The organism is Winogradskyella eckloniae (assembly GCF_013249045.1).
Classification (GTDB): domain Bacteria; phylum Bacteroidota; class Bacteroidia; order Flavobacteriales; family Flavobacteriaceae; genus Winogradskyella; species Winogradskyella eckloniae.
This window is the reverse complement of sequence record NZ_JABRWP010000004.1, coordinates 1-57,671: the sequence shown is the minus strand read 5'-3', so window position 1 is coordinate 57,671 and position 57,671 is coordinate 1. Positions and strand designations below refer to the sequence as shown.

The following is a 57,671-nucleotide window of genomic DNA, read 5'->3' as shown; positions in this document are numbered from 1 at the left end:
TTCCTATTACGTTTGAAGACCCAAAAGCCTTTGATAATACACCACAGCAAGCGGAAAAGTACCAGGAAAGAAGTCTTCAAATTGCCTCTGAATTATTTTATATTTTTTCACAAATCAACGCATAAGTAATGAAAAAGAAATTAAGTTTTTTAGATAGTTATTTAACGGTTTGGATATTCGCTGCAATGGCTATTGGTGTCGGAATTGGTTATTTTTTCCCTTCATTTCCAGAAATTGTAAATTCTTTTAGTAGTGGAAGCACCAATATTCCTATTGCCATTGGGCTAATTGTTATGATGTATCCACCTCTGGCGAAAGTAAATTTTGCGTTGCTACCAAAGGTTTTTCGAAATACAAAAATCTTATCAATTTCATTAATTCTCAACTGGATTATTGGTCCTGTTTTAATGTTCTTTCTAGCCATTATATTCTTGCGCGATTATCCAGAATATATGGTTGGGTTAATATTAATCGGACTAGCACGTTGTATCGCTATGGTTTTAGTTTGGAATGATTTGGCCGAAGGCAGTAGCGAATATGGCGCAGGTTTAGTAGCCTTAAACAGTATATTCCAAGTTTTTGCTTATAGTTTTTATGCTTGGATTTTTATTACAGTACTTCCACCCTATTTTGGGTTTGAAGGTGCTATTGTAGATATTTCTGTTGCTACTATTGCAGAAAGTGTTGCTATATATTTAGGTATTCCGTTTGCTTTAGGCATTTTAAGTCGTGTTATTTTAGTCAAATTAAAAGGCGAAGAATGGTACACTACTAAATTTATTCCAGCGGTTTCGCCATTAACTTTAATCGCCTTATTATTTACAATTATCATCATGTTTTCTTTAAAAGGCGAACTTATTGTTGAAATCCCAATGGATGTTCTAATCATTGCGGTTCCTTTGTTAGTCTATTTTACCTTAATGTTTATCATTGGTTTCTTTTTCACAAAAGCCACAGGTGCAGAATACGACAAAACAACAGCTGTTGCCTTTACTGTAACAGGAAATAATTTTGAATTAGCCATAGCCGTTGCAATTGCTGTTTTTGGTTTAAATTCCGGACAAGCATTTGCTGGTGTCATTGGACCATTAGTAGAAGTACCAGCTTTAATTTTACTGGTTCGTGTGTCCTTTTGGTTGAAAAAGAAGTATTTTGACACACCAAAAATTGTAAGTAAATGAGAATAGCTTTTTTTTCAGATATACATGCCAATTTACCAGCTTTAGAAGCCTTTTTTAAAGATGTTGATGCGGAAAATATAGATGCCATTTATTGTTTAGGTGATTTGGTTGGCTATAATGTTTGGCCAAATGAAGTCGTTAATGCCATCAGAGAGCGAAACATACCTACAATTATGGGCAACCATGATGAAGCGTTATTATTACCTATTGCTCAAGAATCAAAACCTTCAAACAAAGGCTTAATACGTGCAATAGTTACAGATGATAATAGAGATTACCTCATTAATTTACCAAGACATTTAGCACTCAATTTTATAACGAATCATGAACCATTTAATCTATTAATGGTTCATGGTAGCGTTAAAGCGATTAACGATTATATGGTTATTGATTATCCTGAAAAAGAGGTTTTAGACATGATGCAATCACAAAAAGCAGATGTACTTTTATGTGGCCATACACACAAACCCTTTCATCGTGTTATTAAAAATGAAAATGGTTATAAGCATGTTGTAAATATTGGTTCGGTTGGTAAACCAAAAGATGGCGATTCCAGACTTTGTTATGCCATTGTAGAATTGAAGCAAAACACAATACCTTCTAATCCTAACGCTATAAAAGTTACCTTTAAAAGAGCGGATTATGATATAGAAAAAGCAGCGAAAGCGTTAGAAAATAGTGCCTTTAGCAGTAGTTATGCTGACGCATTACGAGATGCTAAATAACCTATATAGTTACCTACTGTAGTAATTTATAAAAAGACGTTTTTATTTTACCCTAAAATCTTCACTAACAATTCCTTAAGCAAGTCACCTTCAGGTGTAGCATTAGCACCAACACCTTTACCTTTTACGTCATATTCTCGTAGCACACCAATGATATAACTCACCTTTTTCATAGGGAAATTTTTAGCAGCATCTAAGTACTCAGTTACAAAATAAGGATGCACTTTTATTGCAGATGCAATACTCCTTGGGTTTCTATCCGTCATGCCATGAAGTTGTAATAATTGCGAAAAAAACGAAAACAACGAATACACTGTAAACACAAAAGGATTATCCTTAGGGTTCTCTCCAAAATACTTAGCTATTCTGTGAGCTTTTACTACATTACGTTCACCAATGGCCTTACGCAATTCAAAATTGTTATAATCTTTACTAATACCTATATTTTCTTCAATGTGATCTGGCGTAATTTGAGTACCTTCTGGTAAAACAATTTTAAGTTTACTGAGTTCATTATCAATTTTACCTAAATCCGTTCCTAGAAATTCAACAAGCATTTGCGATGCTTTAGGAGAAATATTATAATTCTGACCAGCAAGGACACGTCTAATCCAATCCGCAACTTGGTTTTCGTACATCGTTTTACTTTCAAAAACAACACCACCAACCTTTTTTATGGCTTTATACAACGCTTTACGTTTATCTAACTTTTTATACTTATAATTAAGCACTAAAACAGTTGAAGGTTGCGGATTTGCAGCATACTGTGCTAATTTCTCAATAGTTCTGCTCAAATCTTGAGCTTCTTTTACAATCACTACTTGACGCTCAGCCATCATTGGATAACGCTTAGCATTGCTCTCAATTTCATCAATGGTAACATCGCGACCGTAAAGTACCATTTGATTAAATCCTTTTTCAGATTCATCTAACACATTATTTTCAATAAAATCAGAAATCTTATCAATATAATAAGCCTCTTCACCCATTAAAAAATAAATAGGTTTAATGTCGCCTTTATTTATTGCGGATACTATCTGTTTAACGTCCTCCAAAAGATTAAAAATTCCAAGTTTAATAATTGTACTTTGGATATTGATACTATGTCCTTAAATTTGAACAAAATCAACAAAAGAAGTGTTTCAAGAACTCAACTTTCCAAAGTTTGAATACCGTTTCAAAAGTACAGAAAATAAAGTTTCTATTTTCGATGTCATTCGGAAAAAATTCATTGTTCTCCAACCCGAAGAATGGGTAAGGCAACATTGTATTCATTTTTTAATAAATGACAAAAATTATCCAAAATCGTTAATTAATGTTGAGAAAGAACTCACTATTAATGGTTTAAAAAAACGCTATGATATCGTTATTTTTAATCCTGATGGCAGTATTTTTTTAATTGTAGAATGTAAATCGCACAGTATAAAAATTGACCAAACTACTTTTGACCAGATTGCACGTTATAACCTTGTTTTAAATGCTATGTATTTAATGGTAACTAACGGTTTAAATCATTATTATTGTGAAATGGATATGGAACAAGAACGCTATTCGTTTTTAAAGGAAATTCCAGATTATAAATCTCTATAAATGCTTCAAACAAAAGACTTAGCTGTTGTTATTTTAAACTGGAATGGAAAAGCATTGCTTGAGCAATTTTTACCTTCTGTTTTAAAACACTCTAACGATGCTGTGATTTATGTTGCTGATAATGCCTCTACTGATAATTCTATAGCTTATGTCTCTGAAGCGTTTCCTATGGTTAAAATCATTAAAAACGCAGATAATGGTGGTTACGCAAAAGGCTATAATACCGCTTTGCAAGAGGTTAACGAACCTCTACTTTGCTTGCTAAACAGTGATATTGAAGTTACAGAAAATTGGCTTCGACCTATTGTTTTAGAATTTAATACACATAAAGACACAGCCATTGTACAACCTAAAATTTTAGATTATAAAGCCAAGTCGCATTTTGAATATGCTGGTGCTGCTGGTGGTTTTATAGATAAATTTGGTTATCCTTTTTGTCGCGGACGAATCTTTGATTCTATAGAAGAGGATACTGGTCAGTATAATGATAACGTGGATATTTTTTGGGCATCTGGTGCCTGCTTTTTTATTAGAAACTCTGTTTTTAAAGCATTAGAAGGGTTTGATGAAACCTATTTTGCGCACATGGAAGAAATAGATTTGTGTTGGCGTGCCTTTAATAGTAACTACATTACCAAATATATAGGTACTTCTGTGGTATATCATGTTGGTGGTGCAACATTAAGCAATACCAATCCGCAAAAAACATATCTAAATTTTAGAAATAGCCTTTTTACATTATTTAAAAATACAGATTCTCAAGTATTTTTTAGAATCGTAACCAGGATGTTACTAGATGGTGTTGCCGCTTTAAGATTTTTACTTCAACTAAAACCGGCATTTCTATTTGCCATTTTAAAAGCTCATTTTTCTTTTTATTATAATTTACCGCAATTATTAAAACAACGTAAACAAGGTACACAACGTGCTAAATATTATCAATGTAAGTCAATCGTTTGGTTGTATTTTGTAAAAAAGAGAACCGTATTTTAATTGTTTATAAAACTGTTAAAGTTTTTGTTAATCCATGTTTAGCGGACTATTCTTTTGCATAATTTTGTTATGTTAAAACTAAAATTTAAACTATAAACAAATTATGAAAAAACTAATGTTGTTAAGTGCATGTTCTCTGTTATTTTTAGCGTCTTGTGTGACTAAAAAAGAGCATTTAGCATTACAAGAAAAATATCAAGAAACCCAAGATTTATTAAATACAGCTACTGTAAAATTAAATAGCTGTTTGTCTGATGTTGCTGCTGCAAATGCAAGAGTAGAGACAATGAAAGATCAATTGGCAGATTTAAGAAAGGCAAACCAAGATTTAATTGATACTAAAGGAAATTTAACCACTTTGACTCAAAAAGGTGCTGAAAACCTGGAAAAATCGTTAGAAAGCTTAAAAGAGCGTGATTTAAAAATTACGAGATTACAAGATGCGTTAACTAAAAAGGATAGTGTAACACTTGCTGTGGTAACGAGTCTAAAAAAAGCCGTTGGGATTAGTGATCCTGATATTGAGATCAACGTAGAAAAAGGTGTTGTATTTATTTCTATTGCAGATAAATTATTATTTCAAAGTGGAAGCTATAACGTAACTGCTAAGGCCAATGAAATCTTAGCTAAAGTTGCCAAAGTGATTAATAGCAAGCCAGATTTTGAAGCTATGGTTGAGTCTCATACAGATAACGTACCTTATAACAAACCTCCATTAATTGATAACTGGGATTTAAGTGTTAAACGTGCTACATCTATTGTAAGAGTTTTAGAAAGCTTAGGCGTTAACTCTCAACAATTAATTGCTTCTGGTCGTAGCTCTTATGTACCATTAGTAGAAAATGATACTGCTGAGAATAGAGCAAAAAACAGACGTACACGTATTGTTGTATTGCCTAAAATAGACCAATTCTATGAAATGGTTGAAACGGAAATGAAAAACTTGTCTGAAGGAAAATAACCTTCAAAACATGCAAATAACAAGAAAGCCCAATGCAAATGCATTGGGCTTTCTTATGTTTTAGACCTATTTTTAAATTTATCGTCTTTTATTATTATGAGATTACAAAGAGGAATTAATTAGGCTTTTAATACTAGTTTTAACGCCTTTTTTCGTTGTATTTTTTTGTTATTTGTTTCAGGGAAACTTTCTATGGTGTACACCTTTTTAGGGACTTCAAACTTATCTAATGTCTTAAGCGTTTTAATAGCACTAAGTATTTCTTCTGCGGTTTCTTTAGGTTGTTCTACAATTAGAACTAATTGTTCGCCTAATGTAGCATCCTCCACGCCTACCAAAATAAATCGTTGTTTAATAATAGGCTGTATTTTATCTTCTATCTGTTCTGGGAACAATTTTACACCACCAGAATTTACCACATTATCAAATCTACCAAGCAGTTTAAAACTTGTTTCAGAAATTAACTCAACCAAATCATTGGTCACTAAGGATTCTTTTACCAATTTTGGTGCATGAATCACTAAGCAGTTTCTATCATCTTGTTCAAAATTAATATTTTGTAACGCCGAAAAGTAAGGTTCTTTTTTTCCTGATTTAGACTCTAAAGATCGCACAGCAACGTGCGTTACGGTTTCTGTCATTCCGTAAGTTTCGTAAAACTTAGACGAACATCCTTTAATTTTTTCAATTAAAGGTTTTGTAACCTTAGAACCACCTACTATTATATTTTTTATATTATCAATATACTTAATTGTATGTTTTAATTGCAACGGAATCATTGCACAAAAGTCATACGTTTTATCGTAATCAAAAATGGGCTGAGCAGCAGGTTCTACAAAATCTATTTCTAAACCTAGCACTAAGGCACGTACAAACATCATTTTACCTGCAATAAAATGACTTGGTAAACAATGTAAGGCTTTATCACCTGGTTCTAAACCAAAGAAATTTCCAGTAGCGATGGCAGAATTTACCATTGCCTGTTTTTTTAATTTTATTTGCTTTGGATATCCTGTGGATCCAGATGTTGTAACAATTAAAAAATCCTTATTATTAAGCCAGTCTATTAAAAAATCGCCAGTTACTTTTTCATACGCCTTACCTTCTTTTATAAGGCTATACGCTACTTCTTTTAAATCTTCATGACTAAAATGAAGTCCATTAAATTTAAAACGATTATGTACTTTATCGTAAGTTGGTGTCATCTTTAATTAGTTTTAGGTTAACGTTCTTTATTTAGGTTTACTCAATAATTTTATAATCTTCTTTTGGTGGCTTTGTTACGTTTCCGAATAATTTATCTTTCCAGTTGGTCCATCCATATTTTTTTGATAAAATAAGAAGTATAATTGGATAGACAATTAAAACAGGTAAAATAATTTCTGCAACTGATCCTAATTCTGGTTCTGACGTATCTTTAAAAAGAGCATCGGTTTGTAATGCGGTCCAATCTGCTGTGACCAATAAAGATGCAATTAAATTATTACCTAAATGAAACCCTAAAGCTAATTCTAAGCCTTCATCCATTAGTGTCATTATGCCAAGTAATAGTCCTGTACCAACATAAAAAATCATCATTTGCCAAAAGCCTATAGCACCAACTTCTGGATTAGCACTATGCGCTAAGCCAAATAAAACTGATGTAAAAAGCAGAGGAAACCATTTATTTTTAACGAGCACACCTAAGTGTTGCATTAAATAACCTCTAAATAAATATTCTTCTAAGCCAATTTGAAATGGAAATAATATGATACTGATTATAAATAATATTGCAAATTTTACTGGATTAAACTGAAATACAACGTTAGAAGAATCTATTGCATACATTATAAAAAAAGAAATTACTGTATACATTGTAATTAACAAAAACGAAAATAAGATGCGTTTAAAATCTACCTTAAGACGCGTTGTAGTTAAAGACAGTATGCTCCTTTGGTGAACAAATTTTACAAAAACAAACAATAGCAATAATAAAAAGGCAAACGGAATTAAATTAATAGCCAAGGTTACATTTGCAGGTAATCCCCAATTTTTCATCGCATCCATTGCAGCTTCTAAATCTTTAGGATCTGCTATTAAATAATAGATAAAATTAGCGATAAAAATTCCGGCAACTAAAAAAGTGGTGAGTAAAAACATCCAAAGATCACGATGACCTTTATAGGCTTGTTGTATATAATTCATATTTATAATTTAAATTTCCAATGTTGATTAATATCATAGTGCAAATTACCATTTTTTACCATTAATGGCGAAGAAAAATTATTAGTAAATAAACTTCCTGTTCCTAAGCCTTGTGGCCTTTTATTTTGTAGTATATATGTCCATTGCGAAATAGCATTTAAACCTACATTACTTTCTAAGGCACTTGTAATCCACCAATCTATGTTTAAATTTTCAACTAAATCTATCCACGCTTTACTACCAGAAAATCCACCAACTAAACTCGGTTTAAGAATAATGTACTGTGGCTTAATGGTCTGCAAAACGTTTTGCTTCTCTTCTTTTTTAAAAACACCTATTAATTCTTCATCTAAGGCAATTGGCAAAGGTGTATCTTCACAAAGTTTTGCCATGGCCTCATATTGCCTAGGTTTTATAGGTTGTTCTATGGAATGTAATTTGTATTCTGAAAGTTGTTTTAGTTTCTCTAAAGCATCATTGGCTGAAAATGCACCATTGGCATCTACGCGCAATTCTATGTCTTTAACAGAAAACTCTTTTCGAATCGATTTTAAAATATCTAATTCTGTTTGAAAATCTATGGCTCCAATTTTTAATTTAATACAACCAAAACCAGCTTCAATTTTTTCTTTGACCTGAGATCGCATAAAATCTTCATTTCCCATCCAAACTAATCCGTTTATAGGAATTGCGTCTTTTCCTTTTGTAAAATCTGAAGGAAATAAATTAAACTGATCATCATGTTCTAAAGATTTAAAAGCAGTTTCTAGTCCAAATTGAATACTTGGGAATTCGATAAGTTTCTTTAAAAGTGTGTCTAAACCTAAAGCAATGTTAGTGCATGTCCATTTTAAAGTAGTTTCATAATCTGGCCTATCATCAATAGATAAACCTCTTAAAATACCACACTCGCCTACACCTGTTTTGCCGTTTTGTTCTAAAACTATAAACCATGTTTCTTTGGTAGTCATTACACCTCGCGATGTTCCGCTTGGTCGTTTAAACTCTAAATTATATTGGTGGTAGGTTGCTTTCATATGTACAACCAAAAATAGGTAATAATTGAGATTTGAGTTATGAAATTAATATAAATTTAGAATAGAAAAACGTAAATATATAAATTCTAATTAGCGTATTTTTTACATACATTTTTAGAAGTCACAATAATTATTAGTAAGCCTGGTAGTGTTGTATTTACTATGAGAATTGTATTACCGCTTTACACAATTTATTAATTTTTAATAAATCTTCCATTTTTTATTTCTAATCCATTATTCACACTTATTTGATAAAAACCAGATGGTAAATGAGAAATATCTATTCTACTCACAGCACCATTTTGTGTTAAAACCGCTCTTAAACTCATATCATAAATGGTAAGTTTTGAATTTTGATCCATAATGAAATTATGGTGAGATATATTGAGTTCTTGTTGAGCAGGATTAGGATAAATCTTTAGAGATGACGAGGCATTATTAGTTGGTATAGATAATGTTGAAGCATTAAAACTATCTTCTTGATCATACCAAGCCGCACCTAATATCATGTTTCCCCAAGGTCCCATATCTTCATTACCAATACCACCTGCTAAATAGCCTTCACTAATAGATACTTTAGATGGATATCCTACTGTAGTTTCATAGTTGTACCAATCAAGTAATTCTTGATTGTTGTAGTAAATATTTGCCATGGCTGGAATTACAGATGGTTGTCTTAAACCAACCGTAGATAAAGGCGTAATTATATCATCTGTGGATTTAAAAAACCGAATATCATTCCATCCTCCATCACTAGAGCTTCTTAAATAGTTACTTTGTCCCTTCAAAAAAGTAAACAAACTTTTATTTGTTACACCGTCCGTAGTGCTTCCGCCTAAATAACCTGTAGTTGTTAATGTTGTTGAACCATGTTCTAATCCTTCGGTTGTCTCATAGTCATACAATCTATCTGAAGGAAAATTATTTGCTATTGCATCTAAATGCGCCATAGCGACCATACCACCAAGTGCTATATATCCATAAAACACACCTAAGGTAGGATCCGAATCTCGATTTCTAAAAAGTTCGCACCAAGAACCATCAGGAAATAAGCCATATTTTATAGCATTCTTAAAAAATTCCCGTGTCCATGTTTCTGAATCTATATCATCATTATAAATTGCCCACGAGTGAATATAACCTATAGCATCCCATTGCCTATTATTAAACGTATCCTGACCAATAACAATGGTATAATCTTCAATAACATTTCCAAATTCATCATAAACAGGAGTTGGTGTAGAAGCACCATTAAATGTAGGATACAATGCGTTATTTATAGTCGTTGGGCCTGTGGTTTCCCATGTGCTACCCATTAAATTAGCAAGTCTTGTTCTTACAGGATCTTCTGCTAATTCCTTATATCTCGAAAACCAGTTTTCAATAATTGTTTTATCGTTTTCATCTAAAGCCGTTTGTAAATCTTTAATAAAATAATAAGAATCCTTTAACTTTTTTACTTTAGCCGTTTGTATCCAAAGCGCATTATCTGTATCCCATCTTAGTGTGTTAGATTCATTCCAAAATGTGGTATAAAGATCATTTGCATTAACAATGGCTAAAATTTCATTAATTACAATATTTGCTAAACTAATATCATCGATTGCATAAGCATACAAAGCAGATGTGTGAAGTGTTTGTCCTCCTGATGGAACATAAGATGCTTCTCCTAGAATAGGTCTAAACTCTCCCGGATTTTGACTAAAATCAATTGCATCATTTATAGTTTTAGAAATGTCATCTGAAAAACCAGTTCCGGCTATATAACCGTTTTCAAATCGTTGCTTCAGAATTGCCTTTGCTTGGCTATTATAAATTAATTGTTCACTTGTGCCTTGTGCAATAATTGGCGTTGATAGGATAACGAAAATAAAAATTACTATAATTTTCATAAAATAATAAGACTTTGGGGTGCGACAGTATAAACAAAGTTTCTTTAGTAGACAATTTTCTTTGGTATTGCTCTCCTTGAACGTATAAAATCTATATTATTTTTACGATAGATTGCTATTATTAAAACAACCAAAAAAAGGAAATAATTGAGGACTTAGAAATAGATATTTTAATCTATCGACGTTTCTTCCTAGACTTATGTTTACGTTTTCTACGAGAACCACCAGAAGAACTAGATTTTGTTGCAGGTACAGCATCATCAAACGTATTTTTAACCGCTTTAAGATTTACACTTTTCCACCCTTTACTTTCTTGCTCTGGCACTAAAGCTTCTACTAAATCTTTTCGACCTACTTTATTCAAGGTCTTTTTTATCCAGTCTCTATTTTCTTTTTTATACCAAAAGAAAAAACGATGTTGCTCATCTTTTTCTTTTTTTGTTTTTGGGGTTTTGGTTGGTTTTAAAGTATAGGGATGATAACCACTATAATAAATTACCGTAGCAACCGTCATTGGTGTTGGTGTAAAGCCTTGCACCTGCTCTAACTGAAAACCCATATCTTTAGTTTCCGCTGCTAAGTTGGCCATATCTTCTACTTCGCAAGCCGGATGATTGGATATAAAGTAAGGAATCAACTGCAACTTTAAACCTTTCTTTATGTTGATTTTATCAAAACGCTCCTTAAACTTATGAAAATACGTAAATGAAGGTTTTCGCATCAATTTTAAGACAGGATCAGATGTATGTTCTGGTGCTACTTTTAAACGACCCGAAATATGCTTTGTCATCACCTCTTCTGTGTAATCGTCTAATTCTTTAGCATCTGCATTTTTATTGAATTCTGGCACCAACATATCATGCCTAATTCCGCTACCAATAAATGATTTTTTAATTTTAGGATGCTTATCTACAGCCTGATATAATTCTGTTAATGGCTTATGAGATGTATCTAAATTACTACAAATTACTGGCGAAATACAAGAAGGTGCCACACATTTATCGCAAATAGATTGCACTTTTCCTTTCATCTTATACATATTAGCAGATGGTCCACCAATATCTGATAAATAGCCTTTGAAATCTGGCATATTTGCGACTTTATCGACTTCTTTTAAAACCGATTCTTGACTTCGACTCGCAATAAATTTTCCTTGATGCGCAGAAATGGTACAGAAACTACAACCTCCAAAACAACCACGATGAATGTTTATAGAAAACTTAATCATTTCAAACGCAGGTATTGGCCCACGCTTATTATATTTAGGATGTGGTAAACGCGTATAAGGTAAATCAAAAGACGCATCAATCTCCTCTTCTAGCATTGTAGGAAATGGCGGATTAATCACCAACATTTTATTATGTACGCGTTGAAAGATTCTATTTGCTCTAAGTTTATTAGATTCTTGCTCTATTACCTTAAAATTTGAGGCAAACTTTTTCTTATCCTTTAAACATACTTCATGGGATTCTATTTCTACATCGTCCCAATTTTTATTCTTAGGTACAGCTTCATCTTTATCTAGTAAAACAGCTGTTTGCTTTATGGTTTTTAAACTCGAAAACGGTACACCTTTTTGCAATAACTCAACAATTTCTCGCAAAGGTTGCTCACCCATGCCATATACTAGCATATCTGCTTTAGAGGTTTCTAAAATTGTTGGCAATAGTTTGTCGCTCCAATAGTCATAATGTGTTACTCTACGCAACGAAGCTTCAATTCCTCCAATTAATACAGGTACATCTGGAAACTTTTCTTTTAATATTTTAGAGTACACTGACGTTGCATAATCTGGTCTAAATCCTTTGTCGCCATTGGGTGTATACGCATCTTTGTCTCTTCGCTTTTTTGTTGCCGTATAATTACTTACCATAGGATCCATACAACCACCTGTTACACCAAAAAATAACCTTGGTGTTCCTAGTTTTGTAAAATCTTGTAAATTATCATGTACGCTAGGTTGTGGAACAATAGCAACTCTAAGACCGTAACTCTCTAAAATACGACCAATTACAGCAGGACCAAAAGAAGGATGATCTACATAAGCGTCTCCACTAAATAAGATAACATCTAATGCTTCCCAACCTCTAAGTTTTACTTCTTTGTTAGTTGTTGGTAGCCAATCTGTAAGTTGATTCGTTTTCATAGTGCTGCAAAGATACAGTTAAAATCGTTTTGTATTAAAACTAATAGTTTAACTATTCACTATTTCTCTTATTAAAGCTCTACGCTCTCACCTATGTTTAGCAACATTAAATCTTTATCCTTATCAAAGAATTTACGTTTCGCCTCTTCATGATCAATTTCAATATAACCAAAGGTATCAAAATGATAACCCAAGACTTTATCACAAGCTACAAAATCACTTGCTAAAATGGCATCTTCAATTCCCATTGTAAAATTATTTCCAATAGGTAAAACGGCTAAATCTAGTGTGGTTTGCATTGGTATGAGCTTCATATCCATTGTTAAGGCGGTATCACCTGCAATGTAAATCGTTTTGTGTTCTCCTTCAATTATAAATCCACCTGGCTGACCACCATAACTACCATCGGGAAATGACGATGTATGTATGGCATTAACATATTTAAGATTCCCGAATTCGAAATCCCAAGATCCACCGTGATTCATAGGATGACCTTCTAATCCCAATTTTTGATAATGTTCTATAATTTCAAAATTAGATACAATTATGGCACCTGTGCGTTTTGCAATGGCTTCAACATCTAATGTATGATCTTGATGTGCGTGTGTTACTAAAATATAATCAGCTTTTAACGTATTAATATCTATGTCTGAAGCCTTTTCATTTGCCGAAATAAATGGATCTACCAGTATAAACGTGTCTTTAATTTGAATGCCTAATGAAGCATGACCGTAGAATGTAATTTTCATGTTTAAATAGATTTATTTTTAGTTAAAAGATAAGAAAATATGTTGTTGTTTTATAGGCACCTTATTCTAAAACCATAAACTGTCTTTTCTTTCGTCCATCACTCATCATAATAAATACATCATCATTAAACGTTCCGTAGAAAGGTAAATAAAACGTTTTTCCTTTATTATCTTGAATTTTGCTATAAATAACTTCACCTTCTGCGTTATATGTAATATCATATAAAGATGTAGATTCAAACCAACCTTGAGAAACTTTAGTTCTACCATCTTTTTTCTCAGATAAGTTTTTACCTGAATTTAATAAGACGTGTAATTGGTCATTTTTTAAAAACACATTATATGAAGGTGCTGTAGCACGTTTAAAGATACTTCTTCCCCAATCTAATTGTCCTGATGCTCCAAACTTTAAGATAAGAATATCATCGTAATGATATGTGGTTTGCCAATAGCCTCCATTCATACCATTACTCACATAGGTTTGAGTGATATAAAACTCTTCTGCCAATAAATAGGTGTTCCCTGAAGAATCTTCAAGTATATAATCTATGTAAAAACTACCTAACTCCTTACCTTCTTTTTTAGTGCCTCGTTTATCGCCATACAAATCCTCATAAACATCTATAGGCAATTCATAATTTTTTTTGCTTGAAACGGCAAATTTTTCTGAATCAATAATAAAATTACATCCACCTTTAATTCTACCTGCTCGTTGTTCTGAATAAAACCCAATTAAGTGTAATTGATCCTTTATAGTAGAAATATTTAAGCTATTTATATGCTGATCGACAAGAGAAATCATCAACTCTTCATTACTATTCTCGTTTACTTTATTTAAAATAAAATCATAATTAGCTTCGCCTTTTTTCTTCTCTCTTTTTCCTTCCTTATATAGCTTTCCTAGTATAAATATATCTGCATTATCTGAAACCGAAATATCATTATGCTTAAAGTGTTTTTCTTTGTGTTTTTGGTAGCTTTTAGTATATAAAAGCTCTAAGGAATTTGCATCAAATACACGGATTGCATAGTCATTTACATCTTTATAGATATTATCTGTTGCTATTGCCAAATAGTTTCCATTAGGCGAAAGTGCAAAGCTCGTTTGCCTATCATTTCTATTAAAAAACAAACTACGTTTCTTAGCTACTGTGACATCAAATAACTGTTTCTTAGTATGAGAACCAGATTCTATATTAAATATATGACAATACACAATGCGCTCTTTTGCTTTTGGTGAATACACAGTAAAAACCTTAATTTCATTACCAAAAACTACTTCACCTACGTAAACCTCCTTTCTATCACTTTCTATGATTGCACTGTGTAATTTATTTAGGTCCTTATCAAAAACATCATATAAATAATCATTTTTACTTTCTCTAATAACTCCAGTTAGTGCATTGTTGGTATGAATAGCCAAAACGTTTACGGCTTTAACCTTGTCCTTAAACTCTTCACTTTCCGTAACGTTTAAAGTTGTTTGTTGCGAAAAACCAATGGTTACTGTAAATAAGAATACACAAAAGACTATTTTTTTCATATAAATAAAGTTTCTAAAATTAAAATTTCTAAAATAATATATACCCAACACCTAATAATATGGCATAAAGAAATGTAGACAAGGCTAACACTTTTAATTGACTATCATAATCGTTTGGCAATTGCGCTACCTTAATTTTTTTAATGTGAATTAATAGCGGAACAAAAGCTAAGATATACAAGAAATTATATGGCTCAACATAATATAAAACAGAAAATATAACCGTGATAATCATAGCTCCTAAAATTAGAGCCAGATGATACTTTTTGGCGTTTGGCAAACCTAATTTAACGGCTAAGGTTATTTTATTTGCTTTTTTATCTGATTCTATATCGCGCATATTATTTAAATTAAGCACACCAACACTTAATAATCCTAAAGCTACAGCCGGAAGAATAACAACATGGTCTACGACTTTCATATATAATATATAGCTTCCTACTGTACTTATAATTCCGAAAAACACAAATACAAAAACATCACCTAATGAACGATAGCCATACGGTGAATCTCCCATAGTATAATTAATGGCAGCATAGACACATAAGCCTGCCAAAATAAAAAATAGCAGCATGTATAAAAAATGTGATAAGCCAAAAGCTAACCACAGCAAACTCAAGGTTAAAATGATTACAATTAATATATTAACCTTAATAGCTTCAAACATCTCTAATGGCGTAATTGCACCACTTTGAATAGCGCGTTCCGGACCAACTCTATCTTCATTATCGGTACCTTTTACGCCATCACCATAGTCATTTGCAAAGTTTGAAAGGACTTGTAAACTTATTGTTGTAAGCAGTGCTAAAACAAAAATAAAAACATCAAAACCACCATTGTAATATGCAAAACAGGTTCCTAAAATAATTCCAGAAACTGAAAGTGGTAAGGTTCTTAAGCGCATGGCAGAAAGCCAGGGTTTAATTCTGTTCATTAAAAAAAGTTTAGATTATGGGATCCATTTTTTAGGGAAATTTGGTTTTCTTTTTTCTAAAAATGCGTCACGTCCTTCTTTAGCTTCTTCCGTCATATATGCCAATCGTGTTGCTTCACCAGCAAATACTTGCTGCCCAACCATGCCATCATCTGTAAGATTCATTGCAAATTTCAACATTTTTATAGATGTAGGCGATTTGGCTAATATTTCTTGAGCCCATTCATAGGCTGTGGCTTCTAATTCTGCATGCGGAATCACGGCATTAACCATTCCCATATCAAAAGCTTCTTTTGCAGAATAATTTCTACCTAGAAAAAATATTTCTCTTGCTTTTTTCTGACCAACCATTTTGGCTAAATAAGCAGAACCATAACCACCATCAAAACTAGTGACGTCCGCATCTGTTTGTTTAAATATAGCATGTTCTTCACTTGCTAAAGTTAAATCACAAACCACGTGTAAACTATGTCCTCCACCAACAGCCCAACCTGGTACAACGGCAATTACTGCTTTGGGCATAAATCTTATTAATCTTTGTACTTCTAATATATTTAAGCGATGATATCCATCTTCACCAACATAACCTTGATGACCTCTCGCCTTTTGATCACCTCCAGAACAAAAGCTCCATATACCATCTTTAGAGGAAGGCCCTTCTGCACTCAACAACACGACTCCGATATTAACATCTTCATTTGCGTCGTAAAACGCATCATATAATTCTGAAGTTGTTTTTGGCCTAAAGGCATTTCTTATATCTGGTCTGTTAAATGCAATTCTTGCAACACCGTTTGACTTCTTATAGGTGATGTCTTCATAGGTTTTTGCTGTTATCCATTTTGGTTCACTCATACTTATTAAATTTACCTACAATAATACTATATTTTTATACAAGATTTTAATTAAAATCGTATTCACAGCACTCAAGCAAACTACAAAGACTTAATTATCAGATTAATGTGACAAATTAAAAAATATTGTGTCTTATGAGTAGACTCATTTAACAGTGCTTCAATATTAGCTATATATTAAACAATCAGTAATTATGTCCATTTCAGAATCTAACATTGCAGATCATATTATTTTTAATGTAAAATTAAAAGATGGCATTGTTTATTTTTTAAATCACTTAGCCGTTTTAGAATTTCATAACGGTGTACACGTAGATTTAAGTACTTTTAAAAGTACAGCCTCAGAAATCACGACCTTTTTTGGAACTACAAAACCCTTTGGTCTTATTACAAATAAAGTAAATTCGTACTCAGTAGAAATTCTAGATATAAAAAAAGCACCTTCCCTTTTACCTAATTTGTCTGCTTATGGCATTGTAACTCATAATAATGCAGGAAAAATGAACGCTATTATTGAAAGTCAATACTGTAAATGGAAAAATATTTGTTTTGACAATCTATACGAAGGCATTAATAGTGTTTACCAAACTATAAAAAACAAAAATAAGATAGCACTAAACTAAGCTAATACCTTTATTTGCTTCAATAGTAATTTGACGTTCTTTATATAACGTACCTATTGCCTTTTTAAAACTCTTTTTGCTCATTTGAAGTATACGTTTAATATCTTCTGGATCAGACTTATCATGAAGTGGCAAAAACCCGCCATTATCGTGCAGTTCATTTAAAATATGTTCTGCGTTTGGTTCAATATTTCTATATCCTATTTGATTTAATGAAATATCTAATTTATTATCTGGTCTTACTTTTTTAATAATGCCTTTAAGACGATCACCTACACTTAAATCTTTATAAATATCGTCTTTAAACACTAAACCAAGGTGTGTTTTATTTACAATGACATTCATACCTAAGTCTGACGGATGCGATACTATTAAATCAACTTCATCAAATTGACTAACCGTTAATTCTTTATTACTTAAAAAACTATTTGTTTTACTCGATGCTACTAAACGTTCAGATTCTTCATCTTCATAGCAATAAACCAAATACCAACCACCTGCTTTCATTTTAAAAGCTTGCTCTCTAAAAGGGCAAAACAATTCCTTTACTAAACCCCAATCTAAAAACGCACCATAATCTGTCACTTGGTTGCAACGCAACAATGCAAAGTCTCCTTTTTTAATATATGGCTTATCTGTTGTAGCGACCGGTCTTTCTTCATTATCTAAATAAACAAATACGTCAATTTTATCACCAATTTCAAAAACCTTTGGCACATACCTGTTAGGTAATAACACTTCACCCTCTTGATCATCACCTAAAAACAATCCAGGTTCTGTATCTCTTAAAATTTCTAATGTATTGTATTCGCCTAATTTTATCATGCTACAAAGGTATTGATATTTTAAATGAATAATGAATAAGTTTTAGTGAGATCACTAAAAATTATTTGACACAAAAAAAGCGTTATAATCTTAATTATAACGCTTGTTTATTTATGTACTAAATCTATTTATGAATAGATTGACTCTTTACCAAAATGTTTACATAATAAATAATAAACAACGGCTCTGTACTTAGTTCTATTAGATCTTCCGTATGTTTCAATTACAGAATCAATAGCTTTATCTAAAGCATCACCATCACTTAATCCTAATTTTTTAATTAAATAATTGTTTTTTACTGTTGCTAATTCTTTCTCATCAGAACCAGATACAGTAGAAGAATCTGCATTGTAAATTGAAGGACCTAAGCCAATAGTTACTTTTGTTAACAAATCCATGTCTGCAGTCACACCACATTTATCTTTTAAATCTGCTGCATACTTTACAATTAAGTCATCTCTTTTACTCATTTTATTATGTGTTTTAAGTTAATTAAATTAGTTTTCCTAAAGGTAGTTATTTTTTAGAAACGTCAAAATTTAAAAAGTCACTTTTTTTAATCCATTTTTTAAAAAAAATTAGCTAATTGCTTTAAAATAACTCAACAACACATCATCATTAGTGCGTGATGGTGTAAATATCTCTAATAATTTTGGCTGAGTTGTTCCTTCAAAAAACCCGAGTAATTGTGTATCTAATTCCTCTTGGTTTTTTGCAGAATGATATTCAAAACCATACATCTCACACAACTGTTTTGCGGTTAAATGATGTTTCGTTTCAAAATAAGTATCAAAATTTTCTGTGTTTTTATTTCCAGGTAAAATTCTAAAGATTCCGCCACCTTCATTATTAATGACTATAATTCTAAAATGATTCGGTATATAATTATTCCAAAGGGCATTACTATCGTAAAAGAAACTTAAATCTCCTGTAATGCAGGTCGTTTGTTTTTCATTAACTATTGCGGCACCAATTGCTGTACTCGTACTTCCGTCTATTCCACTTGTTCCTCTATTACAAAAGACTTCAATGCTTTTTGGCACTTTAAATAATTGTGTATATCTTATTGCAGAGCTATTTCCTACCTGAAGTACACTTTGTTTAGGAATACTTTTTATGACTGTATTAAAAACTGTAAAATCTGAAAACGGTAAGGTTTGTAAATAAACATCATGCAGTTGTCTTCTTTTCTGCCTCGTGGCTAACCATGTGGTTTTATATGTACTTTTTGTATGATGTGTTACAAGTGGTAAAAAAGATTCTAAGAACGTGTTGGGTCGTAATTTAATATGTTTATCTAAACAAAAGAAGGTATCGTTAGCTTTAGACAAACCTACATGCCAATGATGTTCTGGCTTATAAGTTCTTAAAAATGCTTTGATTTTTTTGGAAACAATTAAACCTCCAAAGGTCAATAATACTTCGGGTTGAAGAGCTTTAAATCCATCCTCTTCTAAAGGCGCAATCATTTTATCTATACCAGGAAAAAAGTCTTTATGATTTAAATTAGACGTTGTTTCTGTAAACACAACAATACTATCATCATCGGCTATTTCTTGAATCCATTGTGCTTCTATAGCATGAGGTTCCATAACACCAACCAAAATCATTTTTCGTTTAGCACTATGCCAAACGTCTATTAGACTTTTTATTTCTAAAGCATCTACCTTATCGACTCTATTCTGAATTTTAAAAGGTTTAGGATTAATACTTAATGCATCTGTTGTTTCGTATAAAGGCTCATCAAAAGGAACATTAATATGCACAGGACCTAAACTTAATTTTGAAATCGTTAATGCATCGTGTATTTCTGATTCATTATAGGTTTGAATATCTTTTTGAAGTCCTAAAAATCGTTCTAGTTTATTTTCAAGACTTTTAAAAATTGGCAATTCACTTTCTGTTGTTCCCTGTTCTGAGTGTTTTAAATCTAGTTTTAAATTGGCATTATATAACACATGTTCTCCAAAAACATTTTTCTGTTTAATGGTTTGTCCATCGCCAATATCTATTAAATGTTTTGGTCGGTCTGCAGATAAAACGACTAACGGAATATTACTGTAAAAGGCTTCTGCAATGGCAGGATAATAATTGAGTAATGCACTACCAGAAGTACAAACTATAGCTACTGGTGCTTTTATTTGTTGCGCAATACCTAATGCAAAAAAAGCGGCACAACGCTCATCTACTATACTGTAACACTTAAAAAAATCATCGTGCGTAAAACCAATATTTAAAGGTGCGTTTCTACTTCCTGGAGAAATAACGATGTGCTTTACATTATGCGTTTTACATAGCGTTGTCACAGTTTGTGCAAGTGGAATTTTTGAATATATCATAAAAATTAAGTTCAGAATTAAAGTACTCTAGAACTACGTGTTTATAAATTTAGTTATTTTTTAGTCTAAAACAGCTTCTATAGTTTTAGCTTTATTTACGGTTTCTTCCCATTCTTTATAAGGGTCAGAATCCTTTGTAATTCCGCCACCTACATAGATATACGCTTCATCATCTACTAATTGCATACATCTTAAATTCACATAAAAGGTTGAACTATTTTTAACCACACCATAGGCATTATTTTCTACATTTCGTCGGTTATAATTTCTAGTTTTGGTTTGTTTTAAATTTAATTCACCTAAAAAACCAGTATAAAAATTTCGTTTATAATTTTCATTTTGAAGGATAAATGCTTTAGCATCTGCTTTAGGAAAACCACAAACAGCAGGTGTAGGATGCAAAGCTTCTACAATTTCTTTTAATGGTAAAGAATCTTTAACGATACTAGAAATTTTAGTTTTTAGATGTATTAAGTTACCTGCTCTAATAGTATCTACAGGAGACACACTAACTTGTTTTGTAAACGGCTCAATTTGCTCTACGATATAGTCGGTAACGATTTCCTGTTCTTCGTATTCTTTGTTTGTCCAAATGGGTTTAGAAATCCGTCTATATGGCTGTGTACCTGCTAACGATATTGTCGTTAATCTATTCGCTTCTAATTTTAACAACAACTCTGGTGTTGCACCAATCCACAAACCTACTTTAGGATGATACCAACAATAGACCATCGCATTTTTATAAGTACTAATAAGCCTTTTAAAAATAGCGAATGGATTTTTATTTTGAAGTTTTTTGGTTTCGTATCGCGATAAAACGACCTTTCGCAAACGACCTTCTTGTATATACTGTATGCCATTAGACACTAACCTTGTATGCGCTTCTTGTCTTTCAGTATTCTCATGAACCTCAGAAACCGCAGAAACAGAAACATCAAACGCGTCTACATCAATTTCTGAAAACTGACAAGCATCTTTTGGAAATAGAATCGTTTGGTCTTCTAAATTGAAAGGCGCAAAAACAAAGCCGCTTTCTGTAAACGTATCTGTTTTGTGTAAAGTTGCATCATTTTGTAACCAACATTTAATCTTATGCGTTATAGGTCTACTATAAACCACAAAAGGTAATTGTTTATGGTAATGATGTTGTAAAGCTTCAAAAAAAGAATCTTCAGTCATTGACTACTTTTTTTTAGGAAGTGATATGGTTGATAAACGACAAACCGAAATTAATTGTTCTGCTTCATCCGTCACTTTAATATCTAATAATTGCGTGGTTCTACCTTTATGCAAAAACGTGGCTCTTGCATATACAAATCCAGAACTTACACTCTTTAAATGATTAGCTGTTATTTCTAATCCACGAATAAAAAACGTTTCTGTATCTATAAAAATATGTGAAGCAAAACTCCCAACACTTTCTGCCAGTGCAGCTGTTGCACCACCATGTAAAACACCATCCGGTTGATGCACCTTAGAGGTCACAGGCATTCTGGCAACTAAGAAATCATCGCCAAAATCCACGATCTCAATACCTAAGGTCTCCATTAGCGTGTTTTTACTTACTGCATTGGCTTTTGCTAAAACGTCTTGTTTAGATAATTGCATAGAAAAAGAGTAATTTTATAGTTCAAAGATAAAGAAACCACCAACAATAATGAATTCGCAAGAGAAAGAAATTACATATACATCTACCAACTCCTATTCCACTTTAAATACACTCACAAATGCTACAAAAAACGTTTGGTTTGTTTGTCATGGCATGGGCTATTTAAGTCGCTATTTTTTGCGTTATTTTAAGGGATTAAATGCACAAGAAAATTATATCATTGCTCCACAAGCGCCTAGCAAGTTTTACATTCAACCTAAAATGCACGTTGGTGCTAATTGGCTTACTAAGGATGAAACACAAACTGGAATGCAAAATATTCTGAATTATTTTGACACCATTTTTGAAGCTGAAAAAATCCCAGAACACACTAATCTCATCGTCTTGGGCTATTCTCAAGGTGTTAGTGTAGCTACGCGATATGTAGTACAACGACAATTACAATGCCATCAGTTGGTATTACATTCTGGCGGAATCCCAATAGAATTAACTACTAATGATTTTAAATTTTTATCTAAAAATACCAAAGTAAAATTAATTTATGGCACTGAAGATGAGTACTTAGATGCCTCTAGAATAAAGCTTGAAACTGAAAAGGCAAAATTACTTTTTAAACAGCGACTTACAATTTTACCATTTGAAGGCAAACATGCAGTACATGTAGATTTTATAGAAAAACTAGTCAGCTAATATGTAAAATATAGGCTAAAAAAAAAGTCAGTTACAGTACTATCGAATTCTTAGCATCCTAGAATAAAATAGTATTGTAACCAACTTTTAGATTTATTTTTATTAAAATTAACTCGTCTTTTGTAAGGTTTTATTCTTTTCCTTTAGAATAGCCAATTGCTTTTCAATAAATGTAATGGCTTGCTCGGTTTTGTAACTCGATTTAGAAGCAAATTCTTCCATATCTTGTTTAAACTTTTCTTTTCCTGAAGCTACTGCTTCTGATAAATCTTCTTTTACTTCTTTTAGATCACTTGATAATTGATCTTTTATATCCTTACCTTCTTTTTTAAGCTTATTTCTAGTTACACTTCCTTTTTCTGGTGCTAACAATACACCTGCTGCAGCTCCTAACAATACGCCCAAAACGACTACGCCTTTATTTACCATAACTTTTTTTTCTTTTTAATTAAACTTGTGTTCTACTTTATACGTCGCAGAACTTACTGAATTGTTACAAACAAATTTAATGCCAAGGATTTAAGTCTAAAAAACAATCTATTTATTGAATTCTCCGATATGCCAAAGAATTCCCGAAGGATCATGAAGAAAAAATTCCTTGCCCCAATCATTGTAAACAATCTCTGAACATTTTACACTATTATATTTTTCTAATATGCTAGATGCCTTTAATTGGTCTAAGTGCTTTTCAGTATTATCTACCTCAAGAAAAAGCATAGTATTATCTACCCAATCTTTAGCATAATAATCTTGTAAATAAAAGGCAAAATTGCCCAGTTTAAAAACGGACATATTATGAGCAATAACAAACTCTGTAAATCCTAAATCATTATAGAATTGGCGTGAAATTGAATAATTTTTTGCACCAATAAATGGTCGTAAGGATTTTGGATAAAATTTCATTTTAAATAATTTTTACGATCTAATTTAACAATCGATTTTCTATAAATAGCACGTGGATAATCAGATAATCTAAGGCTTTCTTTTTGTAATTCATTCAAGGCATTCTGAGCAATCCATTTGGCAGATTTGCTATCATAATCTAAAATAACTTTTGCAATGGCTATAGCTTTATTATTTAGATCTGAATTTCGTTTCCCTAGACTTCTTAATGCCCAATTCACGGCTTTTTTTACATAGAGTCTATCGTCATTAGCTTGTTCTTTTAGTAGCACAAAAAACGACTCAAAAACGTCATTTTCTGATGTTTTATCTGCCATACAATACGATGCTAAAGTTGCGAAAGCGGCACGTTTCTCAAATTCTGGTTCTCTTTTACTCCATTCAAAAATCTTTGTCAGTGCAAAGTCGCTTTTTGAAAATAATCCCATACAAAAGCTATCGCAAATTTCCCAATTCTCAAATGTCTTAACCCAATATTCCATGAGGTCTTCTGTAACATCTTTAGGTTTATATATTTTACTACATAACAAACGAGCTTCGTAGATACCACTATCAAAAAGTTCAATTGCTAAATGGTTGTTTTTTCCAATCGCTTTAGCAATAACATTTAAATCTTTATGATAAATACCGAGTGCATTATTAGAAACTATACCAAATTTCTTTTGTCTAAAAAGGACCTTCTCTTTATCTTCTAAGTCGTATAAACATTCTATAATCTCTTTGCACGTCATATTATATACGGTTTTCCCTTAATTATAATGTGTTTTATCCTTTAAATATAAAAAAAGCGACATTGAAAAAGTACCCAATTCGCTTTTAATTTTTCAAATGCTAGGCTAAGCTAATTCTCGCATGTTTTTTTTAATAATGCCATGCCTCTCGCATTCATTTTCTCCATATCTTTTTTAGCACCAAACAGCCACATAAAGAAAGCGTCTACCAAACCCGATTTGAGATTAAAATTTTGTGTAACTTTTGTGATATTTTTGGTGTTTGAAAACGAATATTCAAAAGTTGGATTTGCTTTAAACGGTTTCTGTATATCGCATTCCATTTTTATGTACGTTAATGGTTTTATAACGGTAATTTCTTGATAGCCTAGGTCCTTTCCGTTATTTCCTTCCCAATGAAATTGTGCACCTACAGCGCCATCCATTCCTTTTACTTCTGTTTTTTGTGCTGGATCTGCTTCGTAAAACGGTGACCATTTTGTAAAATTCTTGAGGTATAATACATTATTAAAGGTTGTATGAATATCTGAATTGACTTCTACCGTTTTTTGAATATTAATGTGTTGTAATTTATTTGCATTATAGAATCCTATTCCTAGAAAAAGGACTAATGCGACTGTGATTATTATTAGTATCATTTTTTTCATTTTTTAAAGTTTATATTAATGCTCCATTGGGATAATATTCCGTACTTCAACAACACCTCCCATTTTTAAAATAGGGCTCGCCTTTGCCATGGTAACGGCTTCATCTAAAGAATTGGCCTTCACTATCATGTTGCCACTTATGGTTTGGTTTTCTGATATTAAAATACCATCTGAGATGCTTAGATTGGCAGTAATCTGTTTTCCGCTAAAACCTAATTGATGTGTACTTTCTAATTTTTCCGAAATCGCAATGTGTCCTATAAATCGACCCCATTCTTCTTTCATTTGTGCTATTTCTTCCGCTGATGGTTGGTGTTCTGGTTGAGGGCTATACCTAAATAGCATCATAAATTTTTGTTCTGTTTTCATCTTTAATAATTTTTAGTGTTAAACAATACACCAAAAGTAAACGAGAGAAAACACTAAAATCTTTGCTTATGACAAGAAATGAAAACTATGCCTTTTTTACTGAAGATAACTTACGATACACCAATAAATGAAGAAATATAATTGTTGGAGGTGCAAATGCTGGTATAAAACAAAAAGGAAATTCTGCTAAAAACTCTACACCTTGTATCCCTTTATCTATACTTATTTTAGTAAAAATAATAGCCATAGCAGATGTAATTAATATATCCAATAGACCTAGAGTATTCCATAAATAGGTAAGTTGAAATGCAAACTGTTTACGAGCTCGAATTGCCTTTATCACAAAAACACTTGTTATGGCAATAAAAACGTCTCCAACTCCTGCAAAAAGTGCAAAGCCTTGCGGCAATAAATCGTACAGGTATAATATAATAAATGTACTGCCTATCAGTCGGAAAAGATGAATTTTCACTAAATCCTCTAATGCTATAATTGCATTGGCCTTTTTACAGATTTTTGTATTATAAATTACAGTTACAAAAATGGCTAAAGGCAATGTTGTTGTAACCACTATTTTTGGAGGTAACATAACCGTATCAAAAAAACCATTGAGACTTGCCATAGCCACTATGAGTAAATAAAACAAATAGAAAAGTAGAACCAACCAAAATCCGTTATTAATTTTTCCTTTTTTGGCTAGTTGTGCTACAAGGACAACAGGTATTGAAAAAGCCAATAAAAAAACGATAGAAAAAACAAGAGGAACTTGATCTGAGAACATCATCATATTATAAGGTAATTTCTTTTCTAATTCTACTCAAGGACGTATCTGTAATGCCTAAATATGTGGCAATGTGTTTTAAAGGAACATTTTGAATTATAGAAGGTTTTTCGCTTAATAAGCTTAAATATCGGTCTTTAGCTTGGTCTGCAATCACTGATATGGAATGATTCTTTAATTCAAAATAGTTATTTACAAGTCTGGTTCTACCTACTTCTCTAAACGCTTCAATTTTAAATAATTTCATAAAGTTACTAAACGTAATTTTCCAACATTTACCTGCTGTTAAAGCCTGAAAGGACTCTTTACAAGGTTTTTTAAGAAAATATGAATTCCAATCTATAACAATATCCTCTTCCGTAAAGAATTTGGTTGTTATATCATTTCCTTCTGTATCCATGGTAAATGAACGCACAAAACCAGTTTCTAAGAAGTAATAATAATGAGCAACTTTTCCTTTTTCTATAAGGCAATCATTTTTTTTAAACGTAATGGCTTCAAACTGCATCAGAATGAGTTCTAATTCTTCTGGATTGAAATTTTCTGGTTTAAATATTCGGGTTAAAAAATGTGCATGATTCATTGACATCTTATTCGTCTTTCTGTGATTATAATAGCATAAAATGAATGCATTAAAGTTATGAATTATGAGTATACAATTATAATAACGCAGCTTTCTTTTTAATTAAATAGGCTTTTTCTAAGGCATTATTTACCGTGTTTATTGCTAAATCAATTTGAATCAAAGCTTTATTTATAGCATTGGTCTCGGCATAATAATCTGCCTTTGCTGCATAATACAAATAGGCACGTTGTTCAAAATCCTTAGCCTCTATTTGATTAAAATAGGTACGAGCTGTTTTATAATCTTTTAATTGCATACAGATAACAGCCATAGTTAAAATGTGTGTTGGCATGGGTTGCAAATGATATAATGCACGATACCATTTTAAAATTTTCTCCCATTCTGTAGCTTCAAATGTTTTGGCTTTTAAATGTTCTGCTGCAATTGCGGCTTCGTAATGATAACATGAAAAATGCTCAGTCTCAACAGCCTTATACATCATAGAATTTCCAAGCTCTATAAATGGAAAATGCCATAAACTTCGATCTTGTTGTTTTAAATCTATGACTTCATTATTCACAGACATTTTAGCTTCTAACCTTGCCGAATGAAAACACATCAATGCAAAAAGTGCATAAGATTCTGGTCGTTGAGTTTGCTTACATGTTAACACTAATTGACATAAACGCATGGCTTCTGCACATAAGTCTTCGCGAATGAGCTGTGTTTTACTATTAGAATGAAACCCTTCATTAAAGATCAGATATAAAACTTCTAATACACTATCTAAACGATTTGGCAATTCCGTTCCTTGAGGTATATTGAATTTTATATTTGCATTTTTTATGGCTTTACGCGCACGCATTAAACGCTTTTTTATGGTTGCTTCTTTCGTTAATAATGCCGAAGCTATTTCTTTAGTGCTAAAGCCAGATACTGTTTTTAAGGCAAATGAAATTCTATCGTGTGGTTCTAATTTGGGATGACAAGCCGTAAATATCATACGGAGTTGTGCATCTTCTATTTCGGTATCTAAAAACAACTCATTTATAGCGATAGTATCTGTACCTCTTGTAATTTTTGGGAGTTGTTTTTTATGAGATTTTAAAGTTCTAAAAATATCTATCACTCTATTTTTAGCCGCTTTAGTTAACCAAGCTTCAGGATACTCTGGCAGTTGTTTTCTCCATGTTAGACTGGCTTTTATAAACGTATCTTGTACTGCATCTTCAATAATATCGAGATGTTGAAGTCCAAAAATCCGAGTTAATACAGAGACCATCTTTCCACTGTGATGGCGAAATAGATGGTCTATATCTTTGTCCATTATTGATCAAATACCATTATTTCACGTATTTCTACGGTGTTTCCTAAATCATAATCTGGAAAATCCTGTGCTATTTCTTGTACTGCATCAAAATCCTTTGCTTTAATTAAATAAAAACCACCTACAATTTCCTTAACTTCCGTAGATGTTAAATCGGTAACCGTTCTGTTTTTACCTGTAATACGTCTAATTTGTGGAGTTAATGCTTCTCCACCTTTTAAAATTCCGGCTTTTTCCATTTTTGCTCCCCAAGCAAACCATTTTTCCATACGTCCTTGTAATTCATCTGGAGATAAACCTAAATCCACATACTCTTTACCAACGAAAATCATCATAAAATCTTTCATAATTATACTATTTATTTGTTTATATCCTTTAAACGTTTCTTGGTCTAAGAAAGGGGACAATTATTTGAAAAATTAATTCATTCTTATGATTTAGCCAAATAAATACATACGAAGTCTGGTTTAATTCTATTGAAAACACAAGTTTTAAGTCATTGCTTTTTAAATAATGGGTTGTTTATCGTAAAAAGTACTATTCAAACGGATAAAGTTTTTACTTCTTCCTTTAAATAATACTTTTCGCTTCTCAAAACCCAAATCATGAAACTACTTTTAACCTTTTTTATCGTATTTAGTTTTAATACTAGTCATGCGCAACTTATTTCTGAAGATGATCAGTTGCATTTTGCCATAGGTGCAGGTATTGCTGCATCCTCTTATGCCGTTATTTATTCTAAAACCAAAAATTCTAAAAAAGCATTTTGGTATAGTCTAGGCCTTTCAACGTTGGCTGGCTTATCTAAAGAAATATATGATGGTTATATTATCAGTGGAAAGTTTGATACAGGAGAAGCTATTTCTACATCAGCTGGTGGATTTGTGGCCAGTTATACCTTTAATTTATTTACAAGGAAAAAGAAGACCAAAATTGAGACACCAGAAAAAGAAGATCATTTAGAAGACCTGGTTCTAAATTAATTATTACTGTATTTTTTTTACAAACACTATGGCATTGCTATTGGCCATACCATTTGGGTTGCAACCTAATTGACCTTCTGGTATTTCGATACCTAAGGTTTTGTAATGCTCAATCCAACCGTTATGAAATTCGTTTGTTTTTGAATCTTTAAACGTCATAGGCTCCAAATCAAATATTGAATCTGATTTAAATAATTCATAGATATATTCCGAACAATAATAACCTTCATCTTCTAAAATATATGAGGTGTTATATGTGTTACCTATTAGAGATTTTGCCTTTACGATAGCATTTTCTATCCGTTTTGCTTCTCTATTTTTAATTCTATAGACGTCTGCTGAATAATTACTTGTATCTGAAGACGTCAAAAACGTTTCTAGAGTTTCAGCAACCACACCCTTTCCTAAATCTGAATGATACACAATGACACTGTCTTTGTGTACTTCACAAATTCCCATATGCGTATAATTTGTAGATTTGTTAGTTTGCGTGACATCGTTAATGGCTGCAGATAACTGACTATTCAGTTTACCTCTAAAAATGATATCTCCTGTTTGAATTTGATCTGTAGTCTTACTACAAGACAAACTTATTAAACAAATTAATATAGGAATAATAGTTCTCAACTCTACTTTATTAATTTGTCTACAATTCCCTTAACAGGCTGTATGGCGTGCGTGTGTTCTATACTAGGACCAGCAACCCAAACCGTTTTATATGTGGCTTTTTTGGCTGCGTTTTCGGTAGCTTTCATACCAATTGAAAAACGCACCATTTTCACCCATTTTTTTAGACTTTTATTTTTATTTAAAAGGTTTTCTAGCCATGTTGCTTTTGTTCCAATTTTTTGAACGTATGGCGTGTTAATTACCGTACAAGGTGTACCTGAAATACGCTCGGTCATTATAATATCTTCTTTACCATAATCTACACAAGCTTGTTTATATTCATCGGTAACATTGGCTTCATGAGAGGCAATAAACGGACTACCAACAGACACACCAGAAGCGCCATAACTTATCATTTTATCAATATCTGCTTTACAACCTACACCTCCTGCAGAAATGACTGGTATAGATAATTCTTTACTTAATAAATTGGTTAATTCCTTTGGAGACATATTCCCTCTATGACCACCAGCTTCATTATTCACAGCAATAGCCGCATCTGCACCTAACTGCTCAACCTTTTTTGCAAATCTTAAATCCGTTACATCACAAAAAACTTTGATGCCTACCGCATGTGCTTGAATTATGGTTTCTTCAGGACTTCCTAATGAAGTAATAATAAAATCACAACCTTCTTCGCAAATAGCTTCTAACTGACTTTTATATTTTACGTTAGATTTATTTACAATAAGATTAAAACCAAACGAACCACCTTCTATTTTATTAGCTTTTAAAGCCTTAATCGCACTTCTTAATTCATCTATGGTTCTATAATTTAATGCAGGTATACATCCTGCAATACCTGCTTTCATTGCTTCGGTAACCATAGCAACATTCGATACCAAAAACATAGGAGCTTGTATAATAGGATATTTTATATTTAGCAATTCTGAAAGTTTACTTTGCATAATCTTATTTATTTAAATGTAATTGTTCACTAACGATGCATTATTTTAAAGAACAATCTAATTATAAGTCTTTTATTCAATTTTAATTGATTATCTGTGTTAAGCGCAATTATTAAATGCTGCGAGATATGGCAATCTTACTTTTCATTAATTCATCTCTGGATCTGATCTTAATACGCCAGAATTAGTATGTACATTACCCACTTCCGTTATAATAGCACCTTCTGGACCTGCCATTTGCCAATGTGCAGATTCTACAATGGCTAAAGAATCAAATTCGCCTTCATTGGCTTCAACAATATGTTTAGCAGTGACTTTACCATCCCAATGTGTTTTTGGAACTACAACCTGTGGAAATTGAGACAAATTATCTTCGCCTACACCAGCTATATAACTCTTTCCATGTCTTATTAGCCAACCTTCCATTTTAGCAGGATTATTTTCAGCAGCAAAATGCTTATGCTCGCCCAACATTTGACCAGGTAAAAGAAAAATATCCATTAGCATATATTGGTCCTTTTCATTGTTTACAAACATCACTGAAGCCAAACCTAAATTAGCATAATCACCTTTATTATAATCGGTTAACCATATTTTTTCACGTAAACCATCAAAAACAGGATAGTCATGATAAACCAACATTTCCATTAAAGCATCTTTCGCTTTTTCTTCTAAAAAAACACCATCTGAGTCATAAAATTGGTCATTACTAAACGCTAATGTTTTATGGGTTTCGTCTTTAGTTTCGACAATTGATTTTTTTTCAGTAGTTGTGTTACAGCTTGTTAAAAAGGTCAACATTGTTAATGAAAGTAATGCAATAAAATGTTTCATGACGTTTTGTTTTGATTTAAATGTTTTAAAATTAAAAGTTCTTCTAAAAATGAACCAGTGCAAATATAGTTAAATTTACTATGCACGCATAGTAGTTTTAGTTAATATACTAAAGCTCTAAAATGGTGGAAATGTGCTATTGTCTTTCAAAAGTAGAAATGCTATGCACATTAACAATGTAATCTACACCTTCTAATGTGGTAGATTGTTCTTCCATAAGATCGACCTCTATTACATCATTAGAGACTAAGGTTACCGTTGCAACCGAAGAGAACCCATCTCGTTCAATAGTTAATTCACTACCAGAAAGTGACCAAGTTCCATCTCCTAAAAATTCTAAATTTTCAACGGAACTAACCTCTGTTTCCCCTAAAAATGTTGTAGTAAGTTCCATACTATAAGTACCATTGGTATAGAATTGATTTGGGTTATCTGTAAAGGTAATTGTATAGTCTATATCATAGGCTTCGCCTGTAAACTGAGACACTACAGGTATCCCTAAATACTCAAATGTTGTGTTGCCAGAATAATCTAAGTCTACACCTACCCAAGTCCCTAATAAATCAGAAGTACTCAATTCATCATTAGAGTTATCATCATCTGAAGCGCATGCCATTAAACAAATGACGCAACAAAATAAATAGAAATAGTTTAGCTTTATCATGGTACTATTTTTTAAGTAGATATTTCTATTAAGACTTCATAAATTTACATAATAAATTATTCTAAGAACCTATAATAGCCACATTTTAAGTACGCACCTTCTTGAAACGCTATAGGATGATCTATATCATGTGTGGTCTTTAATTCAATTTCAAATAGCCTAGATTGCATATTTAGTACTCTTGCATTTAAATCAAAAAATGATTGTGCTAAAACTCTAGATGAACAAGATGCCAAAACTAATATTCCTTTTTTTGCCGTGAGCTTCTCTCCTAACGCTGCTAATTGCGCGTATTTCTTCTTAGCTAATTCTACCTCAGATTGTTGTTTGGCAAAACTAGGAGGATCTATAACAACAACCTCGTAGGTTATTCCTTTACGAATTAAAGATTCCATGACCTCAAACGCATCACCAGAAATGGTTTTATGTACGCCAGAATAATCATTTAATTTTCCGTTTTGTCGTGCCATATCTAAAGCTTGTTTACTAATATCTAAACTAGTAACATCAGTGGCTTGATTGGCTAAAGCATGTACAGAAAATCCTCCAGCATAAGAAAATACATCTAATACAGATTTACCAGTGCTTAACTCACCTACGCGTTTTCTATTTGCTCTGTGATCTAAAAAATAACCTGTTTTATGACCCTTTATAACATTTGCAGAGAATTTTACACTGTGCTCTACAAACTCCACAACAGGAGAATGGAGCGTACCATAAATAACTTCACCGTCGATTAAATTATGGTTGGTGCTGTTTTGCAATCCTCTACTTAAACGCATCACAATGGATTCTGCATGAGATACTTGTTTTAGACTGTTTAGAATTGACTCTAAATACGGTAACCAAATTTCTGAATACAATTTTACCACTAAAACAGAAGCATACACATCTGCAATTAATCCTGGAAATCCATCATTTTCTCCAAATATTAAGCGATAACTATTGGTGTTAGTGCTAAGAAGTTCTGCTCTTTTTTGAAACGCTAATGTAATCTTGTCATGAAAAAATTTGGCATCAATAATTACTTTAGTTTCTGCATTATGAATCATTTTTATACGAATTGGAGAATTTCCATCGTATAGACCTAAACCAATAACTTTGTTTTTATTCTTGCTAAAAATTATTGCTAAATCACCTGTTTTGGCATCGTCATTAATCTTAACAATACTATTAGAAAACACCCAAGGATGCCCTTTAACTACAAATTGCTCACCTTTAGCGTTGAGTTTTACAGCCAAATTTTTTACAGGGACAGAAAGAAATGATTTATTAAACGACATACATTACCTAAAACTATTTTCGTTTACAAAATAACCTTAAATAAATCAATGTTTCGTTAGAATAATAGAAAAACTTCACACATCAGACTTATTTCTTAGTATTAATTAATGATTGTGTATTTTTGTATTATAAAACCAAATCTATGCTATAGCAATTGCTATAACAACCTATTCTAGTATTAATGAAAAACATACTTATTTACGGCGCATCTGGCCATGCTAAAATGATTATTGATATTATTGAAAAGAATAAAAGCCACGCTATAAAAGGCTTTATAGATTCTTATAAACCAATTGGTTTAGAACTCAATGGATATACTATTTTAGGACATTTAGAAGATTTACAAAAGGTTTCTCAAGAACATAAAATAGATGGTATTGTCGTTGCAATTGGCGATAATTTTAAACGAAAAAACATTGTCAAAGCTATTGAAAAAGCAACTCCCAATCTTCAGTTTTTTACCGTAATACACCCAACAGCTACATTAGCTCAAGATATAAGTATAGATGTTGGTACTGTTATTATGGCAAATACTGTCATTAATGCAGGTGCAAAAGTGGGTAAACAATGCATAATTAACACGGCTTCTACCTTAGGTCACGACTCTATTTTAGACGATTTCTCTAGCTTAGCATCTGGAGTTACAATAGCAGGAAACGTATCCATTGGTAAATGTTCTGCAATAGGATTACGTGCCATAGTTATACAAAGTCTCACAATAGGAAATAATACGGTAATTGGAGCAGGATCGTTAGTTTTAAAATCCATTGGTCATCTCAAAACCGCTTTTGGTAACCCTATTCACACCGTAAAAAATAGAAACGAAGATTCTCCATATTTAGGTTAACAGCATTAGGTATGAATTTAAATTTTATAAGACATCATTTCTTTTGGCTCATAGACTACCTAAAAGGTAAAACTATTAAAAGTCAACTCGAAGAGATTAAACGTGGAATAGAACAACCGCATTCTGAAAAATCTAAGCAAACCAAGGAAGCACATTTAAAGAACTTACTAAATCACGCCAAGCAATCAACTCCGTTTTACAAAGCTTATCGTAGTGAAAATGAACTCTCTAATTTTCCTGTGATTAGAAAGACAATAATTCAAGATAATTTTGAACGCTTTCAATCTGAAAAGTTTAAGGATCAAAAAAACTTTAAAGTGTCTACGAGTGGCTCAACTGGAGTCCCCTTTTTTTTGTTTCAGAATCAAAGCAAACGAAACAGAAATCACGCAGATGCTATTTACTTTTATGATCAATCTAATTTTAGCGTTGGAAATCGTTTGTATGAACTCGAAGTTTGGAGACAACATAATAAAAAAGGGACATTAAAATCTTGGTTACAAAACATTGTGCAGTTTGATATTTCTAGACTTACTGATGAAAGAATTGAATCCTTTTTAAATTTATTAAAATCAGATCGGCAAGTTAAAAAAACGATGTTGGGCTTTGCCTCTGCTTACGAAATGATTGCCCAATATCTTGAAAAGAACAATATATTTTTAAATACATTAGGTTTAACCTCAGCAATTGCAAATTCCGAATACTTAAATCCTTATACTAAAACAACATTAGGCAAACACCTTAATACCCAAATTCTCTCGAGATATTCTAGCGAAGAAATTGGGATTATAGCACAACAAACGTTAAATAGTCCTAATGATTTTGTTATAAACGCTGCCAGTTATCATATAGAATTATTAAACTTAGATAATGATTTGCCAGCCAAACCAAATTCATTTGGACGTATTGTGGTTACCGATTTATTCAATTACGCTATGCCAATTATTAGATATGACACAGGTGATATTGCAAAATTTGGACACGATAAAAACCATAATCTTGTTTTTAAACAAATAGAAGGCAGACAAATGGATGTAATTTACGATACCATGGGAAATCTACTCTCTTCTTTTGTCGTTTATACCAAATTTTACAAGTATTATCACCTGTTGAAACAGTATCAGTTTATTCAGTTAGATGAAAAAGATTATGAGGTAAAATTGAATCTTCAAGAACCAAATACGTTTCCATTTGAAACGGAACTCATTGCAGATATAAAGTCTGATTTTGGACCAGACGCTAAAATCACTATAACTTTCGTTGATGAAATACCAGCATTAGCATCTGGTAAACGGCGTAAAGTTATAAATCGTTATAAGCAGAATCAGTAGACCTTAAACTTAAGTCTAAAATATCATCAGTAAATTCCCCAAACAATGGACCATTAGCTATTTGATGTAAATCTACATCTTGATAATACGTGTTGTATTCTATAAAAACTGGTTCGTTATTACTATCTATACCAATATCCCAAGACACAATTTTAAAATAAGGGATAATAGGATGCATACGTTTAACCATGTTTAAAACGGACTCATAATTAGGTATAGCAATACCTTCAAAAACAACTTTGGTATGTGACTTATTTAAGATTGCTCCTGCTCTTGTATAGGCTCTGCTTTTTAAATTTCCATTTGATTTTATGCCACAAATAATACCACCACCACTAAAATTATCAGTAGCACTATGAGGTTGTCCAATTCTAAGTACAGAAGATAAAACATATACGTTATCGTCTTTTAAATAGGTCATTACTCTAATGGTATTTAATGACGTAGGATTTAAACTCTTTAATACAGCACTTTGCGCTACAGTTTCTTGAACAATAAAATCCTTTTTATATTTTTTAAATAATTCTGAAACCGTTAAATTTTCGAAAGTCGTTTTATCATTTTCAACCGTAAATTTGTTGACCATAATACCATCTCCAGAATCAATGGTTGGTTTTATAATCAATGCTGTGTTTATAGAATTACACGTGTCTATAGCTACAGACTGATCCACGATTTTACCATCCACAAAATAAAAACCGTTAATATTTTGTACAATTGCTTTTGGCTGAGGAAATCCCTTGAAGAGTATATACGATAAATTTTTGTCTAATAATGCTGGCCATTGACGCATTTGATTGAATCTTGGCGCAATGAGTGCATTAAACATATCTTCAGGTATATAATTTACGTGAAACTCATTGGTTAAGCCTTTATAATACTGATGCCAATAAGTGTTTTCTAATTTATAACCTTTAGATTTATAGTAGGCTTTTACTTTTGCTATTTCGCTAGAGCTTAATTTAGGTGCTTTATTTTGACGTAGAACTTCCTTAACATATTTTCTGGCATTCATTTTTAAATTGAATTCCCAGAAGCGTTTTCTAAAGCTTAAAACATGTTTAATCAATACGCGCTTAAGCGATGAATAGAGATTCATTTGATGAGGGATTTACTGTAAATGTAGTTTACCATTTTTAAATGAAACAAATATGTTAAAGGTATTAGAAGAAGTGATTTAAGTTCTCGATAAATAGCAGCTATCAAATTAAAACTTATAATAAGCACAACAAAAAACGCAACCAAATGAATGGTTGCGTTCTTTTATTTTGATCTGAACCAAGAAGTTCAGAATAACAAATTAGGTTTGTCTTATTTTACTTCCTCGAAATCTACGTCTTCTACATCGCTAGACGCGTCATTAGGCTGCTCTGCTCCTGCTTCAGGACCTGCAGCTCCACCTTGAGCTTCTGCTTGTGCTTTGTACATTTCTTCACTTGCTACTTTCCATGCTTCATTGATTTTCTCTAAAGCTGGCTCAATAACTGCGATATCTTTTGTTTCATATGCTTTTTTCAATTCTTCAAGCGCAGCTTCAATTGGTTGTTTTTTATCATCAGATAATTTATCACCAAATTCTTTCAGCTGACTTTCTGTTTGAAAAATCATAGAATCCGCTTCATTTAATTTTTTAGCACTTTCAGCCGCTTTAGCATCTGCTTCTGCATTTGCTTCTGCTTCTTGCTTCATTTTCTGGATTTCATCTTCTGTTAATCCTGAAGATGCTTCAATTCTAATATCTTGTTTTTTACCAGTAGCTTTATCTTCTGCAGATACTTTAATGATACCATTAGCATCAATATCAAACGTTACTTCAATCTGAGGTGTTCCTCGTCTTGCTGGTGGAATACCATCTAAGTGGAAACGACCAATTGTTTTGTTATCTGCTGCCATAGGACGCTCACCTTGTAAAACATGAATCTCTACTGATGGCTGATTATCTGCTGCTGTTGAGAATACTTGCGATTTCTTTGTAGGAATCGTAGTATTGGCTTCAATTAAGTTAGTCTTAACGTTACCCATCGTTTCAATACCAAGAGATAATGGCGTAACGTCTAATAAAAGAACGTCTTTTACATCACCTGTTAATACACCACCTTGTATACCTGCTCCTAAAGAAACAACCTCATCAGGATTTACTCCTTTACTTGGTGCTTTTCCAAAGAATTTTTCTACAGCATCTTGTACTGCTGGTATTCTTGTAGATCCACCTACTAAAATGACTTCGTCAATGTCATTTTTAGATAAACCTGCAGCTTTTAAAGCGGTTTGACATGGCTCTATTGTACGTTTAATTAAATCATCTATTAACTGTTCAAACTTAGAACGAGATAATGTACGTACCAAGTGCTTTGGTCCACTAGCTGTAGCCGTTACATATGGTAAGTTTATTTCTGTTTGTGCAGATGACGATAATTCAATTTTAGCCTTTTCTGCAGCTTCTTTTAAACGCTGTAATGCCATTGGATCTTCGCGTAAATCCATGTTCTCATCCGCTTTAAACTCTTCAGCTAACCAATCGATAATACGCTGGTCAACATCATCACCACCTAAATGCGTATCACCATCTGTAGACAATACTTCAAAGACACCATCACCTAACTCAAGGATAGAAACATCATGCGTACCTCCACCAAAATCGAAAACGACGATTTTTTGGTCAGTCCCTTTTTTATCCATTCCGTAAGCTAATGCTGCAGCTGTTGGTTCGTTAATAATTCTACGAACTTTTAAACCTGCAATCTCACCAGCTTCTTTTGTTGCTTGTCTTTGTGCATCGTTAAAATATGCTGGTACTGTAATTACAGCTTCAGACACATCTTGACCCAAATAATCTTCAGCCGTTTTCTTCATTTTTTGAAGAATCATAGCTGATAATTCTTGAGGAGTATATAAACGACCATCAATATCTACTCTTGGTGTATCGTTGTCACCTTTTACTACTGTATATGGTACACGTTCTGCTTCCTTCTTAGACTCAGAATACTTGTTACCCATAAAACGTTTAATAGAATAAACTGTTTTTGTTGGGTTAGTAACCGCTTGTCTTTTTGCAGGATCTCCTACTTTAATTTCACCACCTTCTACGAAAGCGATAACTGAAGGTGTTGTTCTCTTACCTTCAGCGTTTGGGATTACAACTGGCTCATTACCTTCCATTACAGAAACACAAGAGTTGGTTGTACCTAAATCAATTCCAATAATCTTACTCATAATTATATTTGTTATTTGTTTTCCGCTTTCGCGAAAAGTATCGTGTTATTAATTTTAAACTCGGTTAGTATTAGTCAATGATTATGCCATGACAAAAAATATGACATGATGTCAGAAAAGAATTAAATCATTTTTCTGAATTAAACTCAACTTTGGTATTAATATTGATACTTAATTGAAAAACCTAAACATTATGAGACATATATTATCTATTATTACAGTATTTGCATTATTACTAACTTCTTGTACAGGCGAGCAAGGCCCTCCAGGCTTTGATGGCTATGATGGTGTTAATATCACAGGACAATCCTTTGAAAGAACTATAGACTTTACATCTAACAATGGATATCAAGAAACTTTAGAAATTCCTCTAGACATTGAATTATATGAATCTGATATGGTGTTAGTTTATCATTTAAGAGGTCAAGTTGATGGGTTTGATGTTTGGAAAGCACTTCCTGAAACCGTCTATATTAATGCTGGCGAAGAGTTTCAATATAACTTTGAACATAACTTTGATTTTGTAACCATTTTTATTGAATCTCATCCTACTTTTGATTTTAATTTACTCTTAGATGAAGAAAGAATAAACCAAACATTTAGAATTGTGGTTTTACCTGTAGATTTGGTAAACAGTTCTAATTTAGATATTAATGATTTTGAAGCTGTTATGGATTACGTTCAATAAAACATTGTACATGATACACTTTAAAAAGCCTGAATGAATTTCAGGCTTTTTTTTTTACAAAAAAAAATAATCTTTACGTCAACAACCTCTATATTTGATTACTGTAAAAAACAATTTAAAGAATGGAATGTATTTCTATTTTCGACATGCTAAAAATTGGTATTGGCCCTTCGAGTTCACACACCTTAGGACCTTGGCGTGCTGCAGAACGTTGGATAAAAGAATTAAAAGACAAAAAGCGTTTTGATAAAGTTGAAAAAATCGCAGTGGACCTCTACGGTTCTTTATCCTTAACAGGAAAAGGACATGCCACAGACTTCGCCGTTATTTTAGGATTAACTGGAGCTGACCCAGAACGCATTCCTGTTGAAAATATCACTACTATTATTGAAGATGTAAAGACACAAAACATTCTACATTTTAATAATGAAAGAGAGATTCCTTTTAATTTTAAAGCGAATATAAATTTCAATAGAAAATTTTTACCATTTCATTCTAACGGATTAATATTTACTGCAACCATTAATGGTAGAAATTATAAATCTACCTACTACTCTATTGGTGGCGGTTTTGTGGTACAAGAAGAAAGAAAAGTTTCTAAAGCCAATAAAATAATATTCTATTGCACATTTCCTTATCCTATTTCTTATGGTGATGAGCTATTAAAATTCTGCGAACAATTACAACTACCTATTTCTGGTGTGGTATTAGAAAACGAAAAGTCTATTAGAGAAGAATCATCAATAGATTTTGAGTTAAAACGCATTTGGAATACGATGCTAGAATGTATGTATACTGGTTGCCACACCGAAGGGAATTTACCTGGTGGACTAAATGTAAGACGACGTGCTTTTGATATGCACAAAAATCTTATAGGAGAAAATAAATATAAAAATCCAGAAGAATGGCTAAAAACCATTAGAACAACTGAAGTAAAGTTTAGACAAATCCTAAAATGGGTAAGCTGTTTTGCATTGGCTGTAAATGAAGTTAATGCATCTTTAGGACGTGTAGTTACAGCTCCTACTAATGGCAGTGCTGGTGTAATACCAGCAGTATTAATGTATTATATGGTAATTGAAAACCATGATGCCGATTTTGAGCATGTCAAAAAATTCCTTTTAGTGGCTGGCGAAATTGGCAGTATCTTTAAAAAAGGTGCTACCATTAGTGCAGCAATGGGAGGTTGCCAAGCGGAAATTGGCGTGTCTTCTGCCATGGCTGCAGGCGCGTTAACTGAATTATTAGGCGGAACTCCAGAACAAGTTTTAGTTGCAGCCGAAATTGCTATGGAACATCACTTAGGCTTAACCTGCGATCCTATTGGAGGTTTAGTACAGATTCCGTGTATAGAACGCAACTCTATGGGAGCCATAAAAGCTATCAATGCTGCAGAATTAGCCTTAGACACAGATCCTAAAAATGTAAAAGTACCTTTAGACAAAGTCGTTAACACCATGTGGGAAACAGCTAAAGATATGAATACAAAGTATAAAGAAACGTCGGAAGGCGGCTTAGCTGTAGGTGTGCATTTAACAGATTGTTAGTCCATTTAAACAATTATTAAAATCTTAAAATCAACCTACGCTCTATTTAATAAATAGTATTGAGAATAAAATAAAATATAAAAATCTCACTACTTTTACATTCAACTAATAAAAACAACATGTCAGTAGCAAAAAAAGAATATAAAAGAATTACGGTAAAAAGTCTTGTAGATATGAAATCTAGAGGCGAAAAAATATCTATGCTCACGGCTTACGATTATACCATGGCTAAAATTGTAGATGGCGCAGGTATTGATGTGATTTTAGTTGGTGATTCGGCAAGTAACGTTATGGCTGGTCATGAAACCACGTTACCAATTACGTTAGACCAAATGATTTATCATGCGTCTTCAGTGATACGAGCTATAGACAGAAGTTTAGTTGTAGTCGATTTGCCTTTTGGAAGCTACCAAAGTGACCCAAAAGAAGCTTTACGTTCCGCAATTAGAATTATGAAAGAATCGGGAGGACATGCTGTAAAAATGGAAGGAGGAAAAGAAGTCAAAGAATCTATAAAGCGAATTCTTAATGCTGGTATTCCTGTAATGGGACACCTTGGATTAACACCACAATCTATTTATAAATTTGGCACCTATACAGTTAGAGCCAAAGAAGAACAAGAAGCGCAACAATTAAAAGAAGATGCGCTAATGCTTGAAAAAGCAGGCTGTTTTGGTATTGTATTAGAAAAAATTCCTGCAAAATTAGCACAAGAAGTTGCTGAAAGTGTTTCAATTCCTGTAATAGGTATTGGTGCTGGAAATGGTGTTGATGGACAAGTGCTAGTGTTACACGATATGTTAGGCATGACACACGAGTTCAATCCGAGATTTTTACGTCGATATATGAATCTCTATGAAGATATGACAAAGGCGATATCTCAGTATGCTGATGATGTTAAATCTAGTGATTTTCCTAATGAGAAAGAACAGTACTAGTAAGCGGTAAGCAAAAAAAAATATTTAGGGATTAGTGACGCGTCGTTCGGAAAAAATCATATCTAACAAAAACAACCTTCAAGTTTTATACGAAGACAACCACATCATCGTAGTTAACAAACGGGCTGGTGATATTGTACAAGGTGATAAAACGGGAGACCAACCTTTGAGTGATATTGTTAAATCTTATTTAAAGGATAAATACCAAAAAGAAGGTAATGTTTATTTAGGTGTGGTTCATCGCTTAGACAGACCAACGACAGGACTAGTTTTATTCTCAAAAACCAGCAAAGCTTTACCTCGACTTAATAAATTATTTGCAGAAAAAAAAGCTAAAAAAACGTATTGGGCTTTAGTTAAAAATCAACCACCAAAATCTAATGACACCTTAGTTCATTGGTTAAAAAAGAATCCAAAAAACAATAAATCAACGGCTTATATTAAAGAAGTTGAAGGTAGTAAAAAGGCCATTCTTCATTATAACGTCATTAAGACATTAGACCATTTCTTCCTATTAAATATAGACTTAGAAACTGGCAGACATCATCAAATCAGAACACAATTAGCTTCCATAGGATGCCCAATTAAAGGGGATTTAAAATATGGCTTTGACAGAAGCAATAAAGACGCAAGTATTAGTTTACATGCTAGGACATTGAGTTTTATTCATCCTGTGAAAAAAGAACCGATTGAAATTACAGCACCTGTTCCTAATGATGCACTATGGAATGCTTGCGAGACTTAATTTATTTTATAAGGATATTTTAGCCTAAGCTGTGTTCCTTTCCCTTTTGAAGTCTCTAAAATGAATTCCGCATTTAATAGTTCCGCACGTTTTTCCATATTAATTAAACCAGAACTTTTCTTTGCCAATTCAAGATCAAAACCTTCGCCATCATCTTCTAGATTTATGATTAACATTTTTTCTTGATAATCTAATTGAACTGAAATTTGTTCTGCTTCAGCATATTTTAATGTATTTGAAATAAACTCTTGCAAAATTCTAAACAAGATGATTTCATCTTTTTTGTTTTCAAAATGTACTTTCGTTCCTGTTATATCTAATTGCGATAGAATTAGTCCAGATTTATTTAAACGCTCAACTTCATTTCTAACAGTAGCCTCAAAACCTAAATTGTTTATAACATCGCTATTGAGTGATTTTGATAATGCTCTCACTTCTTCTAAAGCGTTTTTTAAAGCATCAGTTGCGTAACCAACTTTGGATTTGGCTTCATCTGTAACTGCACTGCTCGCGACTTTCAGTTGCATACTAGAAAGTACTAACAATTGTCCAATATTGTCATGTAATTCACGACCAACATATTTTAAAGTTTCTTCTTGAATCTCTTGTTGTGTTGCTAAAAGTTCAGCATCAAACGCCCTTTGCTGCTCAATTTTTTCACGCAGCAACTGGCTTTTACGTTTTTGAAAAGTAGCAAAGAATATAATAAACACAGTAAACAGTGCTAATGTAAAAAATATCGCATAGGATATTAATGCAATGACTTCAGAGCTGATTGTCTCTTGTGCCAAAGTGAATAAATAAATGCAAATGTGTAACATGAATACAGCAATAAATTAGCAGTATCTAAAAAGATACCCCTAAAAGTTATAAAATTATCATTAGCAGCTCTATAATAAGAATCAAAAATAAATAATGGTGTTAAACAAATATGCCATAATGTTATTCCCAAACAGATATAAAAAACATGAGATTTATAAAAGTCTAAAATTTTATCACTTTGTATAAGTTCTCGCAAGTACAATAAAAACATTAAGAATAAAGCAAATGTTGATAATATTAAATCATACGTAAATGACATTGTAAAAAAATCTCCTATACTTAGATAGTAAGAAACGGTTAATGTAACATAAAAAATAGTAATAAATTTTAAAGCTTTATGAGAGAATGGTTTATTGGTATTTCTTAAAATAAACATACCAACCAAAATAAAACCTATAATTTCATAAGTGTTATATAACCATGTATTTGTTGCAAAAACAGAATTATTTATCCAAGCCCAATAGGTATTTTCAAAATAAGGTCTAAAATACGTGTACATACCTAAAGTTTCAACAAACACAGTTACCCATAAATACCACACAAAAGGTCGTACTTTATAATCTCTTGTATGATACCAATAATAAGAGCCAGACAATGCCGCAATTAACTCTATTAAATGTGTAATTAACGCATTAATATCCATTTATACACTATTGAGGATAGTTCGCTCCTGGCGGCTTACCATGCTGCGAAACATTTAAACCATCAGCACCCGAAATATCATGACTGCCACCTTGAAAAGAGATAATACTACCTGTAGACACATTTTTAATTCCTGTAGGAACAATAAACATTGTTGTTAAACCTGTTTTACCATTAGCATCTGGATAAGACCCTAAATATACTCTTAAACCATCCATAGTATAACCCATTTCTCCTGTTTGTTGTTCTGCATGATTAATATAGTTTTGAATTTCTTCTACAGACCACCAAGACGATCTATTATCTCCACCATTTTTAGAATTCTTAAACAGCGAATCATTAATTATTTTATGCTTAACATTATAACCTGCATCTAAGGCTGAAGCTTGTTTTGATGATATAATGCCATTAGGCGCTATAGCTTGAAGTTCTACTGCTGCAGGTGTTTCGCTGCTTTGACAATAAAAGTACATTGCTAACACACCAATAATGATTCCTAAAAGGAATAGTCCGAAATTTTTCATATTTATCTTAGTTTAGTTAATAGCTGTTGTAAGCTATATATTTTATTTAACTTATAAAAATAAATTCTTACCTATTCTTAACTTAGTAATCGACTAAAGTAAAGTTAATGTTGTTTCCTGTAGATTTTTGACTCAATATATTAATCGCCTTTTCAGTTAGCTGTAAAACGCGCGGATAACCTCCCGTTGTCTGGCAATCTCTCATTAATACAATTAACTGTCCGGATGGTGTTAACTGTACCGTTCCTGGAAGTACAGGTGCTGTTAATATAGCATCTAAAGTATTAGTAACCACAGGCAATAATTGATAAGCCATTCTATTATTATATTTTGAAACTTTAAAACTTTCATTTAATAATAGTGTTTTCTGTTTTTCACTTAACCTATCAAACTCAGGCCCTTTTGCCACCTCAATATTATTAGTATTTAAATAAGAACTATTGAACTTAACCTTGGCGTTTTTAATCCTTTTTATTCCTTCTTGTTCCAAAATAGGTAAATGGTCACTTTTATTAATACGATGCGAAGGTGTAACTTCTTTTAACATACTTCTACTACCTAAAACCATTTTTGTTATAATACCTCCTTTTACGGCAACATACGTTCTAAAGCCTTCAACACTATTACCAAGACTAAGGACATCATTTTTATTGACCAATATAACTTCATTCATTGGTACCGTTTTATTATTTATTTTTGGATTCATATGACCTCCTGTAATCGCGATAAGTGTAGCAGATAAAAACTGAAACTGAGCACCAATCATAGTCATCTCAATAACAGCAGCATCCATAGAATTACCCAAAATATGATTCGCAAATGTACTAGCACACGTATCCATAGCGCCAGAAACAGGAACTCCAAAACTACCGTAACCAAATCTTCCTTGATCTTGGATCGTCGTAAAAAAACCTGATTTTAAAACTTTAATCATTCACAAAAAGCGTTTCTATATTGAATTTTGAATTTTGGATTTCAGCTTGAATCTCTACATATTCAGGTTTAGAAATTGCATAAAATTTTACCTGATCACCTGCGTTAATAAAACTTGGTGGATTGTCATTTGGATTAAATAATTCTATAGGAGAATTGCCTATAATATGCCAACCTCCAGGACTGTCTTGAGGATAGATTCCGGTCTGTTTTCCACCAATGGCAACTGACCCTTTTTTTATATTTAAGTTAGGCGTGGTTTTTCGGTTTAAATGTAACGCTCTATTTAAACCACCTAAGTATAAAAACCCAGGTAAAAAACCAAGAAAAAAAACAGTATAAAGCGGTGCGGTATGCAACTCAATTAATTCTGATTTTGATATCTTTTTAACTTTAGAAAAATGCATTAAATCTTCTCCAAAATCAGCATCATAGCAAACAGGTATTTTAATTACTTTTGATCCTTTAGATAAACCTATAGATTTTTCTAAATATAGAGCTTTTAGGTCTTTAAAAACATTATTGATATCATCTATAGTGAAATTATAAATAATTAATAATGAATTATATGCAGTTACCACCTCAACTAAACATTTAATATTTATTTTTTCAATCTTATTTTTAAAAGACAAGACATCATTAAGAATATTTTCATCTATTAACGGTGGCCATTCCACCAAAACAGAACTTGCATTGTATTGAGAAAAACGTAGTTTATACCCCATTTTACACTACACTATTTTAATGTTATTTTCCATAAACCCTAGATGTAAATACTCCAAAATTTCAAGCGCATTTTTAGTATCACCATGCACACAAATTGTAGAAGCTTTTAGCGACACTTCCACACCATTTATCGCAACTATTTTTTGTTGCTTTACCATGCTCAAAACATGTCTTAAAACAGCCTCTTTAGAATGTAAAATTGCATTGTTTTTCTGACGTGAAACCAATGACAAATCCTCGTTATAATTGCGGTCAGCAAAAGCTTCAAATTCAACAGAAATATGTTCTTTAATTGCCAAATTAGCGAGCACAGAATTATATGGTGCATATAATTTTAATGAACTTCCCAAATCATGAATTAGTCTTACTACCACCTTTGCTGTTTCCAAATCTTTTGCCGCCAAATTATATAAAGCACCATGCGGTTTTATATGATTGAGCACAATCCCTTTCGTAGAAATCACGGATTCTAAACACTCTACCTGAACCCTTAATGTCTCATACAATTGCGCCTCTGTCATCACCATCTCCAACCTACCAAAGTTTATTTTATCAGGAAATGAAGGATGCGCACCTACTTTTACATCGTTTAAAATAGCTAAATCTAAAACGGTATTCATAGTCCGTAAATCACCAGCATGCCCTCCACAAGCCACATTACAAGATGACAATAAAGGCATAAGTGAAGCCTCATTACCAACTCCTTCTCCAACATCTGCATTTATATCAATTTCTAGTTGTTTCATTTTAAATCAATTCAAAGACACTTAAAACACCTTTTAAACCTAAAAATATTGTCACTACGAGAATAATCAATCCAATAAAATTTTGAGTCTTAGAGTTTTTATAAACTCCTAAAACACTAGCCTTATTCATAACCCATAACAAAAAACCTGCTATTACAGGTAATAACACACCATTTGCAACCTGAGCAAACTTTATAATCTCAATAGATTTAAATCCCACTGAAGAAAATACAACACCCAAAACCAAAATAATCATCCACACCATCTTAAATTTATAAGATTTTAAATCTGAAGACCAACCTAAACACCCACTAGCCACATAAGCTGCAGCCAAAGGTGCGGTAATTGAACTTGTAACTCCTGCAGCAAATAAGCCTACCGCCAAAAAATACTTCGCATAGCTTCCAAATAACGGTTCTAAACCTAAGGCCAAATCTGACGCATTAGTAATTGACTCTACATTAATTGCAGAAGCAGAAATAACTATACACATAGACACTAATCCGCCTAAAATCACAGCAATCAAAGTGTCTTTTTTAGCTGTTTTTATATCACTTTTTGACTTCCATTTTGTTTTAGCTAATGACGCATGTAAAAAAATATTATAAGGCACAACAGTTGTACCTATTAACGCCACTATTGTTAAAATACTACCAGATGGTGCTTTAGGAATTAAAATACTATTAAAAATACTAATTAAATTAGGCTTTGTTAATATTGCTGTAGTTATAAAAGCCAAACTCATAAGAATTACCAAAAACACAAATACTTTTTCCAAAACTTTATAGCTACCCAAATACAGTAATACAAAAGCAATTACACCAATTAAAACACTAACAACATTGAGTTTTAAACTACCAATTTCCATAAAAATGCCACCAATAACCGTCTCTACACCGAGTGCCCCACCTGAGATATTCCCAGCTTCATAGGCCGCGTTTCCAATGACAATAGCACTTAAAATTAAGATTAATGCTAAAAACTTTATAGCAGAATGCTTAATTTCTTCTCTAATAATCTCTGACAACCCTTTTTGAGCAACTATACCTAATCGCGCTGCCATTTCTTGCAAAACAACAGTTGCAAAAATTGACAAAACCATAGCCCACAACAGCCCAAACCCAAAATTTACACCAGCTAATGTACATACCGTAACTGTTCCAGGACCTATAAACGCAGCAGCAATTAAGGGTCCTGGACCAATATTTTTTAAAAATTTCAATATCATTTCTCTGTAGAATTTAAAGCATAAATAGCAAAAGTCCCCAACCAATGACCACCTTCATAACTATCACCAACTATGCTTGGCAATGAATGAATGATATGCTTATTTGCTATATTCTTTAAATGAGAAAATTCAGGTAAATCTTTTGCTATATAATTTAAACTCCAAGCTCTAGAGAAATTAACACCATCGAGATGCACTAGCTTCCCATCAGTTCTATCCGACACCTTACCAACAGCCCAATCAAAATCAACAGCACTTAAACTAGGTAAAAAATCATTAATCCATATTTTAAATTCATCAACCTCTAAAACACGTTTCATAAGAGCAGCCTCTTCTAAACAAGGTGATAAAAAATCAAAACCATTTGGCTCCCATTCTATTGGACCATCTTGGTCATCTTTATAAAAATCCATAGCTCGCTCTTCTATCAACTCAGCCAACACTTCATTATCAACGGTAGCCGCAAAATCATAAGCAAAACTCATCCCAAAAGCTGTATTAGGATGCTCACCCACGCGAACAGGGTAATTCAACTTCGGAAGAAACTCTAAATACCTTTTAACTATCAAATCCGTTAACGGCTGAAGATTAACTTCTAATTCTCGAGCAACAGCACTATCCCAAGTGTGAATTTCCTCAGCCAGTTTCAACAACCAAGCCCAACCATAAGTCCGCTCAAAAGAACCACCAAACGTACTTTCAAAATATTCAATTTCTCGCTCTATGTTTTCTTTTGTAATATTTAGAAGTAATTTTTGCTCAATAATTTCACGATTATCCAATTCCGGAAACTGCTTTAATAAGTTCACCAAACTCCAATGCCCATGTACAGCAGAATGCCAATCGAAACAACCATAAAATGCTGGATGCAATTCTTTAGGTGCTTTTAGACCTTCCGAACCACCTATAATTTGATTTAATTTATTAGGATATTCCGTATTCATGCAATGCAAAGGCAATTCTGCTAATCTATTAGCTTGCTCTAGACTTAAACTTGGCGTTTCTACAATTTCTATTTTTGTAACAGGAGCTAAATCTACTGTAGTATTTTTGGTTTTACTTTGGCAACCAACAACTAAAAATGTTAAACCTAAGACTATTTTTTTCATGATATTTATTAAAGGAATTCAAATTTATATTACGCAATGAAACTACCCTAACCAACCATCACGATCTAAACTACGGTATTGTATCGCCTCACTAATATGAGCACCCAACACCTCCTTAGAACCTTCTAAGTCAGCAATTGTTCGCGATACTTTAAGAATACGATCGTAAGCTCTAGCCGATAAGTTTAATCGCTCCATTGCAGATTTTAACAATTGCATTGAGGCATCATCTAAAGTACAATATTTCCTAATTTGCTTTGTGGTCATCTGTGCGTTATAATGAATGTTTTCTAGCTCATTAAATCGTATTGTTTGCTTTTCTCTAGCTTTAGTTACTCGTTTTCTTATATCCACTGAGGATTCTCCAATTCTTTCATCTGATAATTTTTCAAATGGCACAGGAGTCACTTCAATATGAATGTCAATACGATCTAATAATGGTCCTGAAATTTTCCCCATATAGCGTTGCATTTCCGCTGGTGATGACGTAATTGGCGCATCTGGATCGTTAAAATAACCACTAGGACTTGGATTCATACTAGCCACCAACATGAAAGATGAAGGGTAAGTCACTGTAAATTTCGCACGAGAAATCGTTACTTCTCTATCTTCCAAAGGCTGCCTCATAACTTCCAAAACTTCACGCTTAAATTCTGGTAATTCATCCAAAAACAACACACCGTTATGAGATAATGAAATTTCTCCTGGCTGTGGATAACTCCCTCCTCCTACTAACGCTACATTAGAAATGGTATGATGTGGACTTCTAAATGGACGCTGCGCCATTAATCCTGTATGCGCTTTAACACGACCGACAACCGAATGAATTTTAGTCGTCTCTAAAGCTTCATGTAATGTCATTGGTGGTAAAATACTAGGCAATCGTTTTGCCAACATTGTCTTTCCAGAACCTGGCGGACCAATAAGGATAATATTATGACCTCCTGCTGCTGCAATTTCCAAACAACGCTTTATTGATTCTTGCCCTTTAACATCTGCGAAATCAAATTCAGGAAATTCAAGATTTTTATAAAACTCCTCCCTTGTATTAATTATCGTTTGCTCTAAAGTTTCGCCCTTATCAAAATGATTAATGACTTGCATAATATTTTCAACCCCAAACACCCTAAGATCATCTACAATCGCGGCTTCTTTAGCATTTTGAATAGGCAATATGATCCCCTTAAACCCTTCTTCCCGGGCTTTAACCGCTATAGGTAACGCTCCCTTAAACGGCTGTAAACTGCCATCGAGTGACAATTCTCCCATTATAAGATATTCTTCTAGATTTTCTGCTTTTATTTGATTTGATGCCGCGAGAATACCAATGGCTAATGTTAAATCATAGGCCGAACCTTCTTTGCGTAAATCGGCAGGCGCCATATTTATTGTGATTTTTTTTCCTGGAATACGATAACCATTATTCTGTAGCGCTGCTGCTATCCGATAATTACTTTCTTTAATGGCATTATCTGGCAGACCAACTAAATGATAACCAACACCTTTATCAATATTAACTTCAACAGTAATCGTAGAAGCCTCTACACCAAAAACGGCACTTGCGAAAACTTTTTTAAGCATGAAATGTTATTTGCTTAAAAATAGAGATAAATCGTTGATAAAAAAATTGAAATTATAAATTAGCTTCCATTACAAGTGATATTATTAAAAATCCCTAGCCTTAATCCACTTAGATTATAGATTAAATTCCATTATTACACGAAATATCTTTCTCTATCAAACAAAAAAAAAGAACCGTAAAATTAATTACGATTCTTTTTTTATTTAAACAATGTTATTTGATTACTCCACAATCAGTCGGCTTGTCGCTGACCAACCATCTGCTGTAATTTGCATGACGTACGTCCCTAAGTCTATTGTTCCTAACTCATAATTCAACAAGTTTTTACCTGCAATGACTTGGTATGTTCTTGGACTATGCACTAGTCTTCCTCTAGCATCATAAACACTAACTTCAATATCTATAGGTGTTCTATCGTCTCCTAGAAAACTATTAGACCTAACAATATCTAAATCTATAGTAACACTAGAATCACTAGATGCTGGCACAGGATATACTCTTAAAGAGTGACTATCGTTATCAGTACCATTACAAATACTTGTAGATGTTACCACAACTGTATCGGTTGCAACACAATCTATACAATTCACTGCCTGAACTGTGTAAGTTCCTGCTTGATCCACTGTAATTGTCTCTTGATTAGCGTTGCCAACAATATGACCATCTGCAGTTGTCCATTGGTAATCAACAGCTTTAGGCTGACAAGCACCAAGTGCTAAATTAACATCACCAGTAGTATATGTACCATCACCACCTGACAATGTATACCAACCAGAAGCTCCAAAACCTAGTCTTTTCACATCTGCACCCATTCCTATTTGAAATGATTCACCCATTGGTGCCACAGTGAATACACCATGATTTTGCGATGTTATTGTACCTGTTAATTCTGTATAATATTCATATCCCGAAGTATCATAGGTCTGACAGTCATTTAACTTAGGACTTCCCATAGGTGTCACTGTTGTGTATCCACTATAAGTAAAATCTACTTGCAATACATCAATTCCGTTAGACACAGTTGCTACATACTTAGCAGTTCCATTATCAAACGTTTCAAAACTTTGTTGTGACGCGTTAAACTTATAAGAACCTGTTGATGGTGAAGACACCACCCACACTTCAAATGTACCAGCTGGTCCATCACATCTTTCCTGATCTAAAACTGGATACACACATCCACCTTCACATAACCCTTCTACATCATCAAAACTTGCAGAAAGTGTTACAGTTTCGTTTGGACAAATCTCCATATCAGTTCCAGCATCAACATTTAAGCTACAAACATTAAACAGACCTGCATCTATCGTTATTACATTTGAATCCTCAACCGTAAAACACGCTGTTACACCTTCATTATTAACATCTGAATCTAAAGTGTCATCGCCAACATTACTTGATGTAAACTCATATCCTTCTGGTGCATTATTAAATTTAATATAATAATCTCCACTGTTAGCACAAACTTCAAATTCATAATAACCAGGCTCACCATTAATAGAGTTATTCATTGTAACATCAGAATCTATCATAGTATCATCATTACAGTGAAATAACCTAACCGTCACACCATTAATACCAGACGCAACACCTTCATCTTGAATTCCATTTTCGTTAACATCTAACCATACATAGTTACCAATCTTAACTTTATTTTCTTCATTGATGATTAAAGTGGTCGTATACCCACAACCGTTGTTATCCATTAAATCAAGCACTACTGGACTATCCGCTGCCGTATAAGTTTCACCGTTTTGCGACCATGTATAGTCTTCACCTTCACAAACTGTTACTTCAGTAACAATATCTTCTGTTGGCGCAAACTCATTAATTGTTAATGTTGCAGTATAAGCACATCCATTGACATTCGTTAAATTTAACACAACTGGACTATCTGCTGCTGTATACGTCTCATCATTTTGTGACCACGTATAAGCTTCACCGCTACAAACCGTTACCTCAGTAACAATAGTATTCACTGGCACATGCTCATTAATTATCAATGTTGACGTATATGCACATCCATTGGCATTTGATAAACTTAATACCACAGGACTATCCGCTGCTGTATACGTTTGTCCGTTTTGAGACCATACATATTCAGTTCCTTCACAAACTAACACTTCGGTAACAACATTTTCTGCAGCATCATATTCATTGATTGTTAACGTTGCTGTATAAGAGCATCCACTATTATCATCAATAGTTAATACCACTGGACTATCCGCTACTGTATATGTTTGTCCGTTTTGCGACCATGTATAGTCTTCACCTTCACATATAGTTACGGTTTCAAATATATCTTCAGAAGCATTACTTTCATTTATAACTAACGTTGTTGTGTATACACACCCATTTGTATTAGTCAATTCTACCACCACTGGACTATCTGCAGCTGTGTATACTACACCAGTCTCTGACCATGTGTAATCTGAACCTTCACATACTGTAACTTCTGTTACCACATCTTCTGGAGCGTCATACTCATTGATCACTAAGGTAGCTGTATAAGAACATCCATTACCGTTATCCATAGTTAAAACAACTGGGCTATCTGCAGCAGTATACGTTACACCATTTTGATCCCAAGTATAGTCTGATCCTTCACAAATTGTAACTTCATCAACCACATCTTCAGCACTGCCATTACCATAAATAATAAGTACAGCTGTATAATTATAACCATTAAGATCTGTTAAATGCAACACCACAGGACTATCTGCTACTGTATACGTTTCTCCATTTTGAGCCCACGTATAAGTCGCATCTTCACAAATTGAAACCTCCGTTACACTATCACATACAGGTTGGTTTTCAACAATTACTAAAGTTGCAGTATACGGACAACCATTATCTGTAGTTAACTCTAGTACAACAGGACTATTAGCTACCGTATACGTCTCTCCGCTTAACGCCCAAGTATAATCACCACCATAACAAACCGTTACTTGCTCATATACATTTGAAGCCGTATTCCCACTTTCATTAATAATTAATGTTGAAGTGTAAGCACAACCATTGGCATTATTCAATTCTAACACCACTGGACTATCTGCCGCAGTATATGTCACACCAGTCTCTGACCATGTATAATCTGATCCTTCACAAATAGTAACCTCTGTTACTACATCTTCTGGAGCGTCGTATTCATTAATCACTAAAATAGCTGTATAATGACATCCATTTGTATGTGTTAATTCTAATACCACAGGACTATCTGAAGCCGTATATGTTTGACCATCTTGTGACCATGTATAGTCTGATCCTTCACACACAGACACTTCTGTAACCACATCCTCAATTGCGTCATTCTCATTAATCACTAATGTTGCCGTGTAAGCACATCCATTAGCATCTGATAAATCTAGTACTACTGGACTATCTGCTGCTGTATACGTCACACCATTTTCTGACCAAGTGTAATCTAACCCTTCACATACTGTAACTTCTGTTACCACATCTTCTGGAGCATCATACTCGTTGATCACTAAGGTTGCTGTATAAGAACATCCACTTGCATCATCAATAGTTAACACTACAGGACTATCTGCCGCTGTATATGTCTGTCCATTTTGTGACCATGTATAGTCTGATCCTTCACATACTGTAACTTCCGTTACCACATCTTCAGTAGCATTACTTTCATTTATCACTAACGTTGCTGTGTAAGCACATCCATTAGCATCTGATAAATCTAATACCACTGGACTATCTGCTGCTGTATATGTCACACCATTTTCTGACCATGTATAGTCTGACCCTTCACATACTGTAACTTCTGTTAGAGTGTTTTCTGGAGCTTCATATTCATAGATATTTAATGTTGCCGTATAAGGACAACCGTTATCATCTGTCAATTCTAATACCACTGGACTATCTGCCGCAGTATACGCAACACCATTAAATGACCAAACTCTAGATTCTCCTTCACATACCGTAATAGCATGAACAATATCTTCTGTTTCCTCGTATTCATTAATTATTAATGTTGCTGTATAAGAACACCCATTAGAACCGTCAATAGTTAACATCACAGGACTATCAGCTGCTGTATATGTTTCACCATTTTGAGACCACGTATAGTCTGATCCTTCACATACTGTAACCTCTGTTACGACATCTTCTGGAGCATCATACTCGTTGATTACTAAGGTTGCTGTATAAGAACATCCACTTGCATCATCAATAGTTAACACTACAGGACTATCTACCGCTGTATATGTCTGTCCATTTTGTGACCATGTATAGTCTGATCCCTCACATACTGTAACTTCCGTTACCACATCTTCAGTAGCATTGCTTTCATTTATCACTAACGTTGCTGTGTAAGCACATCCATTAGCATCTGATAAATCTAATACCACTGGACTATCTGCTGCTGTATACGTCACACCATTTTCTAACCAAGTGTAATCTGATCCTTCACATACTGTAACTTCTGTTACCACATCTTCCGGAGCATCATACTCGTTGATCACTAAGGTTGCTGTATAAGAACATCCACTTGCATCATCAATAGTTAATACTACAGGACTATCTGCCGCTGTATATGTCTGTCCATTTTGTGACCATGTATAGTCTGATCCTTCACATACTGTAACTTCCGTTACCACATCTTCAGTAGTATTACTTTCATTTATCACTAACATTGCTGTGTAAGCACATCCATTAGCATCTGATAAATCTAATACCACTGGACTATCTGCTGCTGTATATGTCACACCATTAAATGACCACGTGTAATCTGATCCTTCACACACTGTAACTTCCGTTACCACATCTTCTGGAGCATCATATTCATTTATCACTAAGGTTGCTGTGTAAGCACATCCATTGTTATCTGATAAATCTAATACCACTGGACTATCTGCTGTTGTATATGTCACACCATTTTCTGACCACGTGTAATCTACCCCTTCACATACTGTAACTTCTGTTAGAGTGTTTTCTGGAGCTTCATATTCATAGATATTTAATGTTGCCGTATAAGGACAACCGTTATCATCTGTCAATTCTAATACCACTGGACTATCTGCCGCAGTATACGCAACACCATTAAATGACCAAACTCTAGATTCTCCTTCACATACCGTAATAGCATGAACAATATCTTCTGTTTCCTCGTATTCATTAATTATTAATGTTGCTGTATAAGAACACCCATTAGAACCGTCAATAGTTAACACTACTGGACTATCTGCCGCTGTATATGTCTGTCCATTTTCTGACCACGTGTAATCTGATCCTTCACATACTGTAACCTCTGTTACGACATCTTCTGGAGCATCATACTCATTGATCACTAAGGTTGCTGTATAAGAACACCCATTATTATCTGATAAATCTAATACGACTGGACTATCTGCTGCCGTATACGTCACACCATTTTCTGACCATGTATAGTCTGACCCTTCACATACTGTAACTTCTGTTAGAGTGTTTTCTGGAGCTTCATATTCATAGATATTTAATGTTGCCGTATAAGGACAGCCGTTATCATCTGTCAATTCTAATACCACTGGACTATCTGCCGCAGTGTACGCAACACCATTAAATGACCAAACTCTAGATTCCCCTTCACATACCGTAATAGCATGAACAATATCTTCTGTTTCCTCGTATTCATTAATTATTAATGTTGCAGTATAAGAACACCCATTAGCACCGTCAATAGTCAACACCACAGGACTATCAGCTGCTGTATATGTTTCACCATTTTGAGACCACGTATAGTCTGATCCTTCACATACTGTAACTTCTGTTACCACATCTTCAGTAGCGTCATATTCATTAATTACTAAAGTTGCAGAATAAGAACATCCATTAGAATCAGTTAATTCTAATACTACTGGACTATCTGCCGCTGTATATGTTTGACCGTTTTGCGACCATGTATAATCTGATCCCTCACAAATTGTTACTTCTTCATTAATATCATCTGTAGCAGGATTCACTACAATTGTAGCCATAACTTCTGCAGAACAATTATATTGAGAACTATCTGTAACAACCACACTGTATACTGTTGTTTGATTTGGACTTACAGTTAAAGTCGATGACGTTTCATTTGTTAAAACAATATCATTTGCCTTCCAAACAAATTGATCACCACCTATTGCTGTTAATACCACACTTGTACCATAACAAATTGTATTATCTGGAGTAGACAATGAAATACTTGGATCTATTGAGCATGGTAAATAAATACCTGCATCTATTGTTGGGTCATTCTCTCCTGGCTCTAAATCGATACAAGATGTTCTGCCGTTTGATCCAGCATCTGAATCGTTACTATCATTACCTCCATGGTTAGCTGGCGATAATTCGTATCCTGTTGGTACTTCGAACTCTACTTTGTAATCTTCATTTGGATCTAAATCTGCAAATGAATAGTTACCGTTAGCATCTGTAGTTGTTGTTGCTAATTGGTTGTTGTTACAATCTAATAAGTTTACTGTAACACCTGCAACACCTTCTTCTCCTGGATCTTGAATACCATCTTCGTCTTCA

56 protein-coding genes (1 of these 56 running past the window's edge) are annotated in these 57,671 nt (G+C 33.1%); 15 read left to right on the top strand and 41 right to left on the bottom strand.

Annotated features, from left to right (window positions below; genetic code table 11):
* The 3 genes in view from HNV08_RS07945 to HNV08_RS07935 are tightly spaced (at most 3 nt apart) and all read left to right on the top strand, a layout consistent with a single transcriptional unit that may run on beyond the window.
* Positions 1–125 carry the 3' portion of an arsenate-mycothiol transferase ArsC gene (locus tag HNV08_RS07945; protein ID WP_173280652.1) on the top strand. 508 nt of this gene lie to the left of the window's left edge, so 125 of the gene's 633 nt are visible here — the last part of the coding sequence; its start codon lies beyond the left edge, outside the window; its stop codon occupies positions 123–125.
* A gap of 3 nt (positions 126–128) precedes the next feature.
* A complete protein-coding gene (arsB, locus tag HNV08_RS07940; RefSeq protein ID WP_173280651.1) occupies positions 129–1,181 on the top strand; it encodes an ACR3 family arsenite efflux transporter in 1,053 nt (350 codons plus the stop codon).
* Positions 1,178–1,906, top strand: coding sequence for a metallophosphoesterase family protein (locus HNV08_RS07935; protein WP_173280650.1), 729 nt, complete (start codon positions 1,178–1,180; stop codon positions 1,904–1,906). Before arsB ends, HNV08_RS07935 begins: the two co-directional genes overlap by 4 nt.
* Before the next feature lie 47 nt (positions 1,907–1,953).
* Here HNV08_RS07935 and holA read toward each other — a convergent pair whose 3' ends face one another.
* Positions 1,954–2,961 carry a DNA polymerase III subunit delta gene (gene holA, locus HNV08_RS07930; protein WP_173280649.1) on the bottom strand — a complete coding sequence of 336 codons (1,008 nt, stop codon included), beginning with the start codon at positions 2,959–2,961 and terminating at the stop codon, positions 1,954–1,956.
* An 82-nt stretch (positions 2,962–3,043) separates the two neighbouring features.
* Here holA and HNV08_RS07925 point away from each other — a divergent pair, with 82 nt between their 5' ends.
* The 3 genes from HNV08_RS07925 (at position 3,044) to HNV08_RS07915 (ending at position 5,450) form a co-directional block, all read left to right on the top strand.
* The gene (locus HNV08_RS07925; RefSeq protein ID WP_173280648.1) at positions 3,044–3,496 is read left to right on the top strand and encodes a type I restriction enzyme HsdR N-terminal domain-containing protein; all 453 of its coding nucleotides are present in this window, start codon (positions 3,044–3,046) and stop codon (positions 3,494–3,496) included.
* Positions 3,497–4,489: a glycosyltransferase family 2 protein gene (locus HNV08_RS07920; RefSeq protein WP_173280647.1), complete on the top strand. Its 993-nt coding sequence runs from the start codon at positions 3,497–3,499 to the stop codon at positions 4,487–4,489.
* Between the two features lie 103 nt (positions 4,490–4,592).
* Positions 4,593–5,450, top strand: a complete 858-nt coding sequence (locus tag HNV08_RS07915) for an OmpA/MotB family protein (RefSeq protein ID WP_173280646.1) — start codon at positions 4,593–4,595, stop codon at positions 5,448–5,450.
* A 119-nt stretch (positions 5,451–5,569) separates the two neighbouring features.
* Here the strand turns inward: HNV08_RS07915 and HNV08_RS07910 are convergent, their stop codons facing one another.
* The 9 genes from HNV08_RS07910 to HNV08_RS07870 form a co-directional block, all read right to left on the bottom strand.
* On the bottom strand, positions 5,570–6,655 hold the full coding sequence (locus HNV08_RS07910; RefSeq protein ID WP_173280645.1) for an AMP-binding protein: 1,086 nt from the start codon (positions 6,653–6,655) through the stop codon (positions 5,570–5,572).
* A gap of 37 nt (positions 6,656–6,692) precedes the next feature.
* The gene (locus HNV08_RS07905) at positions 6,693–7,634 is read right to left on the bottom strand and encodes a CPBP family intramembrane glutamic endopeptidase (RefSeq protein WP_173280644.1); all 942 of its coding nucleotides are present in this window, start codon (positions 7,632–7,634) and stop codon (positions 6,693–6,695) included.
* Between the two features lie 2 nt (positions 7,635–7,636).
* Positions 7,637–8,671, bottom strand: coding sequence for an o-succinylbenzoate synthase (locus HNV08_RS07900; RefSeq protein ID WP_173280643.1), 1,035 nt, complete (start codon positions 8,669–8,671; stop codon positions 7,637–7,639).
* Positions 8,672–8,865: 194 nt separating this feature from the next.
* Positions 8,866–10,563: a T9SS type A sorting domain-containing protein gene (locus tag HNV08_RS07895; RefSeq protein ID WP_173280642.1), complete on the bottom strand. Its 1,698-nt coding sequence runs from the start codon at positions 10,561–10,563 to the stop codon at positions 8,866–8,868.
* A gap of 175 nt (positions 10,564–10,738) precedes the next feature.
* Positions 10,739–12,709, bottom strand: coding sequence for a YgiQ family radical SAM protein (locus HNV08_RS07890; protein WP_173280641.1), 1,971 nt, complete (start codon positions 12,707–12,709; stop codon positions 10,739–10,741).
* 71 nt (positions 12,710–12,780) lie between these two features.
* Positions 12,781–13,458 (bottom strand): metal-dependent hydrolase, encoded by a 678-nt coding sequence (locus tag HNV08_RS07885; RefSeq protein WP_173280640.1) that lies wholly within the window; start codon positions 13,456–13,458, stop codon positions 12,781–12,783.
* Positions 13,459–13,519: 61 nt separating this feature from the next.
* Positions 13,520–15,001: a hypothetical protein gene (locus HNV08_RS07880; protein ID WP_173280639.1), complete on the bottom strand. Its 1,482-nt coding sequence runs from the start codon at positions 14,999–15,001 to the stop codon at positions 13,520–13,522.
* A gap of 28 nt (positions 15,002–15,029) precedes the next feature.
* Complete coding sequence (gene menA / locus HNV08_RS07875; protein WP_173280638.1) at positions 15,030–15,935, bottom strand: 1,4-dihydroxy-2-naphthoate octaprenyltransferase; 906 nt, start codon at positions 15,933–15,935, stop codon at positions 15,030–15,032.
* Positions 15,936–15,950: 15 nt separating this feature from the next.
* Positions 15,951–16,790, bottom strand: coding sequence for a 1,4-dihydroxy-2-naphthoyl-CoA synthase (locus HNV08_RS07870; protein WP_173280637.1), 840 nt, complete (start codon positions 16,788–16,790; stop codon positions 15,951–15,953).
* Positions 16,791–16,983: 193 nt separating this feature from the next.
* Between HNV08_RS07870 and HNV08_RS07865 the strand changes: the two genes are divergently transcribed.
* Entirely contained in the window at positions 16,984–17,412 is a 429-nt protein-coding gene (locus HNV08_RS07865) for a hypothetical protein (protein WP_173280636.1), read from the top strand.
* Here the strand turns inward: HNV08_RS07865 and HNV08_RS07860 are convergent.
* From HNV08_RS07860 to HNV08_RS07840, 5 genes are all read right to left on the bottom strand, one after another.
* Positions 17,404–18,237, bottom strand: coding sequence for a CvfB family protein (locus tag HNV08_RS07860; protein WP_173280635.1), 834 nt, complete (start codon positions 18,235–18,237; stop codon positions 17,404–17,406). The two genes, HNV08_RS07865 and HNV08_RS07860, sit on opposite strands and share 9 nt — an antisense overlap.
* 128 nt (positions 18,238–18,365) lie before the next feature.
* Positions 18,366–18,707 carry a DUF2853 family protein gene (locus HNV08_RS07855; RefSeq protein ID WP_173280634.1) on the bottom strand — a complete coding sequence of 114 codons (342 nt, stop codon included), beginning with the start codon at positions 18,705–18,707 and terminating at the stop codon, positions 18,366–18,368.
* A 108-nt stretch (positions 18,708–18,815) separates the two neighbouring features.
* Positions 18,816–20,576: a 2-succinyl-5-enolpyruvyl-6-hydroxy-3-cyclohexene-1-carboxylic-acid synthase gene (gene menD / locus HNV08_RS07850; RefSeq protein WP_173280633.1), complete on the bottom strand. Its 1,761-nt coding sequence runs from the start codon at positions 20,574–20,576 to the stop codon at positions 18,816–18,818.
* A gap of 60 nt (positions 20,577–20,636) precedes the next feature.
* Positions 20,637–21,755: a chorismate-binding protein gene (locus HNV08_RS07845; protein ID WP_173280632.1), complete on the bottom strand. Its 1,119-nt coding sequence runs from the start codon at positions 21,753–21,755 to the stop codon at positions 20,637–20,639.
* Between the two features lie 3 nt (positions 21,756–21,758).
* Positions 21,759–22,184, bottom strand: coding sequence for a PaaI family thioesterase (locus HNV08_RS07840; RefSeq protein ID WP_173280631.1), 426 nt, complete (start codon positions 22,182–22,184; stop codon positions 21,759–21,761).
* A gap of 49 nt (positions 22,185–22,233) precedes the next feature.
* Between HNV08_RS07840 and HNV08_RS07835 the strand changes: the two genes are divergently transcribed.
* Entirely contained in the window at positions 22,234–22,875 is a 642-nt protein-coding gene (locus HNV08_RS07835) for an alpha/beta hydrolase (protein WP_173280630.1), read from the top strand.
* 108 nt (positions 22,876–22,983) lie between these two features.
* Here HNV08_RS07835 and HNV08_RS07830 read toward each other — a convergent pair whose 3' ends face one another.
* From HNV08_RS07830 to HNV08_RS07790, 9 genes are all read right to left on the bottom strand, one after another.
* Positions 22,984–23,304 carry a YtxH domain-containing protein gene (locus tag HNV08_RS07830; RefSeq protein WP_173280629.1) on the bottom strand — a complete coding sequence of 107 codons (321 nt, stop codon included), beginning with the start codon at positions 23,302–23,304 and terminating at the stop codon, positions 22,984–22,986.
* Positions 23,305–23,412: 108 nt separating this feature from the next.
* Entirely contained in the window at positions 23,413–23,778 is a 366-nt protein-coding gene (locus tag HNV08_RS07825) for a VOC family protein (protein ID WP_173280628.1), read from the bottom strand.
* Positions 23,775–24,509, bottom strand: coding sequence for a DNA alkylation repair protein (locus tag HNV08_RS07820; protein WP_173280627.1), 735 nt, complete (start codon positions 24,507–24,509; stop codon positions 23,775–23,777). Before HNV08_RS07820 ends, HNV08_RS07825 begins: the two co-directional genes overlap by 4 nt.
* 110 nt (positions 24,510–24,619) lie before the next feature.
* Positions 24,620–25,147: an SRPBCC family protein gene (locus HNV08_RS07815; protein WP_173280626.1), complete on the bottom strand. Its 528-nt coding sequence runs from the start codon at positions 25,145–25,147 to the stop codon at positions 24,620–24,622.
* A gap of 24 nt (positions 25,148–25,171) precedes the next feature.
* Positions 25,172–25,525 (bottom strand): YciI family protein, encoded by a 354-nt coding sequence (locus tag HNV08_RS07810; protein WP_173280625.1) that lies wholly within the window; start codon positions 25,523–25,525, stop codon positions 25,172–25,174.
* A gap of 85 nt (positions 25,526–25,610) precedes the next feature.
* Positions 25,611–26,312, bottom strand: a complete 702-nt coding sequence (locus HNV08_RS07805) for a hypothetical protein (protein ID WP_173280624.1) — start codon at positions 26,310–26,312, stop codon at positions 25,611–25,613.
* 1 nt (position 26,313) lies between these two features.
* On the bottom strand, positions 26,314–26,889 hold the full coding sequence (locus HNV08_RS07800) for a Crp/Fnr family transcriptional regulator (protein WP_173280623.1): 576 nt from the start codon (positions 26,887–26,889) through the stop codon (positions 26,314–26,316).
* Positions 26,890–26,965: 76 nt separating this feature from the next.
* On the bottom strand, positions 26,966–28,198 hold the full coding sequence (locus HNV08_RS07795) for an RNA polymerase sigma factor (protein WP_173280622.1): 1,233 nt from the start codon (positions 28,196–28,198) through the stop codon (positions 26,966–26,968).
* Positions 28,198–28,545, bottom strand: coding sequence for a YciI family protein (locus HNV08_RS07790; RefSeq protein ID WP_173280621.1), 348 nt, complete (start codon positions 28,543–28,545; stop codon positions 28,198–28,200). The genes HNV08_RS07795 and HNV08_RS07790 overlap by 1 nt, the downstream gene beginning before the upstream one ends.
* A gap of 258 nt (positions 28,546–28,803) precedes the next feature.
* On the opposite strand from HNV08_RS07790, the gene HNV08_RS07785 reads away from it, so the two are divergent.
* Positions 28,804–29,181 carry a hypothetical protein gene (locus tag HNV08_RS07785; protein ID WP_173280620.1) on the top strand — a complete coding sequence of 126 codons (378 nt, stop codon included), beginning with the start codon at positions 28,804–28,806 and terminating at the stop codon, positions 29,179–29,181.
* 3 nt (positions 29,182–29,184) lie between these two features.
* Here the strand turns inward: HNV08_RS07785 and HNV08_RS07780 are convergent, their stop codons facing one another.
* The 5 genes from HNV08_RS07780 to HNV08_RS07760 all read right to left on the bottom strand — a co-directional run bounded on the left by HNV08_RS07780 (position 29,185) and on the right by HNV08_RS07760 (position 33,539).
* Positions 29,185–29,808 carry a YiiX/YebB-like N1pC/P60 family cysteine hydrolase gene (locus HNV08_RS07780; RefSeq protein ID WP_173280619.1) on the bottom strand — a complete coding sequence of 208 codons (624 nt, stop codon included), beginning with the start codon at positions 29,806–29,808 and terminating at the stop codon, positions 29,185–29,187.
* A gap of 2 nt (positions 29,809–29,810) precedes the next feature.
* The gene (locus HNV08_RS07775) at positions 29,811–30,758 is read right to left on the bottom strand and encodes an NAD(P)H-dependent flavin oxidoreductase (protein ID WP_173280618.1); all 948 of its coding nucleotides are present in this window, start codon (positions 30,756–30,758) and stop codon (positions 29,811–29,813) included.
* Positions 30,759–30,905: 147 nt separating this feature from the next.
* Entirely contained in the window at positions 30,906–31,592 is a 687-nt protein-coding gene (locus HNV08_RS07770; protein ID WP_173280617.1) for a cupin domain-containing protein, read from the bottom strand.
* 136 nt (positions 31,593–31,728) lie between these two features.
* Positions 31,729–32,256 carry a lipocalin family protein gene (locus HNV08_RS07765; RefSeq protein ID WP_173280616.1) on the bottom strand — a complete coding sequence of 176 codons (528 nt, stop codon included), beginning with the start codon at positions 32,254–32,256 and terminating at the stop codon, positions 31,729–31,731.
* Positions 32,257–32,312: 56 nt separating this feature from the next.
* The gene (locus HNV08_RS07760) at positions 32,313–33,539 is read right to left on the bottom strand and encodes a class I SAM-dependent rRNA methyltransferase (RefSeq protein WP_173280615.1); all 1,227 of its coding nucleotides are present in this window, start codon (positions 33,537–33,539) and stop codon (positions 32,313–32,315) included.
* 182 nt (positions 33,540–33,721) lie between these two features.
* Here HNV08_RS07760 and HNV08_RS07755 point away from each other — a divergent pair, with 182 nt between their 5' ends.
* Complete coding sequence (locus HNV08_RS07755) at positions 33,722–34,387, top strand: acetyltransferase (protein WP_173280614.1); 666 nt, start codon at positions 33,722–33,724, stop codon at positions 34,385–34,387.
* A gap of 11 nt (positions 34,388–34,398) precedes the next feature.
* Positions 34,399–35,718 carry a phenylacetate--CoA ligase family protein gene (locus HNV08_RS07750; RefSeq protein ID WP_173280613.1) on the top strand — a complete coding sequence of 440 codons (1,320 nt, stop codon included), beginning with the start codon at positions 34,399–34,401 and terminating at the stop codon, positions 35,716–35,718.
* Here HNV08_RS07750 and HNV08_RS07745 read toward each other — a convergent pair.
* A complete protein-coding gene (locus HNV08_RS07745; RefSeq protein ID WP_173280612.1) occupies positions 35,690–36,817 on the bottom strand; it encodes a sugar-transfer associated ATP-grasp domain-containing protein in 1,128 nt (375 codons plus the stop codon). The two genes, HNV08_RS07750 and HNV08_RS07745, sit on opposite strands and share 29 nt — an antisense overlap.
* Positions 36,818–37,029: 212 nt before the next feature.
* A complete protein-coding gene (gene dnaK / locus HNV08_RS07740; protein WP_173280611.1) occupies positions 37,030–38,931 on the bottom strand; it encodes a molecular chaperone DnaK in 1,902 nt (633 codons plus the stop codon).
* Positions 38,932–39,124: 193 nt separating this feature from the next.
* On the opposite strand from dnaK, the gene HNV08_RS07735 reads away from it, so the two are divergent.
* The 4 genes from HNV08_RS07735 (at position 39,125) to HNV08_RS07720 (ending at position 42,849) form a co-directional block, all read left to right on the top strand.
* Positions 39,125–39,619: a dihydrolipoamide dehydrogenase gene (locus tag HNV08_RS07735; RefSeq protein WP_173280610.1), complete on the top strand. Its 495-nt coding sequence runs from the start codon at positions 39,125–39,127 to the stop codon at positions 39,617–39,619.
* Positions 39,620–39,741: 122 nt separating this feature from the next.
* A complete protein-coding gene (locus HNV08_RS07730) occupies positions 39,742–41,166 on the top strand; it encodes an L-serine ammonia-lyase (protein WP_173280609.1) in 1,425 nt (474 codons plus the stop codon).
* A gap of 119 nt (positions 41,167–41,285) precedes the next feature.
* On the top strand, positions 41,286–42,104 hold the full coding sequence (gene panB, locus HNV08_RS07725; RefSeq protein ID WP_173280608.1) for a 3-methyl-2-oxobutanoate hydroxymethyltransferase: 819 nt from the start codon (positions 41,286–41,288) through the stop codon (positions 42,102–42,104).
* A gap of 34 nt (positions 42,105–42,138) precedes the next feature.
* Positions 42,139–42,849 carry an RluA family pseudouridine synthase gene (locus tag HNV08_RS07720; RefSeq protein ID WP_173280607.1) on the top strand — a complete coding sequence of 237 codons (711 nt, stop codon included), beginning with the start codon at positions 42,139–42,141 and terminating at the stop codon, positions 42,847–42,849.
* Here HNV08_RS07720 and HNV08_RS07715 read toward each other — a convergent pair.
* The 10 genes from HNV08_RS07715 to HNV08_RS07670 form a co-directional block, all read right to left on the bottom strand.
* Complete coding sequence (locus tag HNV08_RS07715) at positions 42,846–43,640, bottom strand: sensor histidine kinase (protein ID WP_241697194.1); 795 nt, start codon at positions 43,638–43,640, stop codon at positions 42,846–42,848. The two genes, HNV08_RS07720 and HNV08_RS07715, sit on opposite strands and share 4 nt — an antisense overlap.
* Positions 43,601–44,314 (bottom strand): hypothetical protein, encoded by a 714-nt coding sequence (locus tag HNV08_RS07710; RefSeq protein WP_173280605.1) that lies wholly within the window; start codon positions 44,312–44,314, stop codon positions 43,601–43,603. The genes HNV08_RS07715 and HNV08_RS07710 overlap by 40 nt, the downstream gene beginning before the upstream one ends.
* A gap of 7 nt (positions 44,315–44,321) precedes the next feature.
* On the bottom strand, positions 44,322–44,837 hold the full coding sequence (locus HNV08_RS07705; RefSeq protein ID WP_173280604.1) for a hypothetical protein: 516 nt from the start codon (positions 44,835–44,837) through the stop codon (positions 44,322–44,324).
* An 82-nt stretch (positions 44,838–44,919) separates the two neighbouring features.
* Positions 44,920–45,771 carry a 5-oxoprolinase subunit C family protein gene (locus tag HNV08_RS07700; RefSeq protein ID WP_173280603.1) on the bottom strand — a complete coding sequence of 284 codons (852 nt, stop codon included), beginning with the start codon at positions 45,769–45,771 and terminating at the stop codon, positions 44,920–44,922.
* Positions 45,764–46,495: a 5-oxoprolinase subunit PxpB gene (pxpB, locus tag HNV08_RS07695; RefSeq protein WP_173280602.1), complete on the bottom strand. Its 732-nt coding sequence runs from the start codon at positions 46,493–46,495 to the stop codon at positions 45,764–45,766. Before pxpB ends, HNV08_RS07700 begins: the two co-directional genes overlap by 8 nt.
* A 6-nt stretch (positions 46,496–46,501) precedes the next feature.
* The gene (gene pxpA, locus HNV08_RS07690) at positions 46,502–47,242 is read right to left on the bottom strand and encodes a 5-oxoprolinase subunit PxpA (RefSeq protein WP_173280601.1); all 741 of its coding nucleotides are present in this window, start codon (positions 47,240–47,242) and stop codon (positions 46,502–46,504) included.
* 1 nt (position 47,243) lies between these two features.
* Positions 47,244–48,470, bottom strand: coding sequence for an Nramp family divalent metal transporter (locus tag HNV08_RS07685; RefSeq protein WP_173280600.1), 1,227 nt, complete (start codon positions 48,468–48,470; stop codon positions 47,244–47,246).
* Entirely contained in the window at positions 48,467–49,579 is a 1,113-nt protein-coding gene (locus tag HNV08_RS07680; protein ID WP_173280599.1) for a DUF2891 domain-containing protein, read from the bottom strand. The genes HNV08_RS07685 and HNV08_RS07680 overlap by 4 nt, the downstream gene beginning before the upstream one ends.
* A 42-nt stretch (positions 49,580–49,621) precedes the next feature.
* The gene (locus HNV08_RS07675; RefSeq protein ID WP_173280598.1) at positions 49,622–51,160 is read right to left on the bottom strand and encodes a YifB family Mg chelatase-like AAA ATPase; all 1,539 of its coding nucleotides are present in this window, start codon (positions 51,158–51,160) and stop codon (positions 49,622–49,624) included.
* Positions 51,161–51,382: 222 nt separating this feature from the next.
* Positions 51,383–57,671, bottom strand: a 6,289-nt coding sequence (locus HNV08_RS07670; RefSeq protein WP_262886687.1) for an SdrD B-like domain-containing protein, incomplete at its 5' end; no start/stop codon positions are given.

What these genes read in the sequence shown, in the direction of transcription:
- arsB (WP_173280651.1), top strand. Translation starts at nt 129, where the DNA reads ATGAAAAAGAAATTAAGTTTTTTAGATAGTTATTTAACGGTTTGGATA.
- HNV08_RS07935 (WP_173280650.1), top strand. Translation starts at nt 1,178, where the DNA reads ATGAGAATAGCTTTTTTTTCAGATATACATGCCAATTTACCAGCTTTA.
- HNV08_RS07920 (WP_173280647.1), top strand. Translation starts at nt 3,497, where the DNA reads ATGCTTCAAACAAAAGACTTAGCTGTTGTTATTTTAAACTGGAATGGA.
- HNV08_RS07915 (WP_173280646.1), top strand. Translation starts at nt 4,593, where the DNA reads ATGAAAAAACTAATGTTGTTAAGTGCATGTTCTCTGTTATTTTTAGCG.
- HNV08_RS07910 (WP_173280645.1), bottom strand. Translation starts at nt 6,655, where the DNA reads ATGACACCAACTTACGATAAAGTACATAATCGTTTTAAATTTAATGGA.
- HNV08_RS07905 (WP_173280644.1), bottom strand. Translation starts at nt 7,634, where the DNA reads ATGAATTATATACAACAAGCCTATAAAGGTCATCGTGATCTTTGGATG.
- HNV08_RS07900 (WP_173280643.1), bottom strand. Translation starts at nt 8,671, where the DNA reads ATGAAAGCAACCTACCACCAATATAATTTAGAGTTTAAACGACCAAGC.
- HNV08_RS07895 (WP_173280642.1), bottom strand. Translation starts at nt 10,563, where the DNA reads ATGAAAATTATAGTAATTTTTATTTTCGTTATCCTATCAACGCCAATT.
- HNV08_RS07890 (WP_173280641.1), bottom strand. Translation starts at nt 12,709, where the DNA reads ATGAAAACGAATCAACTTACAGATTGGCTACCAACAACTAACAAAGAA.
- HNV08_RS07885 (WP_173280640.1), bottom strand. Translation starts at nt 13,458, where the DNA reads ATGAAAATTACATTCTACGGTCATGCTTCATTAGGCATTCAAATTAAA.
- HNV08_RS07880 (WP_173280639.1), bottom strand. Translation starts at nt 15,001, where the DNA reads ATGAAAAAAATAGTCTTTTGTGTATTCTTATTTACAGTAACCATTGGT.
- menA (WP_173280638.1), bottom strand. Translation starts at nt 15,935, where the DNA reads ATGAACAGAATTAAACCCTGGCTTTCTGCCATGCGCTTAAGAACCTTA.
- HNV08_RS07870 (WP_173280637.1), bottom strand. Translation starts at nt 16,790, where the DNA reads ATGAGTGAACCAAAATGGATAACAGCAAAAACCTATGAAGACATCACC.
- HNV08_RS07865 (WP_173280636.1), top strand. Translation starts at nt 16,984, where the DNA reads ATGTCCATTTCAGAATCTAACATTGCAGATCATATTATTTTTAATGTA.
- HNV08_RS07860 (WP_173280635.1), bottom strand. Translation starts at nt 18,237, where the DNA reads ATGATAAAATTAGGCGAATACAATACATTAGAAATTTTAAGAGATACA.
- HNV08_RS07855 (WP_173280634.1), bottom strand. Translation starts at nt 18,707, where the DNA reads ATGAGTAAAAGAGATGACTTAATTGTAAAGTATGCAGCAGATTTAAAA.
- menD (WP_173280633.1), bottom strand. Translation starts at nt 20,576, where the DNA reads ATGATATATTCAAAAATTCCACTTGCACAAACTGTGACAACGCTATGT.
- HNV08_RS07845 (WP_173280632.1), bottom strand. Translation starts at nt 21,755, where the DNA reads ATGACTGAAGATTCTTTTTTTGAAGCTTTACAACATCATTACCATAAA.
- HNV08_RS07840 (WP_173280631.1), bottom strand. Translation starts at nt 22,184, where the DNA reads ATGCAATTATCTAAACAAGACGTTTTAGCAAAAGCCAATGCAGTAAGT.
- HNV08_RS07835 (WP_173280630.1), top strand. Translation starts at nt 22,234, where the DNA reads ATGAATTCGCAAGAGAAAGAAATTACATATACATCTACCAACTCCTAT.
- HNV08_RS07830 (WP_173280629.1), bottom strand. Translation starts at nt 23,304, where the DNA reads ATGGTAAATAAAGGCGTAGTCGTTTTGGGCGTATTGTTAGGAGCTGCA.
- HNV08_RS07825 (WP_173280628.1), bottom strand. Translation starts at nt 23,778, where the DNA reads ATGAAATTTTATCCAAAATCCTTACGACCATTTATTGGTGCAAAAAAT.
- HNV08_RS07820 (WP_173280627.1), bottom strand. Translation starts at nt 24,509, where the DNA reads ATGACGTGCAAAGAGATTATAGAATGTTTATACGACTTAGAAGATAAA.
- HNV08_RS07815 (WP_173280626.1), bottom strand. Translation starts at nt 25,147, where the DNA reads ATGATACTAATAATAATCACAGTCGCATTAGTCCTTTTTCTAGGAATA.
- HNV08_RS07810 (WP_173280625.1), bottom strand. Translation starts at nt 25,525, where the DNA reads ATGAAAACAGAACAAAAATTTATGATGCTATTTAGGTATAGCCCTCAA.
- HNV08_RS07805 (WP_173280624.1), bottom strand. Translation starts at nt 26,312, where the DNA reads ATGATGATGTTCTCAGATCAAGTTCCTCTTGTTTTTTCTATCGTTTTT.
- HNV08_RS07800 (WP_173280623.1), bottom strand. Translation starts at nt 26,889, where the DNA reads ATGAATCATGCACATTTTTTAACCCGAATATTTAAACCAGAAAATTTC.
- HNV08_RS07795 (WP_173280622.1), bottom strand. Translation starts at nt 28,198, where the DNA reads ATGGACAAAGATATAGACCATCTATTTCGCCATCACAGTGGAAAGATG.
- HNV08_RS07790 (WP_173280621.1), bottom strand. Translation starts at nt 28,545, where the DNA reads ATGAAAGATTTTATGATGATTTTCGTTGGTAAAGAGTATGTGGATTTA.
- HNV08_RS07785 (WP_173280620.1), top strand. Translation starts at nt 28,804, where the DNA reads ATGAAACTACTTTTAACCTTTTTTATCGTATTTAGTTTTAATACTAGT.
- HNV08_RS07775 (WP_173280618.1), bottom strand. Translation starts at nt 30,758, where the DNA reads ATGCAAAGTAAACTTTCAGAATTGCTAAATATAAAATATCCTATTATA.
- HNV08_RS07770 (WP_173280617.1), bottom strand. Translation starts at nt 31,592, where the DNA reads ATGAAACATTTTATTGCATTACTTTCATTAACAATGTTGACCTTTTTA.
- HNV08_RS07765 (WP_173280616.1), bottom strand. Translation starts at nt 32,256, where the DNA reads ATGATAAAGCTAAACTATTTCTATTTATTTTGTTGCGTCATTTGTTTA.
- HNV08_RS07760 (WP_173280615.1), bottom strand. Translation starts at nt 33,539, where the DNA reads ATGTCGTTTAATAAATCATTTCTTTCTGTCCCTGTAAAAAATTTGGCT.
- HNV08_RS07755 (WP_173280614.1), top strand. Translation starts at nt 33,722, where the DNA reads ATGAAAAACATACTTATTTACGGCGCATCTGGCCATGCTAAAATGATT.
- HNV08_RS07750 (WP_173280613.1), top strand. Translation starts at nt 34,399, where the DNA reads ATGAATTTAAATTTTATAAGACATCATTTCTTTTGGCTCATAGACTAC.
- HNV08_RS07745 (WP_173280612.1), bottom strand. Translation starts at nt 36,817, where the DNA reads ATGAATCTCTATTCATCGCTTAAGCGCGTATTGATTAAACATGTTTTA.
- dnaK (WP_173280611.1), bottom strand. Translation starts at nt 38,931, where the DNA reads ATGAGTAAGATTATTGGAATTGATTTAGGTACAACCAACTCTTGTGTT.
- HNV08_RS07735 (WP_173280610.1), top strand. Translation starts at nt 39,125, where the DNA reads ATGAGACATATATTATCTATTATTACAGTATTTGCATTATTACTAACT.
- HNV08_RS07730 (WP_173280609.1), top strand. Translation starts at nt 39,742, where the DNA reads ATGGAATGTATTTCTATTTTCGACATGCTAAAAATTGGTATTGGCCCT.
- panB (WP_173280608.1), top strand. Translation starts at nt 41,286, where the DNA reads ATGTCAGTAGCAAAAAAAGAATATAAAAGAATTACGGTAAAAAGTCTT.
- HNV08_RS07710 (WP_173280605.1), bottom strand. Translation starts at nt 44,314, where the DNA reads ATGGATATTAATGCGTTAATTACACATTTAATAGAGTTAATTGCGGCA.
- HNV08_RS07705 (WP_173280604.1), bottom strand. Translation starts at nt 44,837, where the DNA reads ATGAAAAATTTCGGACTATTCCTTTTAGGAATCATTATTGGTGTGTTA.
- HNV08_RS07700 (WP_173280603.1), bottom strand. Translation starts at nt 45,771, where the DNA reads ATGATTAAAGTTTTAAAATCAGGTTTTTTTACGACGATCCAAGATCAA.
- pxpB (WP_173280602.1), bottom strand. Translation starts at nt 46,495, where the DNA reads ATGGGGTATAAACTACGTTTTTCTCAATACAATGCAAGTTCTGTTTTG.
- pxpA (WP_173280601.1), bottom strand. Translation starts at nt 47,242, where the DNA reads ATGAAACAACTAGAAATTGATATAAATGCAGATGTTGGAGAAGGAGTT.
- HNV08_RS07685 (WP_173280600.1), bottom strand. Translation starts at nt 48,470, where the DNA reads ATGATATTGAAATTTTTAAAAAATATTGGTCCAGGACCCTTAATTGCT.
- HNV08_RS07680 (WP_173280599.1), bottom strand. Translation starts at nt 49,579, where the DNA reads ATGAAAAAAATAGTCTTAGGTTTAACATTTTTAGTTGTTGGTTGCCAA.
- HNV08_RS07675 (WP_173280598.1), bottom strand. Translation starts at nt 51,160, where the DNA reads ATGCTTAAAAAAGTTTTCGCAAGTGCCGTTTTTGGTGTAGAGGCTTCT.